The following is a 56066-nucleotide window of genomic DNA, read 5'->3' as shown; positions in this document are numbered from 1 at the left end:
AACGGTGACGGACGAGTGGCCACGACCGGGGCCCGGAACGAAGAAGAGCACCGCCCGCAGGGGCAGTGCTCTCGGTCATCTCGGGGCGTGCAGATGCGCGCGGGTCGTGGTCGACCGTATGTCCACGAGCGCGCGCCGACCCATGGTGCGGGTCGTGCGTGCCGTTGACATGAGGTCTCCAGTCCTGGCCGTGTCGGGCCGATGCGCTCAGGCTAAACCAGAAACCGGCCCAGCACGAGGAGTGCTGGACCGGTTCACGGAACGTTCAGGGCGAGAGCGGGTCAGACCCCGAAGCGGACGATGTGGTATTCGCTCGTCCAGATCGGGCGGATCGACACGGCACCACCGGGCTTGGGGGCGTCCATGATCATGCCGTTGCCCATGTAGAAGCCGTCGTGGGCCTCGCTGTTGAAGATGACCACGTCGCCGGGCTGGGCCTCGGACGTGGGGATCGTCGTGCCGGCAGCATCCTGTAGCGGCACCGAGTGCGCCAGGTTGATGCCGTACTGGGCGTACACGAACATGACGTAGCCCGAGCAGTCGAAGCCGGCCGGGGTGGCGCCGCCGAAGACGTACGGGGTGCCGATGTACTGCTTCGCGGTGGCGACCACGGCGGGCAGCGAGAACGGGGTGTTCGCGGCGGGGGCAGCAGCGGCGGGGACGGCAGCAGCGGCAGCGGTCGTGCCGGCGGCGGTGCTCGTCTTCGAGGACGCGAGGTAGTCGGTCGCCGTCGGGCCGGTGTACGACGCGTACTGCTTGGCGGCTGCGGCACGGGCGGCCTCGACGTCGGCCGCGTGCTTGCGCGACTCGAGCGTGGCCGTCGAGGTGGCGGAGAAGCCGTCGCGACTGGTGTCGGCGAGGACCGCGGCGTCGGAGACCGTCAGCTGCTGGCTCTCGGTGGTGCGGACCGCCTGCTGTGCGGCCGCGGCGTCGGAGGCACCGGTCTGCTGGGTGGCAGCGAAGGCGGCGGGGACGGCCATCGTGCCGAACATGCCCGCGGCGACGGCGAGGACGACCGGGGCCATGAACTTGCGCTTGCGCGAGCTCGCGGTCGGCTTGGCCTGCGTCGACGCGGCGACGGCGGTCGGCCGGACGAGCGGTGCGCTCCGGACCGGGGTCACGGCGCGGCGTCGGGTGGGGGTCTCGGCGGCACGGGCAGCACGCCGGGTGAGCGGTGCGTCAGTGGCGTCGAGGTGGCCGGTGTTCGGGAGGCCTGCGTTGGTGGGGACTGTGTTCGTCGGGTTCGTGGACATGTCGTCCGCGGCGGAACCGGTCTGCGTCAAGGGTGTGGTCTCCGGCGTCTCGTCATCACCCGCACGGGTTCGGGCCCGTCCGTGTGCAACCCCATCCGTTCGTCATCGTCTCCGATCGAGGCAGGAGACGGGTTCGAGAGACGTCCTGCCACGGGTCCCCAGATCGGCATCAGCCCGGGGACTCGTCGAGTGTACGGGGGCGCCGTTACCTTGTCGAGACGAAAACGCCGTTTGGTAACGAATTGATGACGAATCCCTGGTCAGAGGGCAGAACGTCACGCAGCGTCGATGTAGACGTGCTGGGCGACCTCGGACGGCAGCTCGATGCCGGCGTCCTCGCCCTCGACGCGCACGGACACGTACGCTCCGGCGCGCTGCACGCTGGCGAGCCGCCCGGGCATGACACCAGCTGAGCGCAGCTGGTGCAGGAGCTCCGGCTCGAACTGCACGGGTTCACCGAGTCGACGGATGACCCCGGTGGCCACGGCGTCGGTGCCCTCGGTCGCGGCGACGATGTTGCGGACGCCGTCGAGGAACCCACCGGCGTCGGGGCCGCCGATCTCGGCGAGGCCGGGGATCGGGTTGCCGTAGGGCGACTCGGTCGGGTTGCCGAGCATCTCGAGCAGGCGGACCTCGACCTGCTCGCTCATCACGTGCTCCCACCGGCAGGCCTCGTCGTGGACGAACGCCCAGTCGAGCCCGATGACGTCGGCGAGCAGGCGCTCCGCGAGACGGTGCTTGCGCATGACGTGGGTAGCGCGGGAGCGGCCCTCGTCGGTGAGTTCGAGGTGCCGGTCGCCGGAGACCACGACGAGTCCGTCGCGCTCCATCCGGGCGATGGTCTGCGAGACCGTGGGACCGGAGTGCCCGAGCCGTTCGGAGATGCGCGCGCGGAGCGGCACGATCCCCTCTTCTTCGAGGTCGAGGATCGTCCGGAGGTACATCTCCGTGGTGTCGACGAGATCGGTCACGGATCCGCCTCTCCTGTCAGAACTGAGCGGGCCCCACACTACTTGCTCGGGCTGACAAGGAACGACCGGGGCGTCCGGGGGATCGCCCGTCGGTAGGATCGGGCCATGGCAGACATCGTCATCCCGGCCGAATTCCTCCCGACCGACGGACGCTTCGGCTGCGGCCCGTCGAAGATCCGCGGTGCCCAGCTCGAGTCCCTCGTGACGCGCGGCGCGACGATCCTCGGGACGTCCCACCGCCAGAAGCCCGTGAAGGACCTGGTCGGCTCCGTGCGCGAGGGCCTCGCCACGATGTTCGACCTGCCCGACGGCTACGAGGTCGTCCTCGGCAACGGCGGATCGACCGCGTTCTGGGACGCCGCCGCGTTCGGCCTCATCGAGCAGCGCGCCGAGAACCTGTCCTTCGGCGAGTTCGGGTCGAAGTTCGCCAAGGCCGCAGCGGCCCCGTGGCTCCAGGCCCCGCACGTCGTCGAGGCCCCGGGTGGTTCGCGCTCCGAGCTCGAGATCGTCGAGGGCGTCGACGTCTACGCGTACCCGCACAACGAGACCTCGACCGGTGTCATGGCGCCCGTCGTCCGCGCCCAGGGCGACCCCGGCGCGCTGACCGTCGTCGACGCCACGAGCGCCGCGGGCGGGGTGTCCTTCGACGCCAGCGCCACGGACGTCTACTACTTCGCGCCGCAGAAGAACTTCGCGTCGGACGGCGGACTCTGGCTCGCGCTGTTCTCCCCCGCGGCCATCGAGCGCGTCGCCCGCATCGCCGCGTCGGGCCGGTACATCCCCGAGTTCCTCTCGCTGCAGAACGCGGTCGACAACTCCCGGCTGAACCAGACGCTCAACACCCCGGCGCTGACCACGCTGCTGCTCCTCGAGGACCAGATCTCGTGGATCAACGGCTCCGGTGGCCTGGCGTGGGCGGACGTCCGCACGAAGACCTCGTCCTCGACGCTCTACGACTGGGCCGAGTCGGTGGACTGGGCGTCGCCGTTCGTGTCCGACCCGTCGCACCGGTCGCAGGTCGTCGCCACGATCGACCTCGACGACTCGATCGACGCCGCCGCCGTGGCCGCGGTGCTCCGCCAGAACGGCATCGTCGACACCGAGCCGTACCGGAAGCTCGGGCGCAACCAGCTCCGCGTCGCGACCTTCACGGCGATCGACCCCGACGACGTGCAGCAGCTCGTCCGGGCGATCACCTACGTGGTCGGCGCCCTGGCGGACTGACCCAGGACACTTCCGCACCGGGAAACGGACACGGCACCACGGAGATCCGTGGTGCCGTGTCCGTTTCGCGGTGCAGTGCGTGCAGTGCGTGCGGTGTGCGTGCGGTGCGCCGCGCCTCAGCGCTGTTCGTCGAGCTCGTCGACGTCGACGCCCTCGATCTCGTCGTCGTCCGACTCCGCCAGGTCGTCCTCGTCGTCGTCGAAGTCGTCGTCGTCCGCTTCGTCATCGTCGTCGTCCGCGTCGTCATCCGACTCGTCGTCATCCGACTCGTCCGCGTCGTCGAAGTCCTCGTCCTCATCGTCGTCGGCCTCGTCGTCCGAGTCGTCGTCGGACTCGTCGACGTCGGCCTCGTCGACGCCCTCCTGCGCCGCGCGGTAGTCGGCGAGCCGCTCCGACCACGGAACCCACTCGGGCGCGAGCAGCGAGCCGTCGCCGGGCATCAGCTCGACCTCGAGCACGGAGGGGTCCTCGCCCTCGACGTGCGCGACGCTGACGGTCCAGCGCCAGCCGGGGTAGCCCGCCATCCGGTTGGCGAACAGCACGGAGACGACGCCGTCGCCCTCGTCGGTGGTGCCCGCGAAGGACCCGACGGTCGACTCCTCGGTGACCTCGAGCAGGGCCTTGCGCGCGAGAGCGCTCAGGTCGGTGTGGTCGGTCGTCATGGTCATGCGTCCAATTGGTCTGCGACGTGCCGCAGGATCGCGGCGAGGCGTGTGCCGTTCTTCGGGTAGCGACCGTGGTGCAGGTCACCGCTGATCCGGTCGAGCTCCTTCACGAGGTCCTCGACGATCACGGCCATGTCGTCCGCCGAACGGCGGGACATCTTCGACAGCGACGGCTTCGGGTCGAGCAGCCGCACGGAGAGCGCCTGGGATCCCTTGTTGCCCTGCACGACGCCGTACTCGAGTCGCGCACCGGCCTTCACGGTGGTGGTGCCGTCGGGCAGGGACGAGGCATGCAGGAAGACGTTGTCACCATCGTCGCCGGTGATGAACCCGAACCCCTTCTGGTCGTCGTAGAACTTGACCTTGCCGGTGGGCATGCGCGGAACTCCTCGATAGGTGGGTGGCCGTGGTGCGGATATCCTGGGTGGATGGCCAAGCCGACCCGATCGCCCGGGGACACGCGGAACATCGCGGAACCCCCGGCGACGTTCAATCGTACCGAACGCACGCTCGCGTTCATGATCGGCGGCATCGTCCTCTTCACGATCGTCTGCTTCGCGGTCATGATCATCGGCTGGCTGACGCTCAAGGAGATCCCCGGCGACGGCATCTGGCCGGTCGCGCTGGGTGTGCTCTACTTCGGACCGCCCATCGCGATGGTCCTGATCTTCGCGCTCCTGGCCGTCACCTGGACCCGCAAGGCCCGCTCCCACAAGAACGAGGTCCGCTGACGTCCGCTCCGGACGCCATGCGGAGGACGATGACGACCACCGCCGACCTCGCCGCACGCCTGCGGACGATGCCGGACCACGACCTCGAGCGACTGATCGTCGCCCGCGGACTCCCCACCGCCGTGCTCGGCGAGACGGGCCCCCAGAGCATCACCGACTTCTTCGACCTCGCCGAGGCCTTCCGCGCCGACGCCGCGGTCGACGCAGCGGTCGAACGACTCCCCCGACGCACCCTCCTCGCCCTCCGTGACGGCACGACCGGGCCCGACCTCGACCCCGCGGTCGCGCTGGGCCTCGCCGACGAGGACGGCCGGGTCGACGACGCGGTCGCCACACGCGTGGCCGCCCACCCCGACCTCGTGGACCAGTCGGAACAGCCAGGAGGCCCGGCTGAAGCCCGCCCCGCCGCTGCGGCCCCCGACACGGCCGACCCCGCCACGCAGCGCACCACGGGCGCGGAACACGCGTTCGCCACGATGACGGTGCTCGCCGAACTGCTGCGCGCGGTGGACGACGGCGCCGTCCGCGAGCTCGTCAAGGGCGGCATCGGCTCCCCGCTCGCCCGGACGCTCGCCGAACGCTCCAGCGCGGACGCCGACGTGGTGCCCGGACGCCTGGGCCTGCTCGAGCGTGTCCACTTCACCACGACCGACGACGGCACCTGGTCCCTGACCGACAGCGGCCGGGCGTGGCTGACCACCCCGTGGCCGTCCCGGTGGACCGACCTGGTGACCCGCTGGCACGACGGCCTCGACCCGGCCGTGCGCGAGGTCCTCGACGTCGCCGGGGACGACTGGCAGGAGCTCGTCGCCCTCGGCCGCTGGGCGTACCCGGCGGGTGCCCGGTGGCTGGACGCGACCCTGCTCGACGTCGCCGGCACCGCCGACGCACTCGGCCTGACGGTCGAGGGCCTCGTCACCGAGACCGGCCGCACGCTGCTCGGCGATGACGACGCCGCCGCAGTCCGCGCAGCCGAGGCCGACCTGCCGCAGACCGTCGAGGGCGTCTACCTGCAGCACGACCTGACGATCATCGCGCCGGGTCCACTCGCCCCCGCGGCCGACGCCGAACTCCGCACCGTCGCCGACCTCGAGGCCCCCGGGCTCGCGGCGCGCTACCGCGTGTCCGAGGAGACACTCCGCCGGGCCCTGCGCGCCGGCAACTCCCAGCAGGACGTCCTCGACCTGTTCGAGCGCATCGGCGTCACCGGCGTGCCCCAGCCGCTGGCGTACCTGGTCGACCAGGTCGCCGCACGTGACGGCAGCATCGTGGTCGACCGCGGCGAGGGCGGCATCGGTGCCGTGGTCCGCGGCACCGCCGACCAGCTCGACCTCATCGGGGTGGACGCCGAGTTGCGGCAGCTGGCGTGGGAGCGCCCCGAGCTGACCACCCTGGTGACCCGCTACCCGGCGCACGTGGTGCACGCGGCGCTCGAGGAGCAGCGCTACCCGGCCGTGCTGCAACCCGGCGCCCGCCCGGAGACGCACCACGGGCCTCCCGGCCGTCGCCGTGCACCGGGCCGCAGCCCGGAAGCCGCGGCGCACGCCGTCGTGGAACGGCTCCGCGTCACGACCGAACGCGGCGCTGCCGAGCCGGAGCAGGAGTGGCTCGGACGGCAGATCGACCTGGCCGTCCGCGGTCGCACGCCGATCCGTGTGACGGTCCGCATGCCGGACGGCAGCGAGCGGCCGTTCTCGATCGTGCCGACCTCGGTCGCGGCCGGCCGCATCCGCGGGAAGGACACCGCAGCCGACGTGGAACGCACGCTGCCGCTGTCGCTCGTCGTGTCCGTCGACAGCGAAGCCTGACCCGGCCTCGCACGGCTAAGCTGGAAGGCCATGAACGGACCGCTGATCGTCCAGAGCGACCGCACCGTCCTGCTCGAGGTCGCGCACCCCGATGCCGAGGACGCGCGCCACGAGCTCGCCGCATTCGCCGAACTCGAACGCGCCCCCGAGCACGTGCACACCTACCGGGTCACCAGGCTCGGGCTGTGGAACGCACGCGCTGCGGGACACGACGCCGAGAGCATGATCGGCACCCTCGAACGCTTCGCGAAGTTCCCTGTCCCGCAGAGCGTGACCGTCGACATCCGCGACACCGTGGCGCGGTACGGACGACTCGTGATCCGTCGCGAGGACCCCGAGGACGCCCCCGTCATCGCGAACTCGCCGGCCGAGGAGCTCGAGCGCCAGCCCCGGCTGCTGCTCACCGCGACCGACCCGTCGGTGCTCGCCGAGGTCGTCCGGTCCAAGCGCATCAAGCCGCTGCTCGGCGACAAGCGTTCCGACACCGCGATCGAGCTGCAGCAGTGGGCTCGGGGGCAGGTCAAGCAGGAGCTCGTGAAGATCGGCTGGCCGGCCGAGGACCTCGCCGGCTACACGCCCGGGCAGCCGCACGCGATCGACCTGGACAACTCCGAGTGGGACCTGCGCCCGTACCAGCAGGACGCCGTGCAGAGCTTCTTCGCGCAGGGCTCCGGCGTCGTCGTGCTGCCCTGTGGTGCCGGCAAGACGCTCGTCGGCGCGGGCGCGATGGCCACCGTGAAGGCGACCACGCTGATCCTCGTCACGAACACCGTCTCCGCGCGGCAGTGGCGGTCCGAGCTGCTCCGCCGCACCTCCCTGACCGAGGAGGAGATCGGCGAGTACTCCGGCAGCGTCAAGGAGATCCGTCCGGTCACGATCGCGACGTACCAGATCCTCACCGCTCGCCGGAAGGGCGAGTACACGCACCTGTCGCTGCTCGACGCCCTCGACTGGGGCCTCGTGGTCTACGACGAGGTGCACCTGCTGCCGGCGCCGGTCTTCAAGCTGACCGCCGACCTGCAGGCCCGTCGACGCCTCGGTCTCACCGCCACCCTCGTGCGCGAGGACGGGCGTGAGGGCGACGTCTTCTCCCTCATCGGGCCGAAGCGGTACGACGCCCCGTGGAAGGAGATCGAGGCCCAGGGCTACATCTCCCCCGCCGAGTGCTACGAGGTCCGCGTGGACCTGCCGCACGAGGACCGCCTGGAGTACGCAGCGTCGAGCGACGACGAGCGCTACCGGCTCGCTGCGACGTCCCCCGCCAAGACCCCCGTCGTCCGCGAGCTCATCGAGAAGCACCGCGGCGAACAGATCCTGGTGATCGGGCAGTACATCGATCAGCTCGACGCCCTGGCATCGTCCCTGGACGCCGCCGAGATCACGGGCGCAACGCCCGTCGACGAGCGAGAGCGCCTCTACCAGTCGTTCCGCGACGGCGACATCGACGTGCTCGTCGTCTCGAAGGTGGCGAACTTCTCGGTGGACCTGCCCGACGCCACCGTGGCGATCCAGGTCTCGGGGTCGTTCGGCTCCCGGCAGGAAGAAGCCCAGCGCCTCGGCCGGCTCCTGCGCCCGAACAAGGACGGCCTGCCCGCGTCGTTCTACACGCTCGTGACGCGGGACACCGTCGACCAGGACTTCGCCCAGAACCGGCAGCGGTTCCTGGCGGAGCAGGGGTACTCGTACACGATCCTCGATGCAGACCAGGTCCAGGGGGCGCCCCATGCGCTCTCAGGCAACGCTTAGACAACAGTCAGATGATAGGGGCATGACCGATGGCCCCAAGATCCTGATCGTCGACGACGAGCCGAACATCCGCGACCTCCTCACGACCTCGCTCCGCTTCGCCGGGTTCGCCGTCCGAGCGGTCGGCAACGGGGCACAGGCGATCTCCGCCGTGCTCGAGGAAGAGCCTGACCTGATCATCCTCGACGTCATGCTCCCGGACATGAACGGGTTCGGCGTCACCAAGCGCCTCCGTTCCTCCGGGTACACCTCGCCGATCCTGTTCCTGACGGCGAAGGACGACACCGAGGACAAGATCACCGGCCTCACCGTCGGTGGCGACGACTACGTCACGAAGCCGTTCTCGCTCGACGAGATCGTCGCCCGCATCAAGGCGATCCTGCGTCGCACGATGAACGACGAAGAGGACGCCATCATCCGGGCCGGCGAGCTCACGATGGACCAGGACACCCACGAGGTCACGATCGGCGACGCGCAGATCGAGCTCTCCCCCACCGAGTTCAAGCTGCTGCGCTACCTGATGCTCAACCCGAACCGCGTGCTGTCGAAGGCGCAGATCCTCGACCACGTGTGGGAGTACGACTTCAACGGGGACGCCGGCATCGTCGAGTCCTACATCTCGTACCTGCGTCGCAAGCTCGACCAGTACTCCACCGAGCCGATCATCCAGACCAAGCGCGGGTTCGGCTACATGCTCAAGGCATCGAAGGCGTCCTAGTCCAGGCTGTTCACGGCGGCCACCGGGTTTCCCCCGGTGGCCGCCGTCTATCGTGAGGGCAGCATGCACTCCAGAATGAACCGCTGGTGGGACGGCATCTCCCTGCGAACCAAGATCACCGGCATCACGGTGCTCCTGGTGGCGCTCGGGCTGCTCGTCGCCGGCCTCGGCACGATGACGGTCCTGTCGAACTACCTGGTCTCCCGCCTGGACACCCAGGTCAGCACGACGAGCTCGCAGCTCGAAGGGCAGAACGTCAGCGACGGCGAGCAGTACTGCAAGCTCTCGGTCGTGCTCGAGAAGAGCTCCTACGTCGCCGCGTACGACAGCGACGGCAAGCAGATCTGCGACACCCAGTCGACGACGCAGCCGGACATCTCCCGGATGCGGTTCGCCGGCGCCGCGTCGACCAGCAAGCCGTTCACGCTGTACGACAAGCAGCACAACCACGAGTGGCGTGCCCAGGTCATCCCGGCGAACCTGCAGAACCTGTCGACCGGTGCCACCGAGACCGGCTACGTGCTCGTCGCCGTGTCGAGCGCGGACACCGACCAGACCATCGCCCGCTTCACCTTCATCTTCCTCGGCTTCGGCGCCTCGGTCATCCTGCTCGGGGCCATGCTCACGCGGCTGCTCGTCACCGCGACGTTCGACCCCCTCCGTGACGTCGAGGACACCGCCGCGCGTTTCGCCGCCGGAGACTTCAACCAGCGTCTCGAGGACGACACCCCGAACACCGAGGTCGGCCGGCTGAACCGTTCCCTCAACGCGATGCTCGAGCGGATCGACAGCGCCTTCGAGGACCGCGAGCGCACCATCGCGCAGATGCGCCGCTTCGTCGGTGACGCCTCCCACGAACTCCGCACGCCGCTGGTGTCCCTCCGCGGGTACGCCGAGCTGTACCGCATGGGTGCGCTGCGCAAGGAGGAAGATGTCGCCCAGGCGATGGAGCGCATCGAGAAAGAGGCCAAGCGCATGGGGCTCCTCGTGCAGGACCTCCTCCAGCTCGCCCGCATCGACGAGTCCAAGCCGCTCGAGCTCGGTCCGGTCGACCTCGTCGCCATCGCCCGCGACTCGGCCCTCGACACCATGGCGTCGAACCCCGACCGCGAGATCCAGGTGCTCGTCGAGGACGTGCCCCAGGCCGTCCGCGCTCCGTCGGCCTTCGGTCCCGCCGCCACGCCCGCGCCCGATGCCGTGCCGATGTCACCGAACACCACCGGCCCGATCGCCTTCTCCCGCCAGACCATCGCCCGCCTGCGCGCTCGTCGTGGCCGCGCGATGGACGTCGAGTCGGAGTCGCAGCCCGGCACCGAGGCCACCCCGATGCCCGACGTGGTGCTGCCGAAGCGCCCGCCGATCGTCCTGGCCGAGGAGAACAAGATCCGCCAGGTCGTGACGAACCTGATGGGCAACGCGATGCGCTTCACCGCGCACGACGACCCCATCGAGATCGGCATCGGCGTGGACGACGAGCGCGGCATGGCGCACATCGACGTCATCGACCACGGCGAGGGCATACCGCCGCAGCTCCGCGACAAGATCTTCCAGCGGTTCTGGCGGGCCGACACCTCCCGCGCGCGGGACACCGGCGGCTCGGGCCTCGGGCTCGCCATCGTGTCGGGCATCGTGTCCGCGCACCAGGGCTCGGTCGAGGTCATCGACACCGTGGGCGGCGGCGCCACCTTCCGCATCTGGCTCCCCCTGCTCCCCCGCGACTACACCCCGGCCCCGCTCCCCACACCCGAGTCCTGACCCTCGCGCGCTCGCCGCTGCCGCGGCGCCGGGCGCAGCGCCGGCCGCCGGCCGCGGCGCCGGGTCTCGGGCACCGGTGAGGTCGCACTTCGTGTCGCCTCCCCGGCACCGGACCCGACACGAAGTGCGACTTCACCGGTCCTCCACAGGCATGTGGAGGCGGGAACCTGTCCACGGAACCCTCGCGCGCTCTCTGCGCCGAGGACGTCCTGAACACCATTGCCCGATGCCAGTCCCGCCGAAGCCGCTCCCGACGCAGTTCACACACACGCCGTTCCGGACCGCCGACGCGTGCGCTCACGGAGTCAACCGCGAGCGGCTCCGTCGAGCAGACCTCTCGACACCGGCTCGCGGGGCGCGCGTCCCCGCCGGAACGACCGACTTCGTCCAGGTCGCCATGGCGATCGGACTCCTGCTCCGTCCCGATCAGCACCTGAGCCACGTCACGGCCGCGCGGCTGTGGGAGTGCCCGCTCCCGCGGTCACTGACGACCTCGGAAGCGCCTCTGCACGTGTCCACGACCGGAAGCGGTCCGATCGAGCGCCGGGCGGGCATCGTCGGGCACCGGACCGCCCCCGACAGAGCCCAGGTCACGACGAGGTTCGGCCTCCGGATGAGCACTCCCGCTGCACTCTGGTACGAGTGTCGCTCCCTGCTCGGCGTGCGAGCGCTCGTGGTCCTCGGTGACCACATCATCGGCCCGGGGCGACTTGCCTCACGCGAGGACCTCGAACGGACGATCCACCCTGGCGACCGCGGAGTCGTTGCTGCCCGGACAGCCCTCGAGCAGATCCGACCCGGGGCAGAGTCGCCGATGGAGTCGGTGCTGCGCCTCATCGTCGTCGACGCCGGGTTCCCGGAGCCGGCGCTGAACATCGACGTCGCAGACGCTCGAGGTGTCTTCATCGGCCGCGTCGACATGGGCTGGGCGGATCTGCGCATCGCCCTGGAGTACGACGGCGACCATCACCGCACCGATCGCGAGACGTTCTCGCATGACCAGGGTCGTCGGAACGCCTTCGTCGTCGAGGACTGGCTCACGATCCACGTCACCGCGCCGGACATCAGTCGTCCCGCGGGGTTCCTCGAGCGGCTCCGGCAGGCATTCGAGCTCCGACGACGCGCAGACCACCCGCGCTGAGATCGCACTTCGTGTCGCCTCGACCGGGCTGGACCCGACACGAAGTGCGATCTCACCGCCGGGGGAAACACGCACGCACCCGCACGCTCGCGCACGCTCGCGCACGCGCGCGACCCCGGACGCAGGAAGGCCCCCGCACGCGCAGCGTGCGGGGGCCTTCCGTGACGCAGGGACTAGAAGTCCATGCCACCGGTCGGGTCGCCGGCCGGAGCGGCCGCGGCACGCTCAGGCTTCTCGGCGACGACGACCTCGGTCGTCAGGAACAGACCGGCGATCGACGCAGCGTTCTGCAGCGCCGAGCGCGTGACCTTGGCCGGGTCGATGATGCCCGCGGCGATGAGGTCGACGTACTCGCCGGTCGCGGCGTTGAGGCCCCAACCTGCTTCGAGCTCGCGGACCTTGGCGGCCACGACGCCCGGCTCGAGACCGGCGTTGAGCGCGATCTGCTTGAGCGGTGCGTCGATGGCGACGCGGACGATGTTCGCGCCGGTCGCCTCGTCGCCCTCGAGCTCGAGGGAGTCGAGCGCGACCTTGCCGGCCTGGATCAGGGCGACGCCACCACCGGCGACGATGCCCTCTTCGACGGCAGCCTTCGCGTTGCGGACGGCGTCCTCGATGCGGTGCTTGCGCTCCTTGAGCTCGACCTCGGTCGCGGCACCCGCCTTGATGACGGCGACGCCACCGGCGAGCTTGGCGAGGCGCTCCTGGAGCTTCTCGCGGTCGTAGTCGGAGTCGGTGGCCTCGATCTCGGAGCGGATCTGGCGCACGCGGCCGGCGATCTGCTCGGTGTCGCCAGCGCCCTCGACGATCGTGGTCTCGTCCTTGGTGATGACGACCTTGCGGGCACGACCGAGGAGGTCGAGCGTCGCGTTCTCGAGCTTGAGGCCGACCTCTTCGGAGATGACCTGGCCACCGGTCAGGATCGCGATGTCCTGCAGCATGGCCTTGCGACGGTCACCGAAGCCCGGGGCCTTGACGGCGACGGACTTGAAGATGCCGCGGATCTTGTTCACGACGAGCGTGGCCAGGGCCTCGCCGTCGACGTCCTCGGCAATGATGAGGAGCTGCTTGCCGGCCTGGATGACCTTGTCGACCACCGGCAGGAGGTCCTTGATGTTCGAGATCTTCGAGTTGACGATCAGGATGTAGGCGTCCTCGAAGACGGCTTCCTGGCGCTCGGGGTCGGTCACGAAGTACTGCGACAGGTAGCCCTTGTCGAAGCGCATGCCCTCGGTCAGCTCGAGCTCGGTGCCGAAGGTGTTCGACTCCTCGACGGTGACGACACCTTCCTTGCCGACCTTGTCGATGGCCTCGGCGATGAGCGCGCCGATGGTCGGGTCCGCGGCCGAGATCGACGCGGTGGCGGCGATCTGGTCCTTGGTCTCGATCTCCTTGGCGTTCGCGAGCAGCTGGTCCGAGACGGCCGCGACGGCCTTCTCGATGCCGCGCTTCAGCGAGACGGGGTCGGCGCCGGCAGCCACGTTGCGGAGGCCTTCGCGGACGAGGGCCTGGGCGAGCACGGTCGCGGTGGTCGTACCGTCACCGGCGACGTCGTCGGTCTTCTTGGCGACCTCCTTGACGAGCTCGGCACCGATCTTCTCGTACGGGTCGTCGAGCTCGATCTCCTTGGCGATGGAGACACCGTCGTTCGTGATCGTGGGGGCGCCCCACTTCTTCTCGAGGACGACGTTGCGGCCGCGCGGGCCGAGCGTCACCTTCACGGCGTCGGCCAGCTGGTTCAGGCCGCGCTCGAGGCCACGGCGGGCCTCCTCGTCGAAAGCAATGATCTTAGCCATGTGAGTTCTCGTCCCTCCCGGACGTCGTGGGGTCTTCTGGCACTCAGCGTCACCGAGTGCCAAGCCCGATTCTGGCACTCGACCCCTGAGAGTGCAACACGCGCCGCACCCCGACACGGCGGCACCGCACGCCGACCCCGCGCCGACGAGCACGACCGGGCCGCACACGACGAACGCGCCGCCCCCGACGGGGACGACGCGTTCGCCGTGGTCCGCTGACTAGGCCGGGCGCACCGACTCGGCCTGCGGGCCCTTGGACCCCGTGCCGACGTCGAACGTCACTGCCTGGCCCTCCTCGAGGACCTTGTAGCCGTTCATGTCGATGGCCGAGTAGTGGACGAACACGTCCTGGCCCCCTCCATCGACGGTGATGAAGCCGAAGCCCTTTTCAGCGTTGAACCACTTGACGGTTCCGTTGGCCATGATCTGTTGCTCCCTGCGGTACTGCTGTGGCGATCGACGGCATCGTTCGGGTGATGCCGCGGGTCCGAGTGCGTGCATGCCTCACCCGGGTGTCCTGGCGTCCGTACCGAGGTCCGACGTCATTCCGAGCACTCCGGTGACCACTTGTGACTCTAATCAGGAACGGTGATCGGACAAGGCCTGTCGCGCACATTCCACGCTGATTCCTCATGAACTCAACGTGCCGGAAACACTGCTGTCACATTGACAACGCGGAATGCGGATCAATCACCGAGAGAGCACCCGGAGAGCACCCCGGGAGCACCCGGGGAGCACCCGGGGAGCACCCGGGACCACCCGGGACCACCCGGGACCGTCATCGGGTCAGCCGACGTAGTCCGCCCCGAGCACGACGCTGACGTCGGCGTTCGGGAACGCTGCCGACTGCTGCACGGCCGTCACCCCGAGCGACTTCGCGATGCCCTGCGCGAGCGCCGCCTGCGATGCCTGCTGGTAGTACACGATCGTCGCGGTCGACCCCGTCGTGCCGGCGTCCCCGGTCGACGTGACCTTCCACCCGGCGGTCGTCAGCTTCGTCGACGCGTTCGCGGCGAGCCCGCTCGTGGTCGTCCCGTTCAGCACGACCACCGTGGTGGCGCCCTGGTCCGCCGGTGCGGCAGCCGCGGGCGACGAGGCGTCACCGGCACCGGCACCGGCGTCCGATCCGCCCGCGGACGGCGAGGCGGACGAGGTCACCGACGACGATGCGGACGACGACGGCGACGAGCTGCTGCCGCCGCCGGTGAACGAGTAGCTGCCGTTCAGCAGCGCGAGGACGAGCACCCCGATGCCGACGAGCACCCCGGTCGCCAGCGCGGCCCAGGCGAACGCGATCCAGCCGCGACCACGACGGTGCACACCACGGTGCGCACCGACGCGCGGCCCGTCGGTCACGTCGTCGAAGCGGTCATGGGGGAATCTCGTCATCGTTCCTCTTCGGTTCGGTGGGCGTCGACGGGTGCGACGAAGCTGCGGGCAGCGCGTGCACTCGTCCGCGATCGCCGCAGACGCTGGAGTCGACCGACGAGCTGCGGGTCGTACGCGAGCGCCGCCGGTGTGTCGATCACCCGGTTGAGCACCTGGTAGTACCGGGTCGGCGACATGTCGAACTCGACCCGGATCTCCGCCTCTTTCGTCCGGTCGTGCCGCGCACGGTCGTGCTCGAAGGCGAGCACGTGCTTCGCGAGCTCACTCAGCTCGTCCGCGGGGATGGTGGTCACGACGGTCCGATCACATTCGGGCAACGGGTCTCGCACATCGTAGGGGTGCGGCGGATGGCCACCCTGGCATGGCGCTGGACTGTCGTGGATTCACCCTCAGGACCGTCACAGCGAGGGGTCGCGGAACCACCGGGTCGCGGTGCCGAACGCGTCGCAGACCGCCAGGGCCACGCCGTCGAGGGACACCGTCGCGAAGGACGCCGGGTCCTCCGGGTCGATCCCGTCCGGCAGCGTCGAGGCCACCCCGGCCAGGATCCCGGTGCGTTCGAGTGCGACCCAGCGCACGCCGCGTTCCGCGACGCGGTCGACGAACCGCTGCCGGTCGGCACCCGGCACGTAGACGAGGGTGCCGGCGGTCAGCACGACCGGCTCGCAGTCCGCCGGCAGCGCGTCGAGGGCGCGGTCCAGGTCGTCCGGCACCCGGCCGGTGATCCGGACGGGAGGCTCGGCCACCGTCACACGCGCCGCCTCGCGCATCAGGGCGATCCGGTCCGTCGCCTCGGGCGGGACGGCCTGCACCAGACGGTCGAACGCCCCGGGGACCCGCAGGTCGACGGGGTGCGGGTCGAGCGCCACCCGCCCGGCGACCCGGATGGCGGGCGTCGACGGCGACGGCACCGTTCCCCGCGCGTCCGCGGTCAGTCGGAGCGACGGCTCCGCGGGCGCGGTGTGCATCCGCACGAGCTCGGATCGCGCCCCGCTGTGCCCGTCGCGCCCCCGTGTGTCGGGGCGCGACGACCGCACGGGGGCGCGATCGTCGTCGCCGTCGGTGTCGTGCACCCGGAGGTCGAGCGTCACCCGGTCCGGGAACGAACAGAGGCTCGCCGCGGCACCGACGTCGACCAGGCCGAGCGGCCGCGCAGCGGCAGCGGCGAGCGCCGCGACCACCGGCACCAGCGGACCGAGCCGGCGCGGGTCGTTGGCCTGCACTGCGGCGGTGGTGAGGGCCGCGACCAGGGCGGGGCGGGCCTCCTGTCCGAGTGCGCGGAGCGCGGCCGGGTCCGACGGGTCCGCGCCCAGGCCGCGCGCGACCGCGAAGAGCAGCTCGGGCTGCCGCTGGCTCGGCGGCACCGTGTCGAGGAGCGCGACCAGGTCGTCGTCGAGCGACCGCGCCCAGGCGGCGTAGGTCGGCGAGACGTCCGCGATCCGGTCGGCGTAGGCGGCGTAGCGCTCCCGCGTGGACGGGGTCGGGAGGCTCACGCGCCGGGGCGGTACATGCCGACGTGGGTGATGCCGGCCTCTGCGTAGGGAGCGCCGAAGCGGACGAACCCGTGGCGTTCGTAGAGCGCGGCGACGTACTCCTGGGCGTGCAGGACGATCGGGTCGTGGCCGTGCTCGGCCAGGACGGCCGCGACGAGCCCGCTCGCGATGCCGGCGCCGCGGTGGTCGGGGTGGGTGGCGACACGGCCGATCACCCACGCCGGAGCTGGTGCGTCCGACGGGTGCTGCTCGTCCGCAGCGGGACGGATCAGGCGGAGGTACCCGACCGCATCGGCCTCGGTTCCGAACCACCAGTGCTCGGTGTCGGGCTCGCGGTCACGGCCGTCGAAGTCCTCGGCCGAGACGTGTTGTTCGAGCGCGAAGACCCGGTTCCGCAACCGGACGATGCCGTACAGTTCGTCCGTCGTCAGGCGGTCCCAGCGGGTGCGGTGCACGGAATGTCTGGACATCGCGGCGAGTTTACTGAAGAGGCCGACATCCACGGCTGGAAAGCAGGAGGAACCCATGGCACACAACGTCGAGAAGACTGACGCCGAGTGGCGCGCGGAGCTCTCCCCCGAGCAGTACGCCGTCCTGCGGCAGGCCGGCACGGAGCGCCCCTGGACCGGTGAGCTCCTGGACGAGGAGCGCGCCGGCATCTACACCTGTGCGGCGTGCAACGCGGAGCTGTTCAAGAGCGGCACGAAGTTCGACTCCGGCTGCGGCTGGCCGTCGTTCTACGAGTCGGTGGACCCCGAGGCGGTCACGCTCATCGAGGACCGCTCGCTCGGCATGGCCCGCACCGAGGTCCGCTGCGCGAACTGCGGCTCGCACCTCGGGCACGTGTTCCCGGACGGCTTCGGCACCCCGACCGGCGACCGGTACTGCATGAACTCGCTGTCGCTGAACTTCTCCGCGAAGAGCGAGTGAGTCCCCGACGCCCTCGTTGGTACGATGAGGGCGTCAGCCAGCATGGCGCAATTGGTAGCGCACCGTACTTGTAATACGGGGGTTGCGGGTTCAAGTCCCGCTGCTGGCCCCAGACGAAGCGAAGGCCCGAGCGACGATGTCGCTCGGGCCTTCGGCGCAGATGGAACACGGATCAGGGGGCGTTCCGGCGCTCGGCGCGGTAACCAGCCGGCCGTACCAGGATGATGACACTTCACCGAGGGGCTTGTGAAGACGTCCGGGGCGACCTCGCGGCTTCCCGCACCGATCCCGCAGCTGGCGCCCAGCGACGGCCGCGGGATCGGTGGCACCGAGTCAGCGGCCGCCGGTGATCTTCCGCTCGCGCTGTGCGACACCGGCAGTGCCGTACGGGTAGTCGTCGATCCGCGGGGCGCTGGCGTCCGTGAGCGCCTGCAGCTCGGAGTCGTCGAGCACCAGGTCGGCCGCGCCGAGGTTGTCGGCGAGCTGGTCGAGCGTGCGGACGCCGAGGATGACGCTCGTCACGGCCGGACGGGCGAGCAGCCAGGCGAGGGCGACCTGCGAGCGCGAGGCGTCGTGCGCGTCCGCCACTCCGGAGAGGACGTCGAGCACCTCCCACGTGCGCTCGTCGTCGTTCCGGGCACGCCACGCCTCCATGCCGCGCTCCGGGTTCTCACCGAGACGGGTGGCACCGGTGGGGGCCTCGTCGCGCTGGTACTTGCCAGACAGCCAGCCGCCGGCGAGCGGGGACCACGGCAGCAGGCCGATCCCGGCGTCGAGGCAGGCGGGCACGACCTCGTGCTCGATGTCGCGGACGAGCAGGTTGTACTGCGGCTGCAGCGTCACGGGCGGCGCGAAGTGGTGGGCCTTCGCCTCGTACACGGCCTTGGTGACCTGGTAGCCGAGGTAGTTCGAGAACCCGTAGGAGCCGATCTTGCCCGCGGAGACGGCGTCGTCGAGGAAGCGCAGGGTCTCCTCGATCGGCGTCAGGGCGTCCCACGCGTGCATCTGGTAGAGGTCGATGTGCTCGACGCCGAGGCGGTCCAGCGAGGCGTCGAGCGCCACGCGGAGGTGCCGCCGCGAGAGCCCGAGGTCGTTCGGACCGTCGCCCTGGGGGAAGCGGCCCTTCGTGGCGAGGACCACCTGGGCGGCCTCGGTCGGGTGCGACGACAGCCAGCGCCCGATGATGCGCTCCGACTCGTTGCCGGAGTACACGTCCGCCGTGTCGACCAGGGTGCCGCCGGCCGCGACGAACGCGTCGAGGATGGCGTGTGAGGTGGCTTCGTCGGCTTCGCTGCCGAAGGTCATGGTGCCGAGGGTCAGGGTGGACACCGCTGTCCCGCTGTTCCCGAGGTTTCTGTAGTCCATGGCGCGGACGCTACGCCCGGGTGCCCGGCAGCCGAGAGGGCTTGGCAGTACCCGTCAGCGCGCCCTGGACACGCTCACGCCCCGAGGAACGCGATCGCGGCCTGTCGGAACGGCCTGGACGTCGGCGCGTTGAAGTGGTTGCGACCCGGGATCTCGAAGAACGAGGCGTTCGGCGCGGCCTCGGCCAGCCGCACGGCGCTGTCCCGGATGCCGTCCTCGCTGCCCGCCGCCATCAGGATCGGCTGGGCGGGAGCGTTCGCCGGTGTCGGTTCGATGCTGTTCCGCATGCCCTCGACCATCGCCACGAGGGCCACGAGGTCGTTGCCGTCGACACCGGCCGCCATCGTGAGGTACCTGTTCGTCACGCGGTCCTCGACCGGGGTGCCGTCGGTGATGAACGCCCGCGCCTGGTCGACCCGCACGCGCCGCATCGGGTCGGCGTCCGGGATGCCGCCGAAGACGGCGCGGCTGATGCGGTCGGGCAGGCGTTCGGCGGTGTGCCACCCGACGCGGGCGCCGAGCGAGTACCCGAGGAAGGCGACGTCGTCGAGCAGGTACGTGTCGATCACCGCGATGACGTCCGCCACGAGCAGGTCCATCGAGTAGGCATCCGGCTCGTGCGGCTTCGACGAGGCCCCGTGCCCACGCTGGTCGAGCGCGACGACGCGGTACCCGGCCCGGACCAGGTCGCGGGTCCACCCGGACGCGTGCCAGTTCAGCACGGCCCCGGAGGCGAACCCGTGCACGGCCACGACGACGGGCGCGTCCGGGTCGCCGAAGTCGTACGTGGCGATCGACCGGCCGTCGGGTGACATCACGGCGCGGGGTCGGGGAGCGGCAGGCACGAGAGACATGGCCTCCCAGGGTATCGGGGCACTGTGGAGCGCATGGACGGCTACGGCGGCGATCAGATCCGGGCGGCTGAACGGCCCCACCTCGACGCGGGCGAACCGCTCATGCAGCGGGCGGCCGACGGCCTGGCCGCGGTCGTGGGCGCGCTGCTCGACGACCCGGCCGAACGGCCGGGCGACGGACCCGGCACGGTCCTGCTCCTCGTCGGCAGCGGCGACAACGGCGGCGACGCCCTCTTCGCCGGTGCGCGTCTCGCGGCCGCCGGCCGGATCGTCGAGGTGGTCCGGGTCGGCAGTCGGGTCCACGAGGCGGGGCTGGCTGCCGCCCTGGAGGCCGGGTGCAGCCTCCTGGGCGAGCCGTCCGGACCCGAGACGGGCGCGTCCGGTGCCGGTGCCTCGGACGTCCTGCGGGCTGCGGTGACGTCGGATGGCGACCGCCTGGCGGCGATCACGACCGAGGCGGCGCTCCGCGCCGACCTGGTCCTCGACGGGATCCTCGGGATCGGGGTGTCCGGACCGTCCGCGCTCCGCTCCCCCGCGCGGGAGTGCGTGCACACCATCCGGGAACTCGCGCGCGACCAGCGGGCGCCGTTCGTCGTCGCGGTGGACGTGCCGAGCGGCATCGACGTCGACACCGGCGGGATCGCGGACGACCACGTCCTGCACGCCGACGTCACGGTGACGTTCGGCGGCGTGAAGGCCGGGCTGCTGCGCGGGCCGGCCGCCACCCTCGCCGGACGGATCGAGCTCGTCGACGTGGGGATCGCGGCCGACCTCGCTGCGATGGAGCCGCTCATCCAGACCTGACCGACGGGCGGCGGGTCCGCCGACCGGTCAGATGCCTCCGGCGTCCACCCCGTCCTCGACGTCCCCACGGGCCTCGAGCCAGGTGTCGACGAAGTGACGGTAGTTGGCCGCGATCAGGCCCTCCGCCGCCTCGGTGTCGAGGTGCTCGCGGACGACGTCCTCGAGCGGCTCCTCCCAGTTGCTCCGGCCGATCGCGAACCCGACGAAGCCGTCAACGGGTGCCGCGGTGCGCAGCCAGTGGTCGAGCTGCTCCTCGGGGGCGTCCCGGCCGAGGACGATGCACTGCACCGCGTCACGGCCGTCGCGGCGGGCGGTGGCGACGACGCGCTCGGCGTCCTCGGAGCGGTCGAGCCCCTCGAGCTTCCACACGTCGGCCTCGACCCCGTGGTCCTGCAGGTACTCGAGCACCTGCACGACGAGGTCCGGGCGGAGGTCGCGGTCGTAGTCCTCGACCGATGCCTTCTGCTCGTCGGTGCCCGGGACGAGCAGTTCGACGAGGAACGGGCGGCCCGCGTCACGCAGGGCCGTGGCGACCTCGGCGAGGTCCGACGCCTGCTGTGCACGGCGGTCGGCGTCGTACGCGGGGTTGTCGCGGACGAGCACCTTCACCCAGTCCGGGTCGAAGGAGTCGACGTGCGCCATCCAGTCGTCGCCGTACTCCAGTTCGAACCACTCGCGCCCCGACCGCTCGATCGGCATCGCGAGCTGCAGGCCGGCCTCCTTCACCAGACGGGCGACGTCGGCCCCGTAGAGCTCGTCGACGAGGACGCCCGTCCGTTCGCGGGAGGCCCCGGCGGCGAGCGCCGTCAGGACCCCGCGGTAGACGAGCTGCTTGCCCGCGCGCACCCGCTGGGCCTCGGCCTCGTCGGCCGGTTCGCCGCCGGACTCGTCGTAGGTGTGCTCCAGCAGCGACGAGCGCTGGTCCATCGCGAACAGGAAGAGGGGGTGACGTTCATCGAGCTTCGGCATGCTCCCGTCCTACTCCCCGTTCGGTCAGTGCTTCGCGACGTACCGCTCGGGCTCGGGCAGCCCGTGTGCGGCGCGGATGCTCCGGCTGAGCCCCTCGATCGCGATCAGCGCGTCGACGACGAGCTCCGGGGTGACCGGGAACGGCATGTTGTGGATGGTCTCGCTCTCCACCGTGGCGGCGTCGGCGACCGCGCGGAGCACGTCGGTGTCCTCGACCGTCAGCCCGATCTCGGTGAGCGTGTTCGGCAGGCCGACGCGGGTGGTGAAGACGACGAAGTCCGCGATCTCCGCGGCGGGGGCACCCTCCATCACGAGCTGGGCGAGGGTGCCGATGTTGACCTTCTGCCCGTGGGCCAGGCCGTGCGCCTGCGGTGCGGCCGTCAGGCCGTTGTGGATCGCGTGGGCGGCAGCCAGCCCGCCGGACTCGAACCCCAGGCCGGACAGCAGGGTGTTCGCCTCGACGACCTTCTCCAGCGCGGGCGTGACGACCTTCGCCTTCACGGCCTCGATCGCCTGCAGGGCGTTGTCATGCAGCAGGTCCCAGGACAGCTGCGCGAGGGCGACGCCGGTCTCGGTCTGGCGTCCACCCGCCATCGTGTCGGCGTTCGCGCGCTTGGCGGCCCGGGCCTCGACCCAGGTGGCCAGGGCGTCACCGATGCCGGCGACCAGGAACTGGACGGGGGCGTTCGCGACGAGCTGCGTGTCGATGAGCACGAGGTCCGGGTTGTGCGGGAAGAAGCGGTACTCGATGAACTCGCCCTCCTCGGAGTAGATCACCGCGAGCGCCGAGGTCGGTGCGTCGGTCGAGGCCGCGGTCGGGACGCTCGCCCAGCGGATGCCCGCGAGGTGCCCGGAGGCCTTGGCGGCGTCGATCGCCGATCCACCGCCGAGGCCGACGATGACGTCCGAGTCGGTGGCCCGGATGCGCTCGACCAGCTCGTCCACGGCCGCGGGGGTCGCGAACCGGCCGAAGCCGACTCGCTCGACGGGGAGCCCGGCGGCCTGGAAGCTCTCGGTGACGGCGGACTCGACGATGCCCCACACGACGTCGTCGGCGACGATGAGCGGACTGGAGCCGATCGGGGCGACGAACTCGCCGACGCGGGTGATCGCGCTGCGTCCCTGCACGTAGCGGGCGGGGCTCATCACGGTGGTGATGGGGGTGGCCATGGCTGTTCCTTCCGTCGCAGGTCCTGTCGTTGTGCGACAGGTGTCGGCTGCTCCCGACACGTCCGACGGTACGCGGCGCACCACAACGCCCGGTGATCCGTACATTCGTCAGCATGACGTTCAACGACGACTCCCGACTGCAGGGCGGCAAGGTCAAGCGCCGCGGACGGACGACCGCGGTCGCCGGTGGCGGTGTCGGCGTGGCCGCGATCGTCGTGTTCCTCATCGCGCAGTTCACCGGCTTCGACCTCAGCGGGGTCGTCGGTGGCGACGGCGGCCTGACGCAGATCCAGGGCGGCGGCACGACCGCGGAACCCGTCACCGAGTGCCGGACCGGGCGCGACGCCAACGCCAGCGTCGACTGCCGCATGGAGGGCGCCGCCGAGTCCCTCGACGCCTACTGGACGACCGAGAGCCGGCAGCTCGGCATCGCGTACACGAGCCCGGAGTTCTCCCTGTTCGACGGCTCGACGGACACCGCGTGCGGCACGGCCTCGGCGTCGACCGGCCCGTTCTACTGCCCGCCGGACCGCGCGCTCTACCTCGACACCGCGTTCTACGACGACCTGCAGTCGAAGTACGGCTCGTCCGGCGGCCCGCTCGCGCAGATGTACGTCGTCGCGCACGAGTGGGGCCACCACGTGCAGCAGCTCCAGGGCACCTTCGCCGACACCGACCGCAGCGGCACCGGGGCGTCCTCGGGCAGCGTCCGCGTCGAGCTGCAGGCCGACTGCTACGCCGGCGCCTGGGTGGGCGACGCCGCCACGACGCAGTCCGCGAACGGGGAGACCTTCTTCGAACCGTTCACCCGCACGCAGATCGCGGACGCACTCTCAGCCGCCAGCGCCGTGGGCGACGACAGCATCCAGGAGCGCTCGAGCGGGCACGTCGACCCGGACTCCTTCACCCACGGGTCGAGCGAGCAGCGGCAGCGCTGGTTCGTCCGTGGCTACGAGCAGGGCGCGGTGACCTGCGACACCCTGAGCATCCCCGGCTCGTCCCTCTAGCGCGGCCCGCGCCGGGCGGAACCGCCTGGAGGCCCGCCACCAGCCCGCCGGACCCGCGCCGGGCCTCCAGGCGGTTCCGTCCACCGCCCCACGCGGTGTGCCGAGCGGTCAGGAAGCCGAAGCGGACGCCGACGGCGTCGACGTGGGGGTCGGCGTCGGCGTCTGCTCGCCGGACCCGGCGACCGTGATGACGAAGGTGCGGAACTCCTCGTTCGTGAACGGCTGCGAGTACTCGTACTGCTGCCCGTTCACGAGCACGAGCGGCGTGCCCGGGAACGTCTTCAACGAGGACCCGGGGATGTCGCCACCCGACACGGCGGTGGTGCGCTCGTCGACCCACTTGCCGTAGCGCTGGTCGTCGATGCAGGTCGCGATCGTGGACTTCGCCGAGATGCCACGGACACCGCCGACGATCTTCTTGAGCTGCGCGTCGGTGAGCCCGGGGGTGTTCTCCTCCGGCTGGGCGGCGAAGAGCGCACGGTTGACGGCGAAGAACTGGTCCGGCGACGACTGCGCGACGCACGCGGCGGCGTTCGCGGCGCGGAGCGAGTACTTCGTGCCCTGCGACCGGTTGGCCAGGATCGCGATCGGGTGGATGTCGACCGTCGCCACGCCGGACTCGACCAGGCCCTCGATGTAGTCGCTGTTCGTCTTCTCGAACTGGCCGCAGAACGGGCAGAGGTAGTCGACGTACATGGTGATGCGGACGGGTTCCGTCCCGGCGGTGGCTGACCCGCTGGGCGACGAGGACGCCGAGGAGCCGGCAGCACCGTCCCCGGGCGTCATGCCCTGGCCGATGGTGATCCCGCCCTGGGGCATCGACGACGGGCCAGGACCCGCCGGCTTGGTGGAGTCGACGAGCACGAGCGTCACGACCGTCGCTGCGGCGAGCAGGACGACGCCGAGGCCGACCTGCAGCCCGAGGCGGAGTCCGCGCTGGCGTCGCTTGTGCTGGAGACGGGCCTTCGCGGCTCGTTCCCGGGCGGCTGCTCGGCGCTGGTTCCGCTCGGCGCGGGCATCACCCTCGGGGCGGTTCGTCATGACGAGAGGTTCCTCCTGATCGGGGTCCGCACGCGCACACCCCCGCAGGCCGGACAGACCCATCGATCGTAGTGGCGCGCTCTGGGAACCACCCAATCAGCCCTGGGAGTGTGCCGGTGCGCCCCGAAAGGGTGGCGCGGGGGTCTGGAGTCGTGCTTGTATGAGCCTGATGGTCGACGACGACCATCCGGGGCCCTCACGGGCGTACCGCTTCACTCGGATCGTCCGGCACGTACCTGCCGGTGGAGAAAGGACCGAACGCTCATGGCGTCCGTCACCTATGACAAGGCAACCCGTCTGTACCCCGGAGGCAACCGCCCCGCGGTCGACTCCCTCGACCTGGACGTCGCTGACGGCGAGTTCCTCGTCCTCGTCGGCCCGTCGGGCTGTGGCAAGTCCACCTCGCTCCGCATGCTCGCGGGGCTCGAGGAAGTGAACTCCGGCGCGATCCGCATCGGCGACCGCGACGTCACCGACGTCCCGCCGAAGGACCGCGACATCGCGATGGTCTTCCAGAACTACGCGCTGTACCCGCACATGACCGTCGCGGAGAACATGGGCTTCGCGCTCAAGATCGCCGGCATCGGCAAGGAAGAGCGCGCCACCCGCGTGCAGGAAGCCGCCAAGCTCCTCGACCTCGAGCAGTACCTCGGCCGCAAGCCGAAGGCCCTCTCCGGTGGTCAGCGACAGCGCGTCGCGATGGGCCGTGCGATCGTCCGTCAGCCGCAGGTGTTCCTCATGGACGAGCCGCTGTCGAACCTCGACGCCAAGCTCCGCGTCCAGACGCGCACCCAGATCGCGTCGCTGCAGCGTCGTCTCGGCGTCACGACCGTCTACGTCACGCACGACCAGACCGAGGCACTGACCATGGGCGACCGCATCGCGGTGCTCAAGGACGGCATCCTGCAGCAGGTCGGCACGCCGCGTGACCTCTACGAGAAGCCGAACAACGTGTTCGTCGCCGGCTTCATCGGCTCGCCCGCGATGAACCTGCTGCCCGCCAGCGTGCTCGAAGGCGGCATCAGCTTCGGTTCGCTCAACCACCCGGTCGACCGCGACACGCTCAGCAACGCGCGCTCGAAGCAGATCACCGTGGGTGTCCGTCCCGAAGACGTCATCGTCTCGCACACTGGCGAAGGCCTCCCGGTCACGGTCGACGTCATCGAAGAGCTCGGCGCCGACGGCTACCTCTACGGTCACGCCGACGTCAACGGCACGCGCACCGACATCGTCACCCGCGTCGACGGCCGCAACCACCCGTCGATCGGCGACACGATCGTCATCAGCCCGAAGCAGGGCCACGTGCACATGTTCGACTCGGAGTCGGGCGAACGCCTCGACGACAAGGCCGTCATCAGCGCCTGATCCACAGCACCACCCGGGAGCCCGCGCCCGCCTCACAAGGGCGGGTGGCGGGCTCCCGTCGTTCCGTCCCCGGGACGCACGCAGATCCGATGACGCGCACCGTGCCTCCCCTCCGAGCACCCGAAGGAACCACCGTGCCCGACTCGTTGTCCATCACCGCAGCCACCGTCGACCCAGGGCTCCTCGACCTGCCGTGGGACCTGCCGCTCGACACCTGGCCAGACGACACGATCGTCGCGCTGCCCAAGGGCATCTCGCGGCACCTGGTCCGTTTCGTGCACCTCAGCGGGTACGTCGTCGCGGTGAAGGAGACCGGCGAGGAGATCGCCCGCTCCGAGTACGAGATGCTCCGCACCTTGCAGCGCATGGACGTGCCCTGCGTGGACCCGGTGGCCGTCATCACCAACCGCGTCAGCGCCGACGGCGAGCCCCTGCACCCCGCGCTCGTGACCCGGCACCTGCGGTTCTCGCTCCCCTACCGGGCGCTGTACTCGCAGACGCTCCGGCCGGAGACCGCGACCCGACTCGTCGACGCCCTCGCGCTGCTGCTCGTCCGCCTGCACATCATCGGCTTCTACTGGGGCGACGTCTCGCTGTCGAACACCCTGTTCCGCCGCGACGCCGGCTCGTTCGCCGCCTACCTCGTCGACGCCGAGACCGGCAAGCTCTACCCGGGCGGGCTGTCGAACGGGCAGCGCGAGAACGACCTCGAGGTCGCCCGTGTCAACATCGCCGGCGAGCTCCTCGACCTCGAGGCCGGCGGCCGGCTCGACGAGAACGCCGACGCGGTCGACGTCTCGAACCGCATCGTCGCGCAGTACCGGACGCTCTGGAAGGAGCTCACCGGCACCGAGCAGTTCGACGCCAAGGAGCGGTGGCGCATCAACGACCGCGTCGAACGCCTCAACGCCCTCGGGTTCGACATCGAGGAGCTCTCGATCAACACGGCCGCTGGCGGCGACCAGGTGCGCATCCAGCCGAAGGTCGTCGACGCGGGGCACCACCAGCGGCGCCTGCTCCGCCTCACCGGGCTCGACGCCGGCGAGAACCAGGCCCGACGGCTGCTCAACGACCTCGACTCGTACCGGGCGCGCAACGGCCGCGGGGAGCTCGACGAGGAGATGGTCGCGCACGAGTGGGTCTCCCGCGTGTTCGAGCCCGTCGTCCGCGCGATCCCGCGCGATCTCCGTGGGCGACTCGAACCCGCCGAGGTCTTCCACGAGCTGCTCGAGCACCGCTGGTTCATGTCCCAGCAAGAGGAGCGCTCCGTCTCCCTGCCCGAGGCCACGACCGCCTACATCAACGACGTGCTCCGCCACCGCCGCGACGAGCGCCTGCTGATCAACCCGCCGACGTCGTCCATCACCGTACCGATCCCGCTCGTCGACGCCGACGGTGACGTCGACGGTGACGAGGAAGCCGAGGACTGGCGCGCCACCGTCTGACCGGTCACGACACCCCGCTCGCCACCGCTCGGCTGGTGAGATCGCACTTCGTGTCGCCTCCCCGGACCCGGTGGCGACACCAAGTGCGATCTCACGGCTCGACGGTCGCGACTCCCGGAGCGGAGCGTCGCGCAGCGACTGGCCGCTACCGTCGGGAGGCCCGGTGCCGGTCCCAGGGACTGGCACCGGGCCTCCCGTCGGTCGCGTCACCCGAGCGCCGGATGCGACCGGTCACGACACCCCGCTCAGGTCCGTCGACCGGCCACGGGTCGTCGTCCGGAGCGTCGCGCAGCGACGGTCCGTGACCACCCGGCGGAACGCCGACGGGGAGTCGCGACCACTCGACGGCGCTCTCTCCATAACGTGAGATCGCACTCCGTGTCGCGTACCCGAATGGGGTGGCGACACGGAGTGCGATCTCAGGGCGTCGGTGTGCGCGGCCTAGCCGTGGCGACGGCGGCGGGCGACCTCCCACAGGGTGACGCTCGCGGCGATGCCGGCGTTGAGCGACTCCGTGGCGGACGAGATCGGGATGGAGACGATCGCGTCGCAGGTCTCGGTGACCAGGCGCGACAGGCCCTTGCCCTCGGACCCGACCACGATCACGATCGGGCGGTCGGCGAGCTGCAGGGCGTCGAGCTCCACGTCCCCGTCGCCGTCGAGCCCGAGCACGAACAGCCCCATCGACTTCAGCGACTTCAGGGTCTGCGTCAGGTTCGGTGCCATCGCGACCGGGGTGCGGGCAGCGGCGCCGGCGGAGGTCTTCCACGCCGACGCGGTCACACCGACGGACCGACGCTGCGGCACGACGACACCGTGGCCGCCGAACGCCGCGGTGGAGCGGATGATCGCGCCGAGGTTGCGCGGGTCGGTGATGCCGTCGAGGGCGACGAGCAGCGGGACCTGGTCGCGCGAGAACGCACGCTCGACGATGTCCTCGGCGACGGAGTACTCGTACGCGGGGACCTTGAGCGCGACGCCCTGGTGCACGCTGTCGTGCCCGGTGATGCGGTCGAGCTCCGGGCGCATGATCTCCATGATCGGCACGCCGCGGTGGTTGGCGAGCGTCAGGATCTCCTTGACGCGGTCGTCGACCTCGATGCGGGCGGCGACGTAGAGCGTCGTCGACGGGGTCTTGGTGCGCAGGGCCTCGAGCACCGAGTTGCGGCCGGTGACCAGCTCGGAGTCGTCGGTCTTGCGCTGCGGCGGGCGGCCGCTGCGGCCCTGGGGCGTGCTGGACGCGCCGTGACGGCCACGGGCGGCCTCGAAGCGGTCCTTCGCGGCCTTCCGCTTGCCGGCGGGGTGGTACGGGCGGTCCTCGGCCTTCGGCGTCGGCTTGCGGCCCTCGAGCGCCTGGGCGCCCTGGCCGCCGGAACCGACCTGCTTGTTGCCCTTGCGCCCGGAGCGCACGGCACCGGGTCGGCCCTTCTTGTTCCCCGAGACGTTCTTCATGGTCTGCTCCTTCAGCGCCGCCTGAGCGACTTCGGTGCCGCGCTAGCGACTTCGGTGCCGCGCTGGGCGACTTCGGTGCCGCGCTGGGCGGCGGTGCGTCGCCGCTAGGCGATGCTCCAACGTGTTCCGGACGAGGTGTCCTCGATCGTGATGCCCGCAGCGGCGAGGTCGTCGCGCACGCGGTCGGCTGTCGCGAAGTCCCGCGCGGCCCTGGCGTCCGAACGCTCCTGCACGAGGCGTTCGACGAGGGCGGCGAGCGGTGCGGCAGAGGTGTCCTGACCGGCGCCGGACCAGTGAGACGCTCGCGGGTCGATGCCGAGCACCTCCACCATCGCAGCCACCTGATGGTACGCGGTCCCGAGCGCATCTGCATCGTCGGAGTCGAGCGCGGCGTTGCCGGCGCGGACGGTCTCGTGCAGGACCGCCAGGGCCTGCGGCACCGCGAGGTCGTCGTCCATCGCGTCCGCGAAGGCGTCGGGCACCCCGGGGGCGTCCCGGAGCGCGACGCCTTCGAGGCGCGTGGCGGCCCGGTCGAGGAACCCGGCGATGCGGTCGAGCGCGGCCTCGGCCTCGGCCAGGGAGCCGTCGCTGTGGTCGATCGTGGAGCGGTAGTGCGCGGCACCGAGGGCGTACCGCACGACGACGGCGGGCGCGGAGCCGAGCAGGTCGGCGGCGAAGACCGAGTTGCCGAGCGACTTCGACATCTTCTGCCCACCGACCGACACCAGGCCGTTGTGCAGCCAGTACGACGCGAACGGGTCACCGGCGGCCGTCGACTGCGCGAGCTCGTTCTCGTGGTGCGGGAAGCGCAGGTCAAGGCCGCCGCCGTGGATGTCGAACGCCGGCCCGAGGTAGCGCCGCGACATCGCGGAGCACTCGATGTGCCACCCGGGCCGCCCGGCACCCCACGGGGAGTCCCACGACGCGGTGGCAGGTTCCCCGGGCTTGGCGCCCTTCCAGAGGGCGAAGTCGCGGGCGTCCCGCTTGCCGCGGGGGTCGGCGTCGGTGGCGTCGACCATGTCCTCGCGGCGCTGGCGGGTCAGGTCGCCGTACGACGCCCAACTGCCGGTGTCGAAGTAGACGTCGCCGGAGTCGTCGGCGGCGGGGTAGGCGTGGCCGCGCTCGATGAGCCGCGCGATGATGTCCTGCATCTCCGGGATGCTGGCGGTGGCACGGGGTTCGTAGGTCGGCGGGAGGATGCCGAGCGCGGCGTACCCGGCGCTGAACTCGAGCTCGACGCGGTACGCCCGTGCCCACCAGGGCTCGTCCGTTCCGGCGGCCAGGTCGAGCACCTTGTCGTCGATGTCCGTGACGTTGCGGACGAGCGTCACGCGGTAACCGCGGTGCGTCAGCCAGCGGCGCCAGATGTCGTACACCAGGGCGGAACGCAGGTGCCCGACGTGCGGCGACGACTGCACCGTCGGACCGCAGACGTACATGCTGACCTGTCCGTCGACCAGGGGGACGAGGTCGACGACGTCTGCGGCACGGGAGTCGAAGAGGCGAACGGTCACGGCACAACCCTAATCGGCAGGGCGCTGGCGTTTCAGGCCCTGTGGACGACTGCCGTCGCGATCGCGGCCAGTCCCTCGCCGCGACCCGTGAACCCGAGGCCGTCCGTCGTCGTGCCGGAGACCGCGACGGGGGCGCCGACGACCGCTGCGAGCGCATCCTGCATCTCCTCGCGCCGGGCACCGATGCGCGGGTGGTTCCCGATGACCTGCACGGTGACGCGCTCGGGGCGGAGACCCATGGACGCCAGGGCCTGCACCGCGCCGCGGACGAAGACGTCCCCGGTGGCGCCGGCGTAGGCGGGGTCGGACGTGCCGAACCGGCTGCCGATGTCACCGAGCCCGCCGGCGGAGAGCAGCGCGTCGCACACCGCGTGCGCGACCGCGTCGCCGTCGCTGTGTCCGGCGAGACCGGGCTCCCCGGGGAAGTCGAGCAGGCCGACACGGCACGGCGCAGTGGCGTCGAACGCGTGCACGTCCATGCCAAGCCCGACACGGACCGAGAGACCAGCCCCACCCGCGACGACCGCCTCCGCCCGGCGCAGGTCCCACGCCGTGGTGATCTTGAAGGCGTCCGCATCCCCGGGCACGAACCGCACCGTGCCGCCAGCAGCCTGGAACACCCCGGCGTCGTCGGTCTCGGACTGCGTCGACGTCGCGTAGGCGGCCCGCAGCTCGGACAGCGGGAAGCCCTGCGGGGTCTGCACCCCGACCAACGACGAGCGGTCGACGGTCTCGAGCACCACGTCGTCCGACACCCGCTTGACGGTGTCCGTGACCGGCAGCGCCGGGACGATCCCGCACCCGTGCTGCGCCACCGCGTCGAACACGGCCTGGAACTGCGACGCGGGCGTCAGGCAGCGGGCGGCGTCGTGCACGAGCACCGACTCGACCGACGGTGGCAGCGCGGCGAGCCCGGCCTGCACGGACGCGTGCCGGTCGACCCCGCCCGCGACGACCGCGGTGTACGCGGAGGCCACTCCGGCGACGTCGTCGACGATCTCGCGGCACTGCCCCAGCAGGGCGTCGGGCGCGACGACGACCACGAACACCGGCTCGGCGAGCGTGAAGAGCGGCTCGAGCGCCCGCGCCAGCATCACCCGCCCGGCGACGGGCACGAACGCCTTCGCCGTGCCGATGCCGAGCCGGGTGCCGGAGCCCGCCGCAACGACGACGACCGCCCGGACTGCATCAGTCCGGGCGGTCGTCGTGGAGTGCTGTGTCACTGCGACGTCAGGTCACCGCGTCGTCAGGACGCGAGGACCTCGTCGAGGACGGTCGATGCCTTGTCCTCGTCCGTCTTCTCTGCGAGCGCGAGCTCGGAGATCAGGATCTGACGAGCCTTGGCGAGCATCCGCTTCTCACCCGCCGAGAGACCGCGGTCCTGGTCGCGGCGCCACAGGTCGCGAACGACCTCTGACACCTTGATGACGTCACCGGAAGCGAGCTTCTCGAGGTTCGCCTTGTAGCGGCGAGACCAGTTGGTGGGCTCTTCCGTGAACGGTGCACGTAGCACTTCGAAGACCTTGTCGAGGCCTTCCTTGCCGATCACATCGCGGACGCCGACCAGGTCGACATTGTCTGCCGGCACCTCGATCGTCAGGTCACCCTGCGTGACACGCAGTTTCAGGTAGACCTTTTCCTCGCCCTTGATGACTCGCGTCTTGACTTCAGAGATGGTTGCCGCCCCGTGATGGGGGTAGACGACGGTCTCGCCGACCTCGAATTGCATGTATCAAGCTCCGTTCCGCAACGCACAGTTTACCACAAGGGGGTCTCGGGTAATGGGGCACCGGACGGCGAGCACTGCGGGTCCCCGGTAGGATGGACCGGCGTCGGGCCGATCGGCCGACGCATCGTGATCTTCGGAGGAATCTCTTGCGAGCTCGGGTACTCGTGTCCGTCGCCGTTGCGGCAACCATCGCGATCGGGGCCACCGGCTGCGCGTTCTTCACGCCGCAGGACACCAAGACGATCAAGCAGATCACCGACGGGGTGAACGTCACCGCCGGCAAGATCGATGTCCGCAACGCGCTGCTCATCTCGGACAGCGGTGACGACGCCCGCTTCGTCGGCACGCTCGTCAACAACAGCGACTCCGACGACATCACCGTGTCGATGGAGCTCGGCGGTGACACCCAGACCGTCGAGGTCCCGGCGAACAGCCGCGTCGACCTCGCCCAGTCGTCCACCGGCACCGACGAGGCCGAGTCGAGCGTCCAGACCGGCGAGGACACCCAGGGCACGCAGGTCGTCGACGCCCGGGAGGTCGTCTTCTCCGACGCCAAGGCGACGCCCGGCTCGCTCGTGAAGGTCTACTTCTCCTCCCCCGGCACCGAGGGCGTCTCGGCGAGCGTCCCCGTGCTCACCAGCGCGCAGGAGGAGTACCAGACCCTCGCGCCGAGCCCGAGTCCGACGTCGGAGTTCACCTTCCCCGCCGAGTCACCGTCGGCCACCCCGTCGGACAGCGCGACCCCGAACGCCAACTGACACAGCCGCCGGCTGACACAGACGCCGGCTGACACAGCGGCCGGCTGACACAGACGCAACGCACTGGAGGCCCTGTGCCGGTCCATGGGACCGGCACCGGGCCTCCAGTGCGTGACGGCTCAGGCCTCGATCCGGTACCCGAGACCGCGGACGGTGACCAGGACCTCGGGGGCCGACGGCACCCGCTCGATCTTCGAGCGGATGCGCTTGATGTGCACGTCGAGGGTCTTCGTGTCGCCGAAGTAGTCGGAGCCCCACACGCGGTCGATGAGCTGTCCGCGGGTCAGCACCCGGCCGGCGTTGCGGAGCAGCAGCTCGAGGAGCTCGAACTCCTTGAGCGGCATCGGGGTCTCGGAGCCGTCGACCGACACCGTGTGTCGTTCGACGTCCATCCGGATGCCGCCGACCTGCAGGATGCCGCTCTCGGCGGGGTCGTCCTCGGTGCGACGGCGGAGGACCGCCCGCATCCGCGCGAGGAGCTCCCGCGTTGAGTACGGCTTCGTCACGTAGTCGTCTGCGCCGAGCTCCAGCCCGACGACGATGTCCACCTCCGAGTCCTTGGCGGTCAGCATGATGATGGGCGCGTTCGACCTGGTGCGGATCTGTCGGCAGACCTCGGTGCCGGACAGGCCCGGCAGCATGAGGTCCAGGAGCACGAGGTCGGGGTTCTCCGCGTCGAACTTCGACAGCGCGGTCACGCCGTCCGCGGCGACGGCGGTCTCGTACCCTTCGCGCTGGAGCAGGAACTCCAGGGGTTCGCTCAGGGCCGGCTCGTCGTCGACGATGAGGATCTTGGTCACGATGGCTGCTCTTCCAGTTGCTCTTCGAGTGCTGAGGTCAGTTCGGAGTCCGCCTCGGGCAGGCGGATCGTGAAGGTCGAGCCCTTGCCGGGCTGCGACCACACGCGCACGTCACCACCGTGGTTGCCGATGACGTGCTTCACGATCGCGAGCCCGAGGCCGGTGCCTCCGGTGGCGCGCGATCGTGCGGGGTCGACGCGGTAGAAGCGTTCGAACACCCGGTCGAGGTCCGCCTCGGGGATCCCGACGCCCTGGTCGGTCACCGCGATCTCGACGAACCCCTTGCTGCTCCGGACACCGACACCCACGCGGGTGTGGTCCGGGGAGTACTTGACGGCGTTGGCGATGAGGTTGGACACCGCGACCTGCAGGAGCGCCGGGCTGCCCATCACCCGGAGCTTCGACTTCTTCGCGCGGACCAGCTCGATGCCCCTGGCCCGTGCGACGACCTCGTTGCCGTCGATCGCCGCCTGCACGACCTTGTCGATCGAGGTCTCCTCGCTGGCCTCGAGCGTGTCGACGGACTGCAGCCGGGACAGCTCGATGATGTCCTTCGTCAGGGCCCCGAGCCGCTCGGCCTCGGTGAGGAGCTGTCCGGCGAACTTCCGCACGTGCACCGGGTCGTCCGAGGCAGCGATGAGCGTCTCCGACAGCAGACCGATGGCGCCGATCGGGGTCTTCAGCTCGTGCGAGATGTTGGCGACGAAGTCCCGTCGGACCTCGTCGATGCGCCGGGACTCGGTGAGGTCGTCCGCGGTCACGAGCACGTAGCGGTTCCCGAGCTGGGCGGCCCGGAAGCTGAGGTACCCGACGAGCTCGCCACGACGGCCGCGCGGGAGCTCCATGTCCTCGGCCCCCATCTCGCCACTGGCGCGCACGCGGTCGACCAGGTCGAGGAGTTCCCGGTGCACGAGTCGGCGGCGGACGACCAGGCCCACGGTCAGTGCCTGCGGCGAGGCAGCGACGACCGTGTTCGACGGGTCGACCACCACGGCCGGGTTGTGCATGGTGGCGATGACCGCTGCGACGCCGTCCGGCAGGGTGCGCTCGGCGACGTCGGCTGCCCGTGCCGTGCGCTCGGCGGTGATGATCAGTCCGACGACTCCCGCGCCGAACACCCCGCCGAGGAGCATCGACAGTGGCACGAGCCACGCGTTGTCCATGCCGTCAGTGTAGGAGTGGTCATGCGCGGTTCCGACACCGTTCACCGCCGTTCGCTGGCCTTCTCGCGCAGGATCGCGAAGCGTTCAGGCCCACGTCACCGTTCGTTCACCTGCGCTGACGACACTCCACCGGTACGCATCAGAGAGGTCTTCCCCCATGCGCGAAGTGTTCCAGCAGGAGCTCCAGGACGTCCAAGAGCGTCTGACCGAGATCGCCGGGCTCGTCGAGTCCGCCATCACCCGAGCCACGGAGGCGTTCACCGAGTCGGACGTCGCACTCGCCGAAGAGGTGATCGCCGACGACGCGAAGATCGACGAGGCAGCACAGAACCTCGACGAGGTCGCCATCGACATCCTGGCGCGCCAGGCCCCCGTCGCCCGCGACCTCCGCGTCGTGGTCACGGCCCTCCGGGTCAGCTCGTCGCTCGAGCGCATGGGCGACATGGCCGAGCACATCGCCCAGCTCGCACGTCAGCGGTTCCCCGAGAAGGTCGTGCCGAAGGGCCTGCGCGGCACCTTCAAGAAGATGGGCCAGCACGACGTCGCGATGGCGCAGAAGCTCACGCGGCTGCTCGCCACCGAGGACATCCAGCTCGCCGAGGAGATCCGCGACGAGGACGACGCCGTCGACGAGCTGCACGCCAGCGTCTTCGACTTCGTGCTCGGCGAGGCTTGGAAGGGCGGTCCGGTCGACACCGTCGACGCCACCCTCGCGTCCCGCTACCACGAGCGCTTCGCCGACCACGCCGTGTCGATCGCGAAGAAGGTGCAGTACCTGGCGACGGGCGACTGGGTCGGCGCGAGCTCCAACACCACGGTCTGAGCCACCAGGAACGGCCGGCCCCCACGGGGGTCGGCCGTTCCTGCGTCCGCGGGTCGCCCCGGGTCTGGGAGGATCGACGGCATGGCCCAGGTCGCGATCATCGTCAACGGCATGCCCGCGTCGGGCAAGACCACCATCGGGACGGCACTCGCCGAGGTGCTCGGCTGTCCGTTCCTGTCGAAGGACCGGGTCAAGGAACCGCTCGCGGACATCGTCGGGCCGATGATCGACTCGCGCCCGCTCGGCGGCATCGCGATGGACACCGTCTGGGCGATGGCCGGGGCGGTCGAGAACGGGGTCGTCGTCGACGCCGTCTGGCTGCAGTCGCGTGACCGCGCCTTCCTGGAGGCCGGGCTCGCCTCCGCCGGGTCACCGCGCGCGGTCGAGGTGTGGTGCCACGTCGACGTGGAGACCGCCCGGGAGCGGCTGGCTGACCGGTACGACCCCGGCTCGCCCGTGCGCCACGAGGTCCACGGCGACCTGGCGGACGTCCTCGCGTTCTGGGACGAGCACGGCGCCGAGGCCGGTCCGACCGGACTGCTGCCCGTCGTCACGGTCGACACCACGAAGCCCTACGACGTCGGCGTGCTCGTGCAGGAGATCGCCGACCACTTCGCCTGAGCGCCGGGCAGGTCCCCGCTGGACTCCGGACGGCGAACGCCCCGCCTGACCCAGGCGGGGCGTTCGTCGTCGTGTCGGGGTGGGACTACTTCTTCGCGCCCTGGGCGGCGACCGCGGCGGCACCGGCCGCGGCGGCCTCGGGGTCGAGGTAGCGCGAGGGCCCGGTCGGACGGTGCTCGTCGTCGAGCTCGTACACGAGCGGGATGCCCGTCGGGATGTTCAGCCCGGCGATGTCGTCGTCGGAGATGCCGTCGAGGTGCTTCACGAGCGCCCGGAGCGAGTTGCCGTGTGCGGTCACCAGGACGGTCTTGCCCGCGGCGAGGTCCTTCGTGATGTCCGACTCCCAGTACGGCAGCAGGCGGTCGATCACGAGCTTGAGCGACTCGGTGCGCGGCAGGGCGTCCCCGAGGTCGGCGTAGCGGCGGTCACCGTGCTGGGACCACTCGGCGTCGTCGGCGATGGGGGGCGGCGGGACGTCGAACGACCGGCGCCACTCCATGAACTTCACCTCGCCGTACTGCTCGAGGGTCTGGGCCTTGTCCTTGCCCTGCAGGTCGCCGTAGTGCCGCTCGTTGAGGCGCCAGTCGCGCTTCACCGGCAGCCAGGCGAGGTCGGCCTCGAGCAGGGCGATGTCGGCGGTCTGGATCGCCCGCGTCAGGAGCGAGGTGTACAGGACGTCGGGGACGATGCCGGACTCGGCGATGAGCTCGCCGGCGCGCTTCGCCTCCTTCTCGCCCAGCTCGGAGAGCCGGACGTCGACCCAACCGGTGAACAGGTTCTTCTGGTTCCAGTCACTGTTGCCGTGACGGAGCAGGACGAGCGTGGAGGTCATGCTCCGATCCTACCGAGCGTGGCGGTCCCCGTACCCTGGTCGCATGCCCATCGGGAACGTCACGCGCGGCACGACCGGGTACAACCGGCTCCGACGTGTCGACCGGTGGATCGCGACGCTCCCGGCGCTCCGACGGAGCACCGACCCCCTGGTCGCGGACGTCGGCTACGGCGCGAGCCCGACGACCACCCTGGAGCTGCGCGACCGTCTGGTGGCGGTCCGACCGGACGTCGAGGTCACGGGCATCGAGATCGAGCCGTCCCGCGTGGCCCTGGCGAACGCCGGCACGCGCGACGGCGTGACGTTCCGACTCGGTGGCTTCGAGACCCCGACCCCCGGCGGGCGGCGACCAGCGGTGATCCGGGCGTTCAACGTCCTGCGGCAGTACGACGAGTCCCAGGTCGTGGCCTCGTGGCGGGTCATGCAGGACCGCCTGCAGCCGGGCGGGGCGCTCGTCGAGGGCACCTGCAACGAGGTCGGTCGGGTGGCGTCCTGGGTGACGCTCGACGAGCTCGAGCCGCGGACCTTCACGGTGTCCCTGCGCCTGGCCGACCTGGACGTGCCGAGCGTCGTCGCCGAACGCCTGCCGAAGGCCCTGATCCACCGCAACGTCCCCGGCGAGCGGGTGCACGCGTTCCTGCGCGACCTGGACCTGGCGTGGGCGGTCGCCGCACCGCTCGGCACGTACGGACCGCGGCAGCGCTGGCTCGCCGCGGTCGCCGGGATGCGGGACCGCGGGTGGCCGGTGCTGCACGGCACGACCCGGTGGCGGCTCGGGGAGCTCAGCGTGCCGTGGTCGGCGGTCGCGCCCGGTGAGGCGGTTCCGTTGTCATAGCGGTTGATATACGACATACTGTGGACATGACGTCACTCCGGGTCCTCCGCCTGCTCTTCGGTCCGCAGGCCGTCCGACCGGCGACCCGGATCGCGGCACTGATGGCGTACGCCGTCGTGGGCGCGGTGCTCTCCGCCCTCGGCAACGCCTTCGTCGCCTACGCGTCCGCCGCCGGTCCGGTCTCGACGCTCTACGGCCTGATGTCCTGGACCGCCACCGCGATGCTCGCCGCACCCGTCCTGATGCTCGTCGAGTCGGCGGTGACGGCGACCGCCTCCGAACGCAACGACCGCCTCGCGACGCTCCGGCTGCTCGGCGCATCGTCGCGACTGATCCGGCGCCTCCCGGTCATCGAGTCCGCGCTGCTCGCCGCGATCGGCAGCACCATCGGGGCCGTGGTCGGGACGGCGGTCGCCCTCCTCGTGGGACAACCGGGGCTCACCGGCGCTGCGAACACCGCGTCCGGAGCGCCCCTCGGCCTGCTCGGCATCGGGGGAACCGTCGTCCTGGTCACCGTGCTCGCGATGTGGCGCGGGTCGCTCGGGCTCCGTCAGGTGCTGATCGGGCCGCTGGGGGTCCGTCGTCGGGAGCGACCGGAGCGGGTCGATCCTCGTGCTCTCCGACGCGGTCTCGTCGTCCTCGGGCTGACCACGGCCGGTGGGATCGTGTTCGGCGTCCAGATCTCGATGATCGGGGTCTTCCTGGTCCTCGTCGGGATCGTCACCGCCATGACGACGCTCCGCCTGATCGGCCCGGTCGTCATCAGCGGACTGGCGACGCGTGCACATCGTCGGGCCGGCAGTGCCGCAGCGCTCATCGCTGCCCGGACCGCGATGGAGGCCCCGTTCGCCGCGTGGCGTCGTGTCAGCGGCGTGACGATGACGACGTTCGTCGCCGTGGTCGCTGCGGGTGGCATGGCGCTGCTCGCTCCCGTCTCCGAGCCGACGATCGTGCACGACGTCACCGTCACGACCGTCATCACGCTGGCGTGCTCCGCACTGCTCACCGCCGCCACCGTCACGCTCGACGAGGTGAGCGCGGTGCTCGACCGCCAGGCTCTCCACGTCGGCCTGCAGCGCGCCGGCACACCGCGCGCCGTGCTCGACGGGGCACGGCTGCGCGGCGTCGGGCTCCCGCTCGTGACGATGTCCGTACTCGCCCTGCTCTCGGCCGCGCTGCTCGTCGGTCCGCTCGTGCTCGGCGCCGGAGCGATCTCCCTGTCCTCGGTGGTCACGCTCGGCACCGCGATCGCCGTCGGCATCGGCATCGCGCTCGTCGGGGTCGTCGCCACCGGCCGGCTGCTGCCGGGTGACCCCGCGGACCGTCCACACCTCACGACCGAACCGAACGGAGCCACCTCGTGACCACCACCGCACCGACCATCCAGGCCACGGGGCTCACCAAGCGCTACGGCGACACCGCAGCGCTCGAAGGCGTCAGCATCGCGATCCGTCCGGGTGAGTCGCTCGCGATCACCGGGACGTCCGGCTCGGGGAAGAGCACGCTGCTGCAGTGCCTGGCGGGGATCGACACCCCGGACGCCGGTCAGGTGCTGCTCGCGACGCGTCGCGGTCCGCGGGACGTCGCCACGATGCGCGGTGAGCGGCGGGCGGAGCTCCGCCGGACGCGCTTCGGGTTCGTCTTCCAGCAGGGGCTGCTCATCCCGGAGCTCACCGCCGTCGAGAACGCCGCGCTGCCGCTGCTCCTCACCGGGCGGTCTCGCCGCGACGCCGCGCGCACCGCCGCCGGGTGGCTCAGGGCGCTCGGACTCGCCGGGTTGGAGGACCGCCGGCTCGGCCAGCTCTCCGGTGGCCAGGCGCAGCGTGTCGCGATCGCGAGAGCCCAGGTCACGGCACCCGACGTCGTGTTCGCGGACGAACCGACCGGCGCACTCGACCCGACGACGTCGCTCGAGGTCATGCACGCGCTGCGCAGCTCGGTCGTCGGGAACGGCGGCAGCCTGGTCGTCGTCACGCACGACCCCGTGGTCGCTGCCGGGTGCGACCGCACGGTCCACATCGACGACGGACGGATCCAGTCCGACTCGATGAACCGCGCCGAGCAGCGCCGATGACCGGCACCGGGCAGGGTGACCACCGCCGGCCGGACGCCGGCGCGGTGGTGTCCGGCGTGGTCGCCATGCTCGTGGTGGTCGCTGCGTGGACGGCCATCGCGCTCGTCGCCGCACGCGACATCTGGGTCGTGCGGGACCCGGAGACCCCGGTCGAGATCGTCGTCGGTGTCGTGCTCGCCGCGGTCATCGGCTTCGTCGTGCTCGGTGGCGTCCGGGCGCTCTCGATGGCGGTCGCCTACCCTCTGCTCCGGCGCGTGGAGCAGCGACAGGCGGCGCGCAGGGCAGCTGCGAACGACACCGTCGCTGTCCCGGCCCGCGTCGCGATCCTGCTCTGCACGGCGAACGACTTCGCCCCCGACCGCCTCGCACGGACCATGCAGCAGACGCACCCCCACGTGGAGACGTTCGTCCTCGACGACTCGTCCGACCCCGAGGTCCGGGCCCGGGTCGACCGCTTCGCAGTGGAGTCCGGTGCCACCGTCGTCCGTCGCACGGATCGGACCGGCTTCAAGGCCGGGAACCTCAACCACTTCTTCTCCCTCGGCATCCACCACGACGCCTACGTCGTCGTCGACGCCGACCAGGTGCTCCGACCGGACTTCGTCGAGCGGGCCCTCGCGCGGCTGACGTCACCGTCGGTGGGCATCGTGCAGGGCCGGCAGCTGATCCACGACGACACGAGCGCCTTCGCCCGACGCTTCGGCGGGCTGCTGCGCACGCACATCGCGGTCACGCAGGCGTCCCGGTCGCGGTTCGGCTTCTCGATGTTCATGGGCCGCGGGGCTCTCATCACCGCCGCGTGCGTCACCGCCGTCGGCCGCTTCCCGGAGGTGGTCATGGAGGACCTGGCCTTCAGCGTCGAGGCCCGCCGCGCTGGCCAGCGCATCGTCTGGGCCCCCGAGGCGCTCAGCAGCGAGGACTACCCGATCGACTACGCGGCCTTCCGGAAGCAGCAGAGCAAGTTCGCGCAGGGCAGCGCCGAGTTCCTGCGGCGGTACCTCAGACGGGTGCTCCTCGGTCCGCTCCGGGTCCGCGAGAAGACGGACCTGCTGCTCGACTGCCTGGCGACGCCCGTCAGCAGCGGCCTGGCGATCGCGCTGTTCCTGGTGAACCTGCTGCCGACGGGCCCGTACGGCTGGGGGTTCCTGCCGCAGCAGGAGGGGCTCGCTCTCGGAGTCTGCGGCGCGGCACCGCTGCTGCCCGAGGCCGTGCGGACGTTCCGCCGCCGTGGGCTCGTCCGCGCGGTGGTGTTCTTCGTGCAGGCGAGCGCGCTCTACACCTCGACGCTCTGGCTCACGCTGTCGTCCATGCTGCGGGTCGCCGCCGGTGGCTGTGCACGCTTCGTGATCACACCGAAGCTGCGCGGCACGACGACGGTCCTGTCGCTGCTGCGCGAGGTCCTCGTCGCCGTCGTCGCCGTGGCCCTGGCGTTCGTGGTCGCGCACGGCCCCGGTGCCGCCATGGTGTTCGTGATGATGACCCTGTCCGCCGTCTGGATGCACGTGCTCGACCGCCGCGGCGACCGCTGGTCACCGGGCAACGGCGCTAGGAGCGCTTGACCGCCCCAAGCCGAGGCAACCGCGGCACGTTCGCCGTCGCACCCGCGCCGGGCGGGACGATGGTCTCCTGCGCCGCCGTCACCACGACGTCGTCCGCGGTGAGGGTGAGCACGGCGGACGGGTCGAGCGAGCGCTTGACGACCGCGAGCCCGACCGGCCCGAGCTCGTGGTGCACCGCTGACGCCGTGAGCCGCCCGACCTCGGTGCCGTCGAGCGTGACGGGGGTGCCGGGAGCGGGCAGCACGGCGTCCGAACCGTCGAGGTGCAGCATCACGACCCGACGCGGCGGGTGCCCGAGGTTGTGGACCTTGGCGACGGTCTCCTGCCCGCGGTAGCAGCCCTTGCCCAGGTGCACGGCGGAGCGGAGCCAGTCGAGCTCGTGCGGGATCGTCCGCTCGTCGACGTCGGTGAGCGCGGGGCGCCAGGCGGCGATGCGCAGGGCCTCCATCGCGAGGAGCCCCGCGACGGGCCGGTCGGACGCGGCCAGGGCGGCAGCGGCGTCGGCGGTGAGCACCGCGATCCGCAGCGTCCAGTCGGAGCCGGGGTGGGCCTCCTGGCTGGCGTAGCCCCATCCGCCGGGCGTGACGACGCTCCACGGGTCGACCCACTCGACGACCGCGTCGGCGACGACGCCCGCGTCGGCGAAGGACCCGACGGTGACGAAGTCGGCGCTGCGGTCGGCGACCTCGACGCGGAGCATGAACCGCATCGACGTCAGCCACGCGGCGAGCGGGGCGGCGTCGGCGGGTTCGGTGAGGAGCCAGGTGGTCTCGCCGTCGTCCACGACGCGGGCGGCGTGCTCGACGCGGCCCGAGGCGTCGAGCACGAGCGTCTCGGTGCTGACACCCGGCGCCAGGCCGAGGAGCAGCTGCGACGTGATCGAGTTGAGCCAGGACAGGCGGTCCGGGCCGGTGACGGTGACGACGCCGAGGCCGAGCTCGACCACGGCGGTGCCCCTGGCCAGTAGTCGCTGCTCCCCCAAGGGGTTGCCGAAGTGGGCGGCCGGACCCTCCGCGGACGCGACGAAGCCGTCGCGCGCGGCGAAGACGGCCATCAGTCGACCTTCGCGAGCTGCCCCGAGGCGTGTGAGGTGAGTCCCTGACCCAGGGCGGCGATGTCCCACGCCCAGAAGAGCTTGCCCTCGACCAGCCCGTACAGGCGGGTGGCCGCGGAGTACTCCTTGGCGTTGGCGGAGCGCATCACGGCGTCGGTGGCCAGGTCGATGCGGCCCTTGCGGACCTGCCCGACGTAGAGCTCGTTGACGCCGGTGGGGTGGATGATCATGGCCTCGACGTCGAAGCCGTCGTTCGCGTTGCGGAGCGCCTCGACGCTCTGCGTGGTCGTGAAGGGCGCGTTCCCCTCGCCCATGAGCATCGCCGGGCCGCGGTCACCGGGCTCGGACGGACGGTCGAGGCGCCAGTAGCCCATCTCGGCGGCGAGCGGCGTGTGCTGCTCGTCGAGGAGCCACGTGGTGGACGTGTAGTTGAGGTACGGCAGGCCGTCGTGGCTGAAGCTCACGCGCTGGCCGAACTCGTACGAGCGGACCTCGGGCTGGTCGTCGTCGGCGGACGCCTCGCCGATCGGGTACTCGACCACGCCGGTGCCCTCCCAGACGCCGACGAGCCAGGAGAGCGGGACGAGTTCGGCGGTCAGGCCCTCCGGCAGTTCGATCAACGCTGACCCTTGAACAGCTTCACGACGACGGTCACCGAGATGAACGCGATCGCGAGCGACGCCAGGCCGAGGAGGCCCACGTAGAAGAGCTCGAGCGCAAGCAGCGAATCCATGCCAGGAGTCTACGCGTCCGGGCTCAACGTGCCAGGAGCACCACGGCGGTCACGAGCACGACGACGAACGAGCCCGAGGACGCGATGCTGATCCGCTCGACCAGGCCGTCCTTCGTCGCGGTGATGAGCTGCAGCACGAAGCTGACCATCACGGAGGCCACGAACACGAGCAGCAGCCAGGCGAAGGAGTCCCGGTCGCTCAGCGTCAGGACGAGCACGGCGCCGACGATCGACAGCAGCCAGACGGGCAGCACCGACGTCAGCTGCAGGCGGCGCTGGTCGGCGGGCGGGACGGGCTCGGTCACGTCCCCATCATGACAGGCGCGGTCCTGGCGGCGTGTCGAGCATCACTAGGATGTGTCCACGACGTCTTCCCGCTCTGGAGGTCCTGTGGCACAGCTCCTGGTACTCACTTCGGCTGCGCCCGGCGACGTCCTGCCGGCCCTCGGCCTCCTGAGCCACCGGATCCGCCACGTGCCGGCCGACGCCTCCCACCTGGTCAACGCCCCACAGAGCGACCTGATGTTCGTGGACGCCCGCACCGACCTGGTCAGTGCGAAGGCCCTGTGCAAGATCCTCGCCACGTCCGGCTCGACGACGCCCATCGTGCTCGTCGTGACCGAGGGTGGCCTGACCGCGGTCACGAGCGAGTGGAACGTCGACGACGTCGTGCTCGAGACCGCCGGCCCCGCCGAGGTCGACGCCCGCATCCGCCTGAGCTCCGGCCGGGCCGCCAAGAACCAGACGGGCTCGAAGATCCAGGCCTCCGGGGTCGTCATCGACGAGGCCAGCTACTCGGCGAAGGTCCGCGGCAAGCCGCTCGACCTCACCTTCAAGGAGTTCGAGCTCCTGCGGTTCTTCGCCACGCACCCGTCGCGGGTGTTCACGCGCGAACAGCTCCTCAGCGAGGTCTGGGGCTACGACTACTTCGGTGGCACCCGCACGGTCGACGTGCACGTCCGCCGTCTCCGCGCCAAGCTCGGCGACCTCGAGTCGCTGATCGGCACGGTCCGCAACGTCGGGTACCGCTTCAACGTGTACGAGGACGAAGCCGACCGCCTGATGGGCCAGTAGTCGTGGCCGACCTCGCGGCCTTCGTCGTCCCCGGCGAACCGCCGCCCTTCTCCGACCAGACCCTGGTCGACGTGCGCGCCGGCCGGGCCGTCGTGCTCGAGGAACCCGACGGGGTCGCAGCCGGACCCGACGGGGCCGCGGTCGTGCGCGAGGGCGAGCTGGAACTCGTGGTCCGCCGGGAGGCCCGTGGCCACGGCACCGGGACTCGGCTCGTCGAGCGGGCGCTCGCGCTGGGCGGCGGGGCCGCACCGCGTCTGGCCTGGGCGCACGGTGACAGCCCGGCGGCACGCGCCATCGCCACCCGGTACGGCTGGGCACCCACGAGGACGCTGCTGCAGCTCCGCGCGCCGGTGCCGACCGTCGGAGCCGACCCGAGCCTCCCGACCGGGTACTCCCTCGCTGCCTTCCGGCCCGGCACCGACGAGGCGGACTGGCTCGCGCTGAACGCGGCGGCGTTCGCGTCGCACCCGGAGCAGGGGTCGATGACCATGGACGACCTGCTCGCGCGGCAGGCCGAGCCGTGGTTCGCCCCCGCCGACCTGCTGCTGCTGCGGGACGCCTCCGGGGTGCTCGCGGGGTCGTGCTGGCTCAAGGTCGAGGACGGAATCGGCGAGTTCTACGCCGTCGCCGTGCGGCCGGACCTGCAGGGGCAGGGCCTCGGGGGCGTGCTCATGCGCGCGGGGTCAGCCCGGTTGGTCGGACGGGGCCTCGACGCCCAGGCGCTCTACGTCGAGGGTGACAACGAGCCGGCGCTGGCGCTGTACCGGCGGTCCGGGTTCACGCAGCACGCGATCGACGTGCAGTACGCCGCGCCGGTCTGATCTCCTCCACAGCCGCCCTGTTCACCGCGGGTTCCCACAGGGGCGGCCATCGGCCCTCCGACCGCAGCACGCGGGTGGCAGGATGTGGGCATGGACACCGAACCGCAGCTCGACGGCGACTCCGTCTCGAACGACCTCGACGACTTCGACGAGGTCGTGGAGGTCGAGCACGAGTCCCTGCCGTCGGACCGCTACTTCGACCGTGAGATCAGCTGGCTGCGGTTCAACCAGCGGGTGCTCGAACTGGGAGAGGACCGCACGGTCCCGCTGCTCGAGCGCGCCAACTTCCTGGCGATCTTCGCGTCGAACCTCGACGAGTTCTTCATGGTCCGCGTCGCCGGGCTGAAGCGCCGCATCGACACCGGCATCGCCGTCCCGACGAACGTCGGCCGCGCACCGAGTGACGTCCTCCGCGACATCGCGAAGAAGGCACACGAGCTGCAGGACCGTCACGCGCAGGCCTTCATCGGCTCGCTGAAGCCCGACCTCGACGCCGCCGGGCTGCACATCGAGCACTGGTCCGACCTGGGCGAGGACGACCGCGCCCGGATGCGCGAGTACTTCGCCGAGCAGATCTTCCCGGTCCTGATGCCCCTCGCGGTGGACCCGGCACACCCGTTCCCGTACATCTCCGGCCTGTCGCTCAACCTCGCGGTGCGGGTGCGCAACCCGAAGTCGCAGCGGCAGGAGTTCGCGCGCCTCAAGGTGCCGCAGAACTTCTCGCGGCTGATCAAGCTGCCGGACGACAACTCCGGGCGCATGCGCTTCATCCCGCTCGAGGACCTCATCGCGAACCACCTCGGCGACCTGTTCCCGGGGATGGAGGTCCTCGAGCACCACGTGTTCCGTGTCACCCGGAACGAGGACGTCGAGATCGAGGAGGACGAGGCCGAGAACCTCATCCAGGCCCTCGAGCGCGAGCTGCTGCGTCGCCGCTTCGGTCCGCCCATCCGCCTCGAGATCACCGAGGACATGGACCCGGTGACGCTCGACCTGCTCGTCCGCGAACTCGACATCACGGAACAGGAGGTCTACCGGCTGCCGTCGCCACTCGACCTCGGCTGCCTGTTCGAGATCTCGAAGATCAACCGGCCCGACCTGCACTACCCGAAGCACGTGCCGACCACCCCCGTGCAGTTCCAGCCGGGTGAGCCGAACACCAAGCCCGACCTGTTCCGCGCGATCGCGGCCAGGGACGTCCTGGTGCACCACCCGTACGAGTCCTTCGCGACGAGCGTGCAGGCCTTCCTCGAGCAGGCCGCCGCCGACCCGAACGTGCTCGCGATCAAGCAGACGCTGTACCGCACCTCGGGCGACTCCCCCATCGTGGAGGCCCTCATCGACGCCGCCGCCGCGGGCAAGCAGGTGCTGGCGCTGGTGGAGATCAAGGCGCGCTTCGACGAGCAGAACAACATCACCTGGGCACGCAAGCTCGAGAAGGCTGGCGTGCACGTGGTCTACGGCCTGGTCGGGCTGAAGACGCACTCCAAGCTCGTGCTCGTCATCCGGCAGGAAGGCGGCACGCTCAAGCACTACAGCCACATCGGCACCGGCAACTACAACCCGAAGACCTCGCGCATCTACGAGGACATGGGGCTGTTCACCGCGGACGACGTCGTGGGCAAGGACCTCACCCGCCTGTTCAACGAGCTCTCCGGGTACGCCATCGAGAAGAAGTTCAAGCGCCTGCTGGTCGCCCCGCTGCACCTGCGGAAGGGCCTGCTCAAGCGCATCCAGGTCGAGGCCGACAACGCCCGCGCCGGGCTGCCCTCCGGCATCCGGATCAAGGTCAACTCGATGGTCGACGAACAGATCATCGACGCGCTCTACCTGGCCAGCCAGGCCGGGGTGCCGATCGACGTCCTGGTACGCGGCATCTGCTCGCTCAAGCCCGGGCTCGAAGGCGTCAGCGAGACCATCCGCGTGCGCAGCGTCGTCGGGCGGTACCTCGAGCACTCCCGCGCGTTCGCCTTCCACAACGACGGCGACCCGTTCGTGTTCATCGGCAGCGCGGACATGATGCACCGCAACCTCGACCGTCGCGTCGAGGCCCTGGTGCGCCTGTCCGACCCCGCCCACGTGAACGAGGTCACCGAAGTGTTCGACATGGCTATGGCCGAGACCACGAGCTCGTGGCACCTCGAGTCGGACGGTGAGTGGACGCGCCACTCGACGGACGACGACGGCCGCCCGTTCGACGACGTGCAGAATGTGATCATGCGGAAGATCTCGGCGCGGAAGCGCTCCACGCGGTGAGCGGCGCCTCCACGGGCCCCGTCCTCGCGGCGGGGGCAGTGGTGTGGCGCGAACAGGACGGGGAGCCGCTCGTGCTCCTGGTCCACCGCGAGCACCACAAGGACGTCTCCTTCCCCAAGGGCAAGGTCGACCCGGGCGAGGCCGTCCCCACCGCCGCCGTCCGCGAGGTCCTCGAGGAGACCGGCCACCGCGTCCACCTCGGCGCCCCGCTCGGCACTGCCGAGTACGTCCTGCCGAACCGCCGCGACAAGGTCGTGCACTACTGGGCGGCCCGGGTGTCCTCGAAGGAGCTCGAGCGCGCCGGCGTGTTCCACCCGAACCACGAGGTCGCCGCGATCGAGTGGGTGACCATCGACGACGCCCGCGCCCGGCTCACCTACGCCCGCGACGTCGAGATCCTCGAGCGCTTCGCCGAGCGAGTCGCCGCGGGCCAGCACCGCACGTTCGCGCTCATCGCCCTGCGGCACGCGAAGACCACACCCGGGTCCGAATGGCACGGCCCCGACGCCACCCGTCCGCTGCTGGCCGTCGGTCGCGCGCAGGCGAAGGCCGCCGCCGCCCCGATCGCCGCGTTCGGCCCGAAGAAGATCGTCAGCAGCACGGCCGCGCGGTGCCTGGCGACCGTCGAACCCCTGTCCGACCGGGTCCGGCTCGGGGTCTCGAGCACGCCTGACATCAGCCAGGACGCCCACGAACAGGGCTCGGCTGACGTCAGGGGCGCCGTCCGCAAACGCCTCGCGAAGCGCAAGTCCGCCGTGTTCTGCTCGCACGGCCCGGTGCTGCCCGACATCATCGCGCGCATCGCCACCGACACCACCGCCGACACCGACCGCTTCGACCTGCGCCGCGCCGCGATGCTGTCGGTCGGCGACTTCACCGTGCTGCACATCGCCGACGACACGCTCGTCGCCGTCGAGACGCACCGCAACACCGTCCCCGCGTAGCGCAGCGCCTCGCGCGCTCCCCGCGCCACGGCCCGTGTACCGGCCACGTGGCGGGGGTGGTGCTGCGCGCCCGAGCCGGGCCGAGCCTCCCGTCCGCCGCCGGGCACGCTGGTCCCGAGCCTGCCCCCGGAACCGCCTGCTTGCTCGCGTTCCGCGCCGTGACACCCCCTCGTTCACCTCCCGTTCACCGGCGGGCGTCATCCCGGTCACTTCGCGTCCCTACAGTCGCTCGCGGGTCGGCACCGGCCCACGGGACTGAACAGCGGTCCCACCTGCACTCCACATTCCCCGAAGGGACCCCTGTGAACATCAAGCGAATCGGTTCGATCGCAGCAATCGCGATCGCCGGCGCAGTCGTGCTCTCCTCGTGCGCGGCGAACGAAGGCGGCGCGGGCAGCACCACGGCGCCTTCCGCCTCGGGTGTCGACTACTCGAAGCTCTCCGGCACCCTCACCGGATCGGGCTCGTCCGCCCAGCAGACCGCCGAGGCCGTCTGGGCCTCCGGCTTCCAGGACCAGGCCTCCGGCGTCACGGTGAACTACTCGCCCGACGGCTCCGGCGCTGGTCGCAAGAACTTCATCTCCGGCGCCGCGGACTTCGCCGGCTCCGACGCCGCGCTCAAGGACGAGGAGCTCGCGGGCTCCTTCGGCCTGTGCAAGGCGGACACCAAGGCCATCGACATCCCGGTCTACATCTCCCCGATCGCCATCGCCTTCAAGGTCGACGGCGTCAAGGACCTGACGCTCGACGCCAAGACCATCGCGGGCATCTTCTCCGGCAAGATCACGAAGTGGGACGACTCCCAGATCGCCGCCCTGAACAAGGACGCGAAGCTGCCGAGCGCCAACATCACCGTCGTGCACCGTTCGGACGACTCGGGCACCACCCAGAACTTCTCCGAGTACATGTCGGCCAACGCCGGCGACGTCTGGACCGAAGCGCCCAGCCAGACCTACCCCTACCAGGTCGGCGACAGCGCCAAGGGCGGCCCCGGTGTGGCCTCGGCCATGCAGGGTGCGACCAACGCGATCACCTACATCGACGACTCCGGTGCGGGCGACCTCGACAAGGCCAAGCTCATGGTCGGCGACAAGGCCACCGAGATCTCGGCCGAGGGCGCTGCCAAGGTCGTCGCGGACTCCGAGACGGTCTCCGGCCGCGAGACCAACGACCTCGCGATCGACATCAACCGCAAGGACACCGCCGACGGCGCCTGGCCGCTCGTCCTCGTCTCCTACGCCATCGCGTGCCAGGAGTACAAGGACGCCGACAAGGCCGAACTGGTCAAGTCGTACCTGACCTACGTCGTGTCGGACGACGCCCAGAAGGCCGCCGCGTCGGAGGCCAAGTCGGCCGCCCTCTCGACGGACCTCGCGAAGAAGGCCGCTGACGCGGTCGCCTCGATCAAGTAACAACTCCTCACCGAGAGCCCGGACGCCGGCCACACCGACCGGCGTCCGGGCACTTCCCCGTCTCCCGACAGGAGTCCCACTCCCCATGACGACCGCCCCGGCCCAGCAAGGGTCATCGCTCAACCCGCCGAAGCCCAAAGCCGTCGTCCGCGTCGGCGACCGAGTCTTCTCCGCCGCTTCGGTCATCTCCGGCAGCCTGATCCTGCTCGTGCTCGCGCTCGTCGCGGCGTTCCTCGTCTGGCAGAGCATCCCCGCGTTCACCGCGAAGGCCGGCGAGCTGCCCAGCGGCGCCGGGAACTTCTGGGAGTTCGTCGGGCCCCTGGTGTTCGGCACCGTGTGGTCCGCGCTGCTCGCGCTCGTCATGGCCGTCCCGCTCGCCCTCGGGATCGCCCTCTTCATCTCGCACTTCGCACCGCGCCGCATCGCGCCGGTGCTCGGCTACGTCATCGACCTGCTCGCCGCGGTCCCGTCGGTCGTCTACGGCCTCTGGGGCATCGTGGTGCTGGCCCGGTTCGTGCAGCCGTTCTACGCCTTCCTCAACGAGTACTTCGGCTGGATCCCGCTGTTCTCCGGCCAGCTCTCCGGCACCGGTCGCACGATCCTGACCGCGTCGATCGTCCTCGCCGTCATGGCCATCCCGATCATGACCGCGGTCATGCGCGAGATCTTCCTGCAGGCCCCGACCCTCAACGAAGAGGCCGCACTCGCCCTCGGCGCCACGCGCTGGGAGATGATCCGCCTGTCGGTCCTGCCCTTCGCCAAGTCCGGCATCGTGTCCGCGATCATGCTCGGCCTGGGCCGTGCACTCGGCGAGACGATGGCGATCGCCCTCGTGCTGTCGGTGTCGACCAACGTCACCTTCCAGCTGCTGACGTCGCTGAACCCCTCGACGATCGCCGCGAACATCGCCCTGCAGTTCGCGGAGGCGTCCGGCACCGCGCTGAACGCCCTGATCGCGACCGGCCTGATCCTCTTCGTCATCACCCTGGTCATCAACATGCTCGCCCGCGCCGTCGTGCGCGGTCGCGCCAGCTGAGAGGTCACCCCCGATGTCCCTCGCGCTCCGTCAAACCAACGGCAACGTCTTCGCCAACGGCAAGCTGCACAAGTCCGTGCCGTGGCTGCTCCTCATCGCCAGCTGGGTCGCACTCGGCCTGGTCTTCGCGCTCCTCAACGCCGGTGGGGCCGTCAAGGACTTCAACGTCGTCGCGGCGCTGTTCCTCGGCACGGTCCTGTTCGACGTCCTCATCGTGGTCGTCTCCCGGATCGTCGAGGGTGGCCGCAAGGCGATCGACCGGCTCATCACCTCGCTGGTCGTCACCGCGTTCGTGATCGCGGTCCTGCCGCTCGTGTCGCTGCTCTACACGGTGCTCGCCGACGGCCTGGCCCGCTTCGACGCCGCGTTCTTCTCGTACTCGATGCGCGGCGTCATCTCGGTCGGCGGTGGCGCCCTGCACGCGCTGATCGGCACGATCGAGATCACGCTGTTCGCCGCGGTGATCAGCGTCCCGATCGGCCTGCTCACCTCGATCTACCTCGTCGAGTACGGCCGTGGGACCCTGGCCCGTGGCATCACGTTCTTCGTCGACGTCATGACGGGCATCCCCTCGATCGTCGCCGGGCTCTTCGCCTACTCGCTCTTCGCGCTGATCCTCGGCCCGGGTGCCCGCTTCGGCCTGGTCGGCTCCGTCGCCCTGGCCGTGCTGATGATCCCGATCATCGTGCGCTCCACCGAAGAGGTCCTGAAGATCGTCCCGATGGAACTCCGCGAGGCCTCGTACGCCCTCGGTGTCCCGAAGTGGCTGACCATCCTCAAGATCGTGCTCCCCACCTCGCTCGCCGGCATCACGACGGGCGTCATGCTCGCCATCGCCCGCGTCATCGGTGAGACCGCTCCGCTGCTCGTCACGGCCGGCTTCACCACGAGCATGAACTACGACCTGTTCGGCAACCCGATGATGACCCTGCCGGTGTTCGCGTACACGCAGTACTCGCAGCAGGGCGCCAACCCGGTGCCGTTCGTCGACCGGGCCTGGACCGCAGCACTGGTCCTGATCCTCATCGTGATGGTGCTGAACCTGCTCGCCCGGTTCATCACGCGTCTCTTCGCCCCCAAGCTCTCCCGCTAGACCCACCCGGAAGGTCACACCGTGTCCAAGCGCATCGAGGTCGACGGCCTCAACGTCTTCTACTCGAAGTTCAAGGCGGTCGAGGGCGTCGACATGACGATCGAGCCCCGTACCGTCACTGCCTTCATCGGCCCGTCCGGCTGTGGCAAGTCCACGTTCCTCCGCACGCTCAACCGCATGCACGAGGTCATCCCCGGCGCCTACGTCGAAGGCTCGGTCAAGGTGGACGGCGACGACCTGTACGCCCCCGGCGTCGACCCGGTCATCGTCCGCCGCCAGGTCGGCATGGTCTTCCAGCGGCCGAACCCGTTCCCGACGATGTCCATCAAGGACAACGTGCTGGCCGGCGTGAAGCTCAACAACAAGCGCATCAGCCGTTCCGAGGCAGAGGACGTCGTCGAGCGGTCCCTGCAGGGCGCGAACCTGTGGAACGAGGTCAAGGACCGCCTCGACAAGCCCGGCATGGGCCTGTCCGGTGGCCAGCAGCAGCGTCTCTGCATCGCACGTGCCATCGCCGTGCAGCCCGACGTCCTGCTGATGGACGAGCCGTGCTCCGCGCTCGACCCGATCTCGACCCTCGCCATCGAGGACCTGATCGGCGAGCTCAAGAAGGAGTTCACGATCGTGATCGTGACCCACAACATGCAGCAGGCCTCGCGCGTCAGCGACAAGACCGCGTTCTTCAACATCGCGGGTACCGGCAAGCCCGGTCACCTCATCGAGTACGACGACACCGCGACGATCTTCTCGAACCCGTCCGTCAAGTCGACCGAGGACTACGTCTCGGGTCGCTTCGGTTGATCTCCGCACGCTGAACGGCCCCGGCGACCTCGGTCCCCGGGGCCGTTCTCGTCGCCGGTTCGCCATGCCGTGGCCGCGTCAGGGTCAGTCGGTCGGCCCAGGGAGGTCGACGGTCCGCATGCAGGCGTCCCGGACAGCAGCGACGTGCGTCGCGATCAGCACTGCGGCCCCACGCCCCGCGAACTGCGCGAGCACGTCCATGACCATGCGACCGTTGTCGTCGTCGAGGGCCGCCGTGGGCTCGTCGGCCAGGATCACCGTCGGCTGCTTCACGATGAGCCGCGCGAGCGCCACCCGCTGCTGCTCGCCACCGCTCAGCTCGGCGACGGGTCGAGACCCACGACGCCCCAGACCGACCGTCTCGAGCGCAGCCTCGTTGGTCGGCCGCCGCTCCGACCGGGTGGACCGCCGGGTGCGGACGATGTCCAGGTTGGCACCGACCGACGCGTCCTCGACGAGTCCGTAGTTCTGGAACAGGTACCCGATCACGTCACGCCGGAGCAGCCGGTCCGTGCGTCGACTGGTGCCGGCGACGACACCTCCGACCGTGATGGTGCCGGAGTCGACGTCGTCCAGCCGCCCGATGCAGTCCAGGAGCGTGGACTTCCCGGAGCCGCTCGGTCCGGTGACCGCCACCATCTCCCCCGGTCCGACGGCGAAGGACAGCGCGTCCCAGAGCGCGCGGGTGCCCTTCCGTTTCGTCGCGTGCTCGACAGTGATCATCAGCGGTCCCCTCCCTGTGCTGCGATGACGGCGCCACGTGTCCGGCCCATCACCGCGATCCCCAGGCAGGAGACGACGAGCGCCACCCCGATCGCCGAGGCCAGGGCGGTTGCCGAGGCCGCGGCGGCTGGATCGAGTGACGCCCCGAAGTCGCTCGGATCCGGCCGGTGTTCCCACCAGAGCTGGACCGCCGTGCCGAGCGTCAGCACGAGGACTGTTGCCTCGAACACGAGGAGTCCCCGATCGGTGGCGATCGGCGACCACCCCGCCGCGAACCGGCCGAACAGGCTCTGGGCGCACCGTCGGCGATGAGCCAACGCCCCCTGGACCAGGACGAGGACGGAGACGGCGAACGAACCGACCCACGTGGCGAGGTGGACCTGCGCCTCGACGGCCGCTCGACGGGCGCGCTCAGCGGCGGCCTGTCCCACCGCGACGACCGCGCTGATCTCCGACCGGACCGGCGAGCCGTGGAGCGCTCGTCGCGCGGCTGCTTCGGACGTGAAGACGACGTCCCCGGTCGACAGCCACGCACCGAGTTGATCGCGGGAGAACGCCGTGGCGGGCGAGCCGACGGTCACGACGATCGGCTCGTCCGTCCACGCTGCGGTGGACGCATCGCCCGGGTACGTGTAGAGACGCTGCCCCGGTTCGAGCAGAGCGGTGTGCACGCCGGACCGCATCGACGCGGGAGCGTCCTTCAGGTTCCAGTCGACGATCTGTCGGACGAGCCGATCCCGGTGGCGTTCCAAGTGGTGCGGGACGGCGATCTGCACACCGTGCCCGGGCTCCATCGCCGTTCCGTCCTCCGTCTCGACCGGGTGGTCCCGCAGGTAGCCATCACTCACGAACACGGCCACCGCGGACGCGCGGGGGCCGTCCGGGACCTCGACCGGCGCGGAGATGAACGCATTGCCGGACGTCAGCACCCGCGCCGCGAACGACCCGATCGCATCCCAGTACCCCGCACTCGACACGTCACCCCGCGGGTCGCCGGTCACCCACAGCTGCACCGTGTCGCCAGCAGCCCGGAGGTCACGGTCCGGTGCGCCGTCGCGGAGGATCGCGACGCTCCCCACGAGGTCGAACGTGGCGACCATCAGGAGCACCGCAGCCGGGAGTCGAGCGCCCAGAGCGACCACCACCGCCGCACGCCCGGGACGGTGTCCGCGGATCGCGCGCGCCGGCGGCGTCCGGAACGCAGCGGTGGCTGCCATCAGGTGCACGGCGAGGACCACGACCGACATCGCCGCCCAGACCGATGCGGCAGCGGCCAGGAACTGCAGGATCTGCGCCAGACCGTCGTACACCGCGAGCGCGATCAGGACGACGACCAGCATCCCGACAGCGGACGCCGACGCACCTGCTGCTCCGGAGAGTTCGGCGCGGAGGTGACCGGCGAGACGCTGTCCGGACACGCGCCGGACGACGGCCCGGCGCGGACTCCCGACGGTGCCGATCACACAGAGGGTGGCACTGGCCACCAGGGCGAGGAGCACGAGTCCGGAGGTGTCGTCCGTCCCGGCGCGGACCACGGCCGCGGTCGCGTTCGGGAGCCGAGTCGTCGAGGCGTCGAACCGGGCATGCGTGAGCGTGGCTGCGATGGCCTGCGCGTCGGCGTCCGTCCCGACGACGAGGTACTCGCCGGACGCATCGAACCGGTCGAGGTCCGTCATCGGCCGGACGGTCGTCGTCATGGCCCGGGTGAAGTCCGGGTAGCCGTCGGCGAGCCACCGTTCGCCGACGGACCCCGGCACCGCCGTCGTGAGCATCGTCCGTCTCGATGACGGCTCGCTGCGGTCAGCGACGATCCGCAGCACGGTGCTCGACGTCGTGGTGGCGGCACGCTCGAGCATCCGAGCGACCTCGGCGTTCGGCGCGTTGCCGGCGCCGCCGTCGGCTCGGACCACGGCGCGGGCCTGGGCGACACCAGACTGGTCGATCTCACCGAGCCCCAGGAAGGCGATCAGCAGCGCGAGCGGTGCGACGAACAGGTAGGCCCACCGCACGGGACGTGCAACCACGCTGGTCTCCGCGGACCGCGGTCAGCAGTTGTGGTAGAACGCCTGGTTCCCGCTGGCCTTCTTCGGCGTCAGCGCCTTGGCGTACCGGCCGCCCGGGACGTTCGTGACCTTCTTCGAGACTTTGCCGACAGCGGTGGCGCCGTGGCAGCTCTTCTCGCGGAAGGAGTTGGAGTAGACGTCAGTGCGACCGACGCCCCACTGCCAGAACGACCCGTCGCCGCTGCCCGCGCGCGTCGACGATCCCGTGGTATGGTGGGATGCCGATCCGTCGATGACGACGCCTCCGGCTGCGGCC

Annotated in this window: 55 protein-coding genes and 1 tRNA gene (1 of these 56 only partly in view); 28 read left to right on the top strand and 28 right to left on the bottom strand. The window is 70.7% G+C overall.

The window, feature by feature from the left end; genetic code table 11:
• Positions 1–281 precede the first annotated feature (281 nt).
• Together ITJ54_RS18410 and ITJ54_RS17225 are read right to left on the bottom strand one after the other, a co-directional pair.
• Positions 282–1283, bottom strand: coding sequence for a C40 family peptidase (locus ITJ54_RS18410; protein ID WP_194630440.1), 1002 nt, complete (start codon positions 1281–1283; stop codon positions 282–284).
• 245 nt (positions 1284–1528) lie between these two features.
• Positions 1529–2224 (bottom strand): metal-dependent transcriptional regulator, encoded by a 696-nt coding sequence (locus ITJ54_RS17225; protein WP_194630438.1) that lies wholly within the window; start codon positions 2222–2224, stop codon positions 1529–1531.
• A 105-nt stretch (positions 2225–2329) separates the two neighbouring features.
• Between ITJ54_RS17225 and serC the strand changes: the two genes are divergently transcribed.
• On the top strand, positions 2330–3448 hold the full coding sequence (serC, locus tag ITJ54_RS17220) for a phosphoserine transaminase (RefSeq protein ID WP_194630436.1): 1119 nt from the start codon (positions 2330–2332) through the stop codon (positions 3446–3448).
• Between the two features lie 116 nt (positions 3449–3564).
• Here serC and ITJ54_RS17215 read toward each other — a convergent pair whose 3' ends face one another.
• The gene (locus ITJ54_RS17215) at positions 3565–4116 is read right to left on the bottom strand and encodes a DUF3027 domain-containing protein (protein ID WP_194630434.1); all 552 of its coding nucleotides are present in this window, start codon (positions 4114–4116) and stop codon (positions 3565–3567) included.
• Positions 4113–4490: a cold-shock protein gene (locus tag ITJ54_RS17210; protein WP_194630431.1), complete on the bottom strand. Its 378-nt coding sequence runs from the start codon at positions 4488–4490 to the stop codon at positions 4113–4115. Before ITJ54_RS17210 ends, ITJ54_RS17215 begins: the two co-directional genes overlap by 4 nt.
• A gap of 51 nt (positions 4491–4541) precedes the next feature.
• Between ITJ54_RS17210 and ITJ54_RS17205 the strand changes: the two genes are divergently transcribed.
• From ITJ54_RS17205 to ITJ54_RS17180, 6 genes are all read left to right on the top strand, one after another.
• Positions 4542–4844, top strand: a complete 303-nt coding sequence (locus ITJ54_RS17205; protein WP_071273360.1) for a hypothetical protein — start codon at positions 4542–4544, stop codon at positions 4842–4844.
• 29 nt (positions 4845–4873) lie between these two features.
• Complete coding sequence (locus ITJ54_RS17200) at positions 4874–6652, top strand: helicase-associated domain-containing protein (RefSeq protein ID WP_194630428.1); 1779 nt, start codon at positions 4874–4876, stop codon at positions 6650–6652.
• 30 nt (positions 6653–6682) lie between these two features.
• Positions 6683–8398: a DNA repair helicase XPB gene (locus ITJ54_RS17195; RefSeq protein ID WP_194630425.1), complete on the top strand. Its 1716-nt coding sequence runs from the start codon at positions 6683–6685 to the stop codon at positions 8396–8398.
• 22 nt (positions 8399–8420) lie between these two features.
• Positions 8421–9116, top strand: coding sequence for a response regulator transcription factor (locus tag ITJ54_RS17190; RefSeq protein WP_056120555.1), 696 nt, complete (start codon positions 8421–8423; stop codon positions 9114–9116).
• 63 nt (positions 9117–9179) lie between these two features.
• A complete protein-coding gene (locus ITJ54_RS17185; protein ID WP_194630422.1) occupies positions 9180–10871 on the top strand; it encodes a sensor histidine kinase in 1692 nt (563 codons plus the stop codon).
• 613 nt (positions 10872–11484) lie between these two features.
• Positions 11485–12012 carry a hypothetical protein gene (locus tag ITJ54_RS17180; RefSeq protein ID WP_194630419.1) on the top strand — a complete coding sequence of 176 codons (528 nt, stop codon included), beginning with the start codon at positions 11485–11487 and terminating at the stop codon, positions 12010–12012.
• A 173-nt stretch (positions 12013–12185) separates the two neighbouring features.
• Here ITJ54_RS17180 and groL read toward each other — a convergent pair whose 3' ends face one another.
• The 6 genes from groL to ITJ54_RS17150 all read right to left on the bottom strand — a co-directional run bounded on the left by groL (position 12186) and on the right by ITJ54_RS17150 (position 17160).
• Positions 12186–13808: a chaperonin GroEL gene (gene groL, locus ITJ54_RS17175; protein WP_071273375.1), complete on the bottom strand. Its 1623-nt coding sequence runs from the start codon at positions 13806–13808 to the stop codon at positions 12186–12188.
• Positions 13809–14027: 219 nt separating this feature from the next.
• Positions 14028–14231, bottom strand: coding sequence for a cold-shock protein (locus tag ITJ54_RS17170; protein WP_056120541.1), 204 nt, complete (start codon positions 14229–14231; stop codon positions 14028–14030).
• Positions 14232–14594: 363 nt separating this feature from the next.
• On the bottom strand, positions 14595–15197 hold the full coding sequence (locus tag ITJ54_RS17165) for a LytR C-terminal domain-containing protein (protein ID WP_194630416.1): 603 nt from the start codon (positions 15195–15197) through the stop codon (positions 14595–14597).
• Complete coding sequence (locus tag ITJ54_RS17160; protein ID WP_323741772.1) at positions 15194–15490, bottom strand: DUF3263 domain-containing protein; 297 nt, start codon at positions 15488–15490, stop codon at positions 15194–15196. Before ITJ54_RS17160 ends, ITJ54_RS17165 begins: the two co-directional genes overlap by 4 nt.
• Positions 15491–15595: 105 nt before the next feature.
• The gene (locus ITJ54_RS17155) at positions 15596–16690 is read right to left on the bottom strand and encodes a DUF2332 family protein (protein ID WP_194630410.1); all 1095 of its coding nucleotides are present in this window, start codon (positions 16688–16690) and stop codon (positions 15596–15598) included.
• Positions 16687–17160, bottom strand: coding sequence for a GNAT family N-acetyltransferase (locus tag ITJ54_RS17150; RefSeq protein ID WP_194630407.1), 474 nt, complete (start codon positions 17158–17160; stop codon positions 16687–16689). Before ITJ54_RS17150 ends, ITJ54_RS17155 begins: the two co-directional genes overlap by 4 nt.
• Before the next feature lie 55 nt (positions 17161–17215).
• Between ITJ54_RS17150 and msrB the strand changes: the two genes are divergently transcribed.
• Positions 17216–17620 carry a peptide-methionine (R)-S-oxide reductase MsrB gene (msrB, locus tag ITJ54_RS17145; protein ID WP_071273391.1) on the top strand — a complete coding sequence of 135 codons (405 nt, stop codon included), beginning with the start codon at positions 17216–17218 and terminating at the stop codon, positions 17618–17620.
• 36 nt (positions 17621–17656) lie between these two features.
• A tRNA-Thr gene (locus ITJ54_RS17140) sits at positions 17657–17732 on the top strand.
• 221 nt (positions 17733–17953) lie between these two features.
• Here ITJ54_RS17140 and ITJ54_RS17135 read toward each other — a convergent pair.
• Together ITJ54_RS17135 and ITJ54_RS17130 are read right to left on the bottom strand one after the other, a co-directional pair.
• Positions 17954–18985, bottom strand: coding sequence for an aldo/keto reductase (locus tag ITJ54_RS17135; protein ID WP_194630403.1), 1032 nt, complete (start codon positions 18983–18985; stop codon positions 17954–17956).
• Positions 18986–19059: 74 nt separating this feature from the next.
• The gene (locus tag ITJ54_RS17130; protein ID WP_194630400.1) at positions 19060–19839 is read right to left on the bottom strand and encodes an alpha/beta fold hydrolase; all 780 of its coding nucleotides are present in this window, start codon (positions 19837–19839) and stop codon (positions 19060–19062) included.
• A 33-nt stretch (positions 19840–19872) separates the two neighbouring features.
• Here ITJ54_RS17130 and ITJ54_RS17125 point away from each other — a divergent pair, with 33 nt between their 5' ends.
• Positions 19873–20643, top strand: a complete 771-nt coding sequence (locus ITJ54_RS17125) for an NAD(P)H-hydrate epimerase (protein WP_194630398.1) — start codon at positions 19873–19875, stop codon at positions 20641–20643.
• Between the two features lie 27 nt (positions 20644–20670).
• Here ITJ54_RS17125 and ITJ54_RS17120 read toward each other — a convergent pair whose 3' ends face one another.
• Positions 20671–21612 (bottom strand): 2-deoxy-5-keto-D-gluconate 6-phosphate aldolase domain-containing protein, encoded by a 942-nt coding sequence (locus ITJ54_RS17120; protein WP_194630396.1) that lies wholly within the window; start codon positions 21610–21612, stop codon positions 20671–20673.
• A gap of 24 nt (positions 21613–21636) precedes the next feature.
• A complete protein-coding gene (locus tag ITJ54_RS17115) occupies positions 21637–22782 on the bottom strand; it encodes a glycerol dehydrogenase (RefSeq protein WP_194630394.1) in 1146 nt (381 codons plus the stop codon).
• Between the two features lie 113 nt (positions 22783–22895).
• Between ITJ54_RS17115 and ITJ54_RS17110 the strand changes: the two genes are divergently transcribed.
• Positions 22896–23789 carry a neutral zinc metallopeptidase gene (locus ITJ54_RS17110; protein WP_194630391.1) on the top strand — a complete coding sequence of 298 codons (894 nt, stop codon included), beginning with the start codon at positions 22896–22898 and terminating at the stop codon, positions 23787–23789.
• 108 nt (positions 23790–23897) lie between these two features.
• Here the strand turns inward: ITJ54_RS17110 and ITJ54_RS17105 are convergent, their stop codons facing one another.
• A complete protein-coding gene (locus tag ITJ54_RS17105; RefSeq protein ID WP_194630358.1) occupies positions 23898–24830 on the bottom strand; it encodes a DsbA family protein in 933 nt (310 codons plus the stop codon).
• Positions 24831–25094: 264 nt separating this feature from the next.
• On the opposite strand from ITJ54_RS17105, the gene ITJ54_RS17100 reads away from it, so the two are divergent.
• Together ITJ54_RS17100 and ITJ54_RS17095 are read left to right on the top strand one after the other, a co-directional pair.
• Positions 25095–26195, top strand: a complete 1101-nt coding sequence (locus ITJ54_RS17100; RefSeq protein WP_194630356.1) for an ABC transporter ATP-binding protein — start codon at positions 25095–25097, stop codon at positions 26193–26195.
• 134 nt (positions 26196–26329) lie between these two features.
• Positions 26330–27640, top strand: a complete 1311-nt coding sequence (locus ITJ54_RS17095; RefSeq protein ID WP_194630354.1) for a DUF4032 domain-containing protein — start codon at positions 26330–26332, stop codon at positions 27638–27640.
• Between the two features lie 441 nt (positions 27641–28081).
• On the opposite strand, the gene rlmB is transcribed toward ITJ54_RS17095, so the two are convergent.
• From rlmB to ITJ54_RS17075, 4 genes are all read right to left on the bottom strand, one after another.
• The gene (gene rlmB, locus ITJ54_RS17090) at positions 28082–29092 is read right to left on the bottom strand and encodes a 23S rRNA (guanosine(2251)-2'-O)-methyltransferase RlmB (protein WP_194630352.1); all 1011 of its coding nucleotides are present in this window, start codon (positions 29090–29092) and stop codon (positions 28082–28084) included.
• A gap of 104 nt (positions 29093–29196) precedes the next feature.
• Positions 29197–30606 (bottom strand): cysteine--tRNA ligase, encoded by a 1410-nt coding sequence (cysS, locus tag ITJ54_RS17085; protein ID WP_194630351.1) that lies wholly within the window; start codon positions 30604–30606, stop codon positions 29197–29199.
• Positions 30607–30638: 32 nt separating this feature from the next.
• Positions 30639–31829 (bottom strand): 2-C-methyl-D-erythritol 4-phosphate cytidylyltransferase, encoded by a 1191-nt coding sequence (ispD, locus tag ITJ54_RS17080; RefSeq protein WP_194630350.1) that lies wholly within the window; start codon positions 31827–31829, stop codon positions 30639–30641.
• A 23-nt stretch (positions 31830–31852) separates the two neighbouring features.
• Positions 31853–32335, bottom strand: a complete 483-nt coding sequence (locus ITJ54_RS17075; RefSeq protein WP_017888066.1) for a CarD family transcriptional regulator — start codon at positions 32333–32335, stop codon at positions 31853–31855.
• A 164-nt stretch (positions 32336–32499) separates the two neighbouring features.
• Between ITJ54_RS17075 and ITJ54_RS17070 the strand changes: the two genes are divergently transcribed.
• Entirely contained in the window at positions 32500–33093 is a 594-nt protein-coding gene (locus tag ITJ54_RS17070; protein ID WP_194630349.1) for a hypothetical protein, read from the top strand.
• 119 nt (positions 33094–33212) lie between these two features.
• On the opposite strand, the gene ITJ54_RS17065 is transcribed toward ITJ54_RS17070, so the two are convergent.
• A complete protein-coding gene (locus ITJ54_RS17065) occupies positions 33213–33893 on the bottom strand; it encodes a response regulator transcription factor (RefSeq protein WP_071273435.1) in 681 nt (226 codons plus the stop codon).
• The gene (locus ITJ54_RS17060; RefSeq protein WP_194630348.1) at positions 33890–35056 is read right to left on the bottom strand and encodes a sensor histidine kinase; all 1167 of its coding nucleotides are present in this window, start codon (positions 35054–35056) and stop codon (positions 33890–33892) included. Before ITJ54_RS17060 ends, ITJ54_RS17065 begins: the two co-directional genes overlap by 4 nt.
• A 157-nt stretch (positions 35057–35213) precedes the next feature.
• On the opposite strand from ITJ54_RS17060, the gene phoU reads away from it, so the two are divergent.
• Both phoU and ITJ54_RS17050 read left to right on the top strand, forming a co-directional pair.
• The gene (gene phoU / locus ITJ54_RS17055) at positions 35214–35879 is read left to right on the top strand and encodes a phosphate signaling complex protein PhoU (RefSeq protein ID WP_194630347.1); all 666 of its coding nucleotides are present in this window, start codon (positions 35214–35216) and stop codon (positions 35877–35879) included.
• A gap of 81 nt (positions 35880–35960) precedes the next feature.
• Positions 35961–36500 carry an AAA family ATPase gene (locus tag ITJ54_RS17050; RefSeq protein WP_194630345.1) on the top strand — a complete coding sequence of 180 codons (540 nt, stop codon included), beginning with the start codon at positions 35961–35963 and terminating at the stop codon, positions 36498–36500.
• A gap of 85 nt (positions 36501–36585) precedes the next feature.
• Here ITJ54_RS17050 and ITJ54_RS17045 read toward each other — a convergent pair whose 3' ends face one another.
• Complete coding sequence (locus tag ITJ54_RS17045; protein WP_194630343.1) at positions 36586–37332, bottom strand: phosphoglyceromutase; 747 nt, start codon at positions 37330–37332, stop codon at positions 36586–36588.
• A gap of 43 nt (positions 37333–37375) precedes the next feature.
• On the opposite strand from ITJ54_RS17045, the gene ITJ54_RS17040 reads away from it, so the two are divergent.
• Genes ITJ54_RS17040 through ITJ54_RS17025 form a run of 4 tightly spaced genes read left to right on the top strand, consistent with a single transcriptional unit; the run spans position 37376 to position 41800 of the window.
• Entirely contained in the window at positions 37376–38167 is a 792-nt protein-coding gene (locus ITJ54_RS17040) for a class I SAM-dependent methyltransferase (protein ID WP_194630341.1), read from the top strand.
• 26 nt (positions 38168–38193) lie between these two features.
• Positions 38194–39531, top strand: a complete 1338-nt coding sequence (locus tag ITJ54_RS17035; RefSeq protein WP_194630339.1) for an FtsX-like permease family protein — start codon at positions 38194–38196, stop codon at positions 39529–39531.
• Positions 39528–40241, top strand: a complete 714-nt coding sequence (locus tag ITJ54_RS17030; protein ID WP_194630337.1) for an ABC transporter ATP-binding protein — start codon at positions 39528–39530, stop codon at positions 40239–40241. Before ITJ54_RS17035 ends, ITJ54_RS17030 begins: the two co-directional genes overlap by 4 nt.
• Positions 40238–41800, top strand: coding sequence for a glycosyltransferase family 2 protein (locus tag ITJ54_RS17025; RefSeq protein WP_194630335.1), 1563 nt, complete (start codon positions 40238–40240; stop codon positions 41798–41800). Before ITJ54_RS17030 ends, ITJ54_RS17025 begins: the two co-directional genes overlap by 4 nt.
• On the opposite strand, the gene ITJ54_RS17020 is transcribed toward ITJ54_RS17025, so the two are convergent.
• The 3 genes from ITJ54_RS17020 to ITJ54_RS17010 form a co-directional block, all read right to left on the bottom strand.
• A complete protein-coding gene (locus tag ITJ54_RS17020; protein WP_194630333.1) occupies positions 41787–42854 on the bottom strand; it encodes a YgfZ/GcvT domain-containing protein in 1068 nt (355 codons plus the stop codon). The genes ITJ54_RS17025 and ITJ54_RS17020 overlap by 14 nt on opposite strands.
• On the bottom strand, positions 42854–43474 hold the full coding sequence (locus ITJ54_RS17015; protein WP_194630330.1) for an FABP family protein: 621 nt from the start codon (positions 43472–43474) through the stop codon (positions 42854–42856). Before ITJ54_RS17015 ends, ITJ54_RS17020 begins: the two co-directional genes overlap by 1 nt.
• A 136-nt stretch (positions 43475–43610) precedes the next feature.
• Positions 43611–43892, bottom strand: coding sequence for a hypothetical protein (locus ITJ54_RS17010; RefSeq protein ID WP_194630328.1), 282 nt, complete (start codon positions 43890–43892; stop codon positions 43611–43613).
• Positions 43893–43977: 85 nt separating this feature from the next.
• Between ITJ54_RS17010 and ITJ54_RS17005 the strand changes: the two genes are divergently transcribed.
• From ITJ54_RS17005 to pstB, 8 genes are all read left to right on the top strand, one after another.
• The gene (locus ITJ54_RS17005; RefSeq protein ID WP_194630325.1) at positions 43978–44661 is read left to right on the top strand and encodes a response regulator transcription factor; all 684 of its coding nucleotides are present in this window, start codon (positions 43978–43980) and stop codon (positions 44659–44661) included.
• A 2-nt stretch (positions 44662–44663) separates the two neighbouring features.
• Positions 44664–45482, top strand: coding sequence for a mycothiol synthase (gene mshD / locus ITJ54_RS17000; protein WP_194630323.1), 819 nt, complete (start codon positions 44664–44666; stop codon positions 45480–45482).
• Between the two features lie 90 nt (positions 45483–45572).
• Positions 45573–47738, top strand: coding sequence for an RNA degradosome polyphosphate kinase (locus ITJ54_RS16995; RefSeq protein ID WP_194630321.1), 2166 nt, complete (start codon positions 45573–45575; stop codon positions 47736–47738).
• Positions 47735–48682: an NUDIX hydrolase gene (locus ITJ54_RS16990; RefSeq protein ID WP_194630319.1), complete on the top strand. Its 948-nt coding sequence runs from the start codon at positions 47735–47737 to the stop codon at positions 48680–48682. The genes ITJ54_RS16995 and ITJ54_RS16990 overlap by 4 nt, the downstream gene beginning before the upstream one ends.
• A gap of 302 nt (positions 48683–48984) precedes the next feature.
• Positions 48985–50094, top strand: coding sequence for a phosphate ABC transporter substrate-binding protein PstS (locus ITJ54_RS16985; protein WP_194630317.1), 1110 nt, complete (start codon positions 48985–48987; stop codon positions 50092–50094).
• Between the two features lie 85 nt (positions 50095–50179).
• Positions 50180–51130: a phosphate ABC transporter permease subunit PstC gene (gene pstC / locus ITJ54_RS16980; RefSeq protein ID WP_194630315.1), complete on the top strand. Its 951-nt coding sequence runs from the start codon at positions 50180–50182 to the stop codon at positions 51128–51130.
• Positions 51131–51143: 13 nt separating this feature from the next.
• Entirely contained in the window at positions 51144–52223 is a 1080-nt protein-coding gene (gene pstA, locus ITJ54_RS16975) for a phosphate ABC transporter permease PstA (RefSeq protein ID WP_194630313.1), read from the top strand.
• Between the two features lie 21 nt (positions 52224–52244).
• Entirely contained in the window at positions 52245–53024 is a 780-nt protein-coding gene (pstB, locus tag ITJ54_RS16970; RefSeq protein ID WP_194630312.1) for a phosphate ABC transporter ATP-binding protein PstB, read from the top strand.
• 84 nt (positions 53025–53108) lie between these two features.
• On the opposite strand, the gene ITJ54_RS16965 is transcribed toward pstB, so the two are convergent.
• The 3 genes in view from ITJ54_RS16965 to ITJ54_RS16955 are tightly spaced (at most 21 nt apart) and all read right to left on the bottom strand, a layout consistent with a single transcriptional unit that may run on beyond the window.
• Complete coding sequence (locus ITJ54_RS16965) at positions 53109–53747, bottom strand: ATP-binding cassette domain-containing protein (RefSeq protein ID WP_194630311.1); 639 nt, start codon at positions 53745–53747, stop codon at positions 53109–53111.
• Positions 53747–55771, bottom strand: coding sequence for a hypothetical protein (locus ITJ54_RS16960; RefSeq protein WP_194630310.1), 2025 nt, complete (start codon positions 55769–55771; stop codon positions 53747–53749). The genes ITJ54_RS16965 and ITJ54_RS16960 overlap by 1 nt, the downstream gene beginning before the upstream one ends.
• Positions 55772–55792: 21 nt before the next feature.
• Positions 55793–56066: the 3' portion of a lactococcin 972 family bacteriocin gene (locus tag ITJ54_RS16955; protein ID WP_194630309.1), read on the bottom strand. The gene runs 107 nt beyond the window's last position; 274 of the gene's 381 nt are visible here — the last part of the coding sequence; the start codon falls outside the window, past its right edge; it ends in the stop codon at positions 55793–55795.

This window comes from Curtobacterium sp. VKM Ac-2865 (assembly GCF_015350905.1).
Classification (GTDB): Bacteria; Actinomycetota; Actinomycetes; order Actinomycetales; family Microbacteriaceae; genus Curtobacterium.
This window is presented reverse-complemented; position numbering and strand designations above follow the sequence as displayed.

Bases quoted from the DNA above. Each gene is read 5' to 3' on its own strand.
- ITJ54_RS17040 (WP_194630341.1), top strand. From the start codon at position 37,376: ATGCCCATCGGGAACGTCACGCGCGGCACGACCGGGTACAACCGGCTC.
- phoU (WP_194630347.1), top strand. From the start codon at position 35,214: ATGCGCGAAGTGTTCCAGCAGGAGCTCCAGGACGTCCAAGAGCGTCTG.
- ITJ54_RS17135 (WP_194630403.1), bottom strand. From the start codon at position 18,985: ATGGACTACAGAAACCTCGGGAACAGCGGGACAGCGGTGTCCACCCTG.
- ITJ54_RS17025 (WP_194630335.1), top strand. From the start codon at position 40,238: ATGACCGGCACCGGGCAGGGTGACCACCGCCGGCCGGACGCCGGCGCG.
- ITJ54_RS17105 (WP_194630358.1), bottom strand. From the start codon at position 24,830: ATGACGAACCGCCCCGAGGGTGATGCCCGCGCCGAGCGGAACCAGCGC.
- ITJ54_RS17215 (WP_194630434.1), bottom strand. From the start codon at position 4,116: ATGACCATGACGACCGACCACACCGACCTGAGCGCTCTCGCGCGCAAG.
- ITJ54_RS17120 (WP_194630396.1), bottom strand. From the start codon at position 21,612: ATGCCGAAGCTCGATGAACGTCACCCCCTCTTCCTGTTCGCGATGGAC.
- ITJ54_RS17170 (WP_056120541.1), bottom strand. From the start codon at position 14,231: ATGGCCAACGGAACCGTCAAGTGGTTCAACGCTGAAAAGGGCTTCGGC.
- ITJ54_RS17060 (WP_194630348.1), bottom strand. From the start codon at position 35,056: ATGGACAACGCGTGGCTCGTGCCACTGTCGATGCTCCTCGGCGGGGTG.
- ITJ54_RS17050 (WP_194630345.1), top strand. From the start codon at position 35,961: ATGGCCCAGGTCGCGATCATCGTCAACGGCATGCCCGCGTCGGGCAAG.
- ITJ54_RS17130 (WP_194630400.1), bottom strand. From the start codon at position 19,839: ATGTCTCTCGTGCCTGCCGCTCCCCGACCCCGCGCCGTGATGTCACCC.
- ITJ54_RS17100 (WP_194630356.1), top strand. From the start codon at position 25,095: ATGGCGTCCGTCACCTATGACAAGGCAACCCGTCTGTACCCCGGAGGC.
- ITJ54_RS17110 (WP_194630391.1), top strand. From the start codon at position 22,896: ATGACGTTCAACGACGACTCCCGACTGCAGGGCGGCAAGGTCAAGCGC.
- pstA (WP_194630313.1), top strand. From the start codon at position 51,144: ATGTCCCTCGCGCTCCGTCAAACCAACGGCAACGTCTTCGCCAACGGC.
- ITJ54_RS16965 (WP_194630311.1), bottom strand. From the start codon at position 53,747: ATGATCACTGTCGAGCACGCGACGAAACGGAAGGGCACCCGCGCGCTC.
- ITJ54_RS17200 (WP_194630428.1), top strand. From the start codon at position 4,874: ATGACGACCACCGCCGACCTCGCCGCACGCCTGCGGACGATGCCGGAC.
- ITJ54_RS16995 (WP_194630321.1), top strand. From the start codon at position 45,573: ATGGACACCGAACCGCAGCTCGACGGCGACTCCGTCTCGAACGACCTC.
- ITJ54_RS17150 (WP_194630407.1), bottom strand. From the start codon at position 17,160: ATGTCCAGACATTCCGTGCACCGCACCCGCTGGGACCGCCTGACGACG.
- ITJ54_RS17045 (WP_194630343.1), bottom strand. From the start codon at position 37,332: ATGACCTCCACGCTCGTCCTGCTCCGTCACGGCAACAGTGACTGGAAC.
- pstC (WP_194630315.1), top strand. From the start codon at position 50,180: ATGACGACCGCCCCGGCCCAGCAAGGGTCATCGCTCAACCCGCCGAAG.
- msrB (WP_071273391.1), top strand. From the start codon at position 17,216: ATGGCACACAACGTCGAGAAGACTGACGCCGAGTGGCGCGCGGAGCTC.
- ITJ54_RS17035 (WP_194630339.1), top strand. From the start codon at position 38,194: ATGACGTCACTCCGGGTCCTCCGCCTGCTCTTCGGTCCGCAGGCCGTC.
- groL (WP_071273375.1), bottom strand. From the start codon at position 13,808: ATGGCTAAGATCATTGCTTTCGACGAGGAGGCCCGCCGTGGCCTCGAG.
- ITJ54_RS17190 (WP_056120555.1), top strand. From the start codon at position 8,421: ATGACCGATGGCCCCAAGATCCTGATCGTCGACGACGAGCCGAACATC.
- ITJ54_RS17020 (WP_194630333.1), bottom strand. From the start codon at position 42,854: ATGGCCGTCTTCGCCGCGCGCGACGGCTTCGTCGCGTCCGCGGAGGGT.
- rlmB (WP_194630352.1), bottom strand. From the start codon at position 29,092: ATGAAGAACGTCTCGGGGAACAAGAAGGGCCGACCCGGTGCCGTGCGC.
- ITJ54_RS17205 (WP_071273360.1), top strand. From the start codon at position 4,542: ATGGCCAAGCCGACCCGATCGCCCGGGGACACGCGGAACATCGCGGAA.
- ITJ54_RS17180 (WP_194630419.1), top strand. From the start codon at position 11,485: ATGAGCACTCCCGCTGCACTCTGGTACGAGTGTCGCTCCCTGCTCGGC.
- ITJ54_RS17075 (WP_017888066.1), bottom strand. From the start codon at position 32,335: ATGCAATTCGAGGTCGGCGAGACCGTCGTCTACCCCCATCACGGGGCG.
- ITJ54_RS17210 (WP_194630431.1), bottom strand. From the start codon at position 4,490: ATGCCCACCGGCAAGGTCAAGTTCTACGACGACCAGAAGGGGTTCGGG.
- ITJ54_RS17165 (WP_194630416.1), bottom strand. From the start codon at position 15,197: ATGACGAGATTCCCCCATGACCGCTTCGACGACGTGACCGACGGGCCG.
- ITJ54_RS17125 (WP_194630398.1), top strand. From the start codon at position 19,873: ATGGACGGCTACGGCGGCGATCAGATCCGGGCGGCTGAACGGCCCCAC.
- serC (WP_194630436.1), top strand. From the start codon at position 2,330: ATGGCAGACATCGTCATCCCGGCCGAATTCCTCCCGACCGACGGACGC.
- ITJ54_RS17195 (WP_194630425.1), top strand. From the start codon at position 6,683: ATGAACGGACCGCTGATCGTCCAGAGCGACCGCACCGTCCTGCTCGAG.
- ITJ54_RS17115 (WP_194630394.1), bottom strand. From the start codon at position 22,782: ATGGCCACCCCCATCACCACCGTGATGAGCCCCGCCCGCTACGTGCAG.
- ITJ54_RS17185 (WP_194630422.1), top strand. From the start codon at position 9,180: ATGCACTCCAGAATGAACCGCTGGTGGGACGGCATCTCCCTGCGAACC.